Origin of the sequence: Streptomyces sp. TLI_55 (genome assembly GCF_900206255.1) — a bacterium.
Lineage (GTDB): Bacteria > Actinomycetota > Actinomycetes > Streptomycetales > Streptomycetaceae > Streptomyces > Streptomyces aquilus.
This window is the reverse complement of record NZ_OAOJ01000001.1, coordinates 2,789,166-2,843,403: the sequence shown is the minus strand read 5'-3', so window position 1 is coordinate 2,843,403 and position 54,238 is coordinate 2,789,166. Positions and strand designations below refer to the sequence as shown.

Here is a 54,238-nt window from a genome sequence, read left to right as displayed (position 1 = left end):
CGCCGCACCCGCATCGGCGCCCCGAGGGCCAGGACAGCTACACGATCAGCGAAGTCGTCGCCTTTACCGGACTGTCCGCGCACACCCTGCGCTGGTACGAGCGCATCGGCCTGATGCCGCACATCGACCGCTCGCACACCGGCCAGCGCCGGTACAGCAACCGCGACCTGGACTGGCTCGACCTCGTCGGCAAGCTCCGGCTCACCGGCATGCCGGTCGCCGACATGGTGCGGTACGCGGAACTGGTGCGCGAGGGCGACCACACATTCACCGAACGGTACGAGCTCCTGGAGACGACCCGGCGGGACGTGCTGTCCCGGATCGCGGAACTCCAGGACACGCTCGCCGTCCTCGACCGGAAGATCAGCTTCTACGCCGATGCCGGTCGCAGCTACGAAACGGAGAAAGCCGGATGACCGACCGCACGATCCCCACCGCACGACTGGGCGCCGACGGCCCCGAGGTGGGAGTACAGGGCCTGGGCTGCATGGGCATGAGCTTCGCCTACGGCCCCGCCGACGCGGGCGAGTCGCGCGCCACCCTGGAACGCGCCCTGGAACTGGGCGTCACGCTCTACGACACGGCGGACGCCTACGGCGCCGGCGAGAACGAGAAGTTCCTCTCCCCGTTCTTCAAGGCCCACCGCGACGAACTGGTGATCGCCACCAAGTTCGCCCTGACGGTCCCGCCGGACGACCCGACCCGGCGCATCATCCGCAACGACCCGCCCTACATCCGCCAGGCCGTCGAGGCCAGCCTCAAGCGCCTCGACGTCGACGTCATCGACCTCTACTACATGCACCGGCGCGACGTGAACGTCCCCATCGAGGAGAGCGTCGGTGTCATGGCCGAGCTGGTCCGCGAGGGCAAGGTCAAGCACCTGGGCCTGAGCGAGGTCACCGGCACCGAGCTGCGGGCGGCCCAGGGCGTCCACCCCATCGCCGCCGTGCAGTCGGAGTGGTCCCTCTTCAGCCGCGACATCGAGTCCGGCGTGGTCCCGACCGCCCGCGACCTCGGCGTCACCCTGGTCCCCTACTCCCCGCTCGGCCGCGGCTTCCTCACCGGCTCCTTCGCCAACGCCGAGAAGGACCTCACCGCCGGCGACTTCCGCCGCCAGCAGCCCCGCTTCACGGGCGAGAACGCGGCATCGAACGTGGCCCTCCTGGAACCGATCCGCACGGTGGCCGAGACACACGGCGCCTCACTCGGCCAGGTGGCGCTGGCCTGGGTCCACCAGCAGGCCCAGGTGCACAACCTGCCGGTGATCCCGATCCCGGGCACGCGGAAGGCGAGCCGGGTGGAGGAGAACGTAGGCGCGGTGAGCATCGAACTGACGGAGGCGGACCTGGCGTTGCTGGAGCCGATCGCCCAGAAGGTGGCGGGCGACCGCTACGCGGACATGACGTTCACTTCTGCAGGCCGTGAGTAGAGAGGCTTTCAGGGGTGCGGGGAACTGCGCGACCAGCCACGAACCACCCGCACCCGACGAACTGCCTCACAACTCAGCCAACAACTCCGCCTTCTTCACAGAGAACTCCTCATCAGTGACCAACCCGGCCTGATGCAGCTCTCCCAGATGGCGAATCCGCTCAGCGATGTCGGCCGGATCGCGCCTCGGCGCGGCGGCCGGCACCGCTGCCACAGCCCCGCGCTCGCGGACCGCCGCCAACACCGCCGCGGCGAACGGCAACGACTCATGAACCGGCCCGTACCCCAGCCCGAACACCACCGCCGCCGGATCCTGATCAGCCTGCGCGGGCGACGCCACGTCACTCCGCAGCAGCCGTAGATGCCCCTCGAACACCTCCGGCGACCGCCACTCCACCCCGCTCAGCCGGGACACGGCGAAACTCTGGTCGCCCGCCTTCCACTTCGCCGACGACGCCCCCGTCCAGAACCACCGGAAGAACACGGTCTTCCCGTCGAAGGACGCCTTCCCGTCGTACGCCTTGAAGGACAACGGCGCCTCGGGCGCCGGCACCAGGAACCGCTCCGCCGGTTCGTCGCCCGGCGTCAGCTGCGCCCGCAGCTCGTCGGCGTAGTACTCGGCGAGCGTCTCCCGCTCGGCCGGCAGCACCAGCCGGTACGGGTCGCACCCTTCCTTCAACTGCCCGGCCGCCGCCTCCATGAGAGGGTCCGCGCCCGGCCTGGGCTCGGCCCGCAGGACGACCGTGCCGCGCTTGCCGGGGGTGAGGGTCACCCCGGACAGGGCCCGCAGCGGAATCCGGCGCTCACCCAGGGCCTGGAACAGCTTGGGTGTTCGGATACCTCGTTCGTAACGGATGAGCACAGAGTCGGACTCGAACTCCCAGGCAGCATGAAATCCGGCCAGTACGTCACCCATGCGGCTCATCGTATGCGGCACGAGCTCCTCCGTCGCCTCCCTGCGCAGACCGCAATTCCTGCGCCTCTACGCGCGTCCGTCCGTCGTGGCGCCGGACAAACCGGCCCGGCACGCCTTGTCGTTGTCGGAGCAGTGCACCGAGCGGTATGCGCCGACGCCGATCTCGGCGAAGTTCAGCAGGCTCTCGGTACCCGGCTCGAAATAGCCGCTGTGCCCCTTCGCGTCCGCCGCCGACAGCACCCGGGCCCCGAACGCGGAGGACACCGGATCGGCTCCATGCCCCAGACCACCGAGCTCCAGGTACGGCACGTCCTGGATCCAGTCGTCCGCGTCCCGCATCGCCCACACCTGCGCCGAGGTGTGCAGATGGGAGGCCTTCTCGACCCGCATCCCCGGACTGCCGGCCACCGCGATGTCGGCCACCCGCTCCGGAAGTTCGCGCGCGGCGACCCCGCAGACCACTGAGCCGTAGCTGTGGCAGAACAAGGAGACGGGGGCACTGCCGGGCAGCGCGCGCACCAGCGCGTTCAACCGGATCGCCCCTTCCGCGGCCCGTACGCCGGTCGCCGAGTCGAGGCCGATCCCGCCGGGCGCGGTGTAGTCGGCCCAGGCGATCACGGCCGTACGGACCGAGGGGCTCGCCGCCTTCTCGGCCGCGTACAGGGACTTGGCCATGCCGACCGGGGCCGAGTACTTGCGGTAGGTGCGCTGGAAGGTGAGCAGGTCGGTGTCGACGCCGGGGACGACGACCGAGATCCGCTCCGCCTCGGTCAGGTCGCCGAAGACCTCGGCGACCCGGCCCGAGCCCTCCGGGTCGAAGGCGAGGATGTGCCGCTCGTCGCTCAACAGCGCCTCGTAGCGGTGCATACGGCGGCCTGCGTCGCGTTGCCCGTCCGGGGACAGGCGGCTGTCGTGCATGCGTTTCAGCTCGGTCTTGCGGGCCTGGCCGAGCGCGACGCGGTTGGCGCGGTAGCGCAGCTCGACGGGGGCGCCGTTCATGTTGCCGACCGCGAGCGGGTAGCGGTGGGCGAGCTTGCCGCGCTGCTGAGCGGTGAGCGAGGCGAAGAAGACGGCGAGCCGGGCGGGGGAGGCGTCCGGGTCGGGGAGGTGGTGTCCCGCGATGCGACCGTGCTCCCAGGCGCTGAGCGACGCCTGGAGCGGGGTGGTGGGCCGGTCACCCTTGAGTGCGGTCCACCCGGTGGTCGCCAGCATCACGAACACCACGGCCAGCGCGAGCAGTGCGCGCCAGACGTTCAGTTGGGGAGAGGTGTCGAAGGAAGTCACTGAAAGGACACACTAGGAGAACGAGAGGGTCTCGCGTTAACCGAGTGACAGGGATCACGTTTCGTCGGTCGTGACGATGACCTCAGTTTGTTCGCCAGTCGCCCGCCAGTGCCGGGCCCACCTGTTCGAGATACGAGACGGTGAGCGACCGCATCGCGTCCAGACCGTAGTCCGCGCCGGTGCTCCACTGCCGCTCGGTCATCCGCATCACGCCGCTGAAGACGGCCACCACGAGCCGTGGCCGCGGGTCCGCCGCCACGTCGAGCCCCTCGCGCTCGGCGATGATCCGCGCGAGCGCCTCCTCGATCTCCATGGAGCGCCGCAGATGGGCCGCGAGCAGCACCGGCGTCGACTCGATGACCTGGTACATCCGCAGGTACAGCTCGACCGGTACGACGGTCTCGATGACGTCGTTGAGCGAGTCCCAGCCCTCCACGACCGCCTGCCGCAGGGCCTCCCACGGCGCCTCGTGCGGCGGCCGGGCGCGCACCGCGTCGACGAAGTGGGCCGCCGCCAGCCCCACGACGGCGAGGGCGGCCTCCTCCTTGCCTGCGAAGTAGCGGAAGAAGGTGCGCTGCGAGACGTCGACGACGGCGACGACGTCGTCGACGGTCGTCCGCTCGTACCCGCGCGTGGTGAACAGTTCGAGGGAGGCGCGCAGCAGGGCCTCACGGGTGCGCTGCTTCTTGCGTTCGCGCAGGTTTTCCATGCTGTGTCAGTTACCGGCTTGTGAATTGCTTTGTCAATTGTCAGTGGCTGTCACTAGCCTCGGGGCATGACTAGTCAGACCACGCTCGACAAGACGGGGCCGGGGGACGAGGCGTCGGCCTCCCCGTCGGGCCCGGCCCCGGCCGGGCTGCGCGGCCACCCTTGGTTCACCCTCATAACCGTGGCCGTCGGCGTCATGATGGTCGCCCTCGACGGCACCATCGTGGCCATCGCCAACCCGGCCATCCAGAAGGACCTCGGCGCCACCTTCGCCCAGGTGCAGTGGATCACCAACGGGTACTTCCTGGCCCTCGCGGTCGCCCTGATCACCGCGGGCAAGCTCGGTGACCGCTTCGGCCACCGCCAGACCTTCCTCATCGGCGTCGTCGGCTTCGCCGCCGCGTCCGGTGCCATCGGGCTGTCCAGCAGCATCGGCGCGGTCGTCACCTTCCGCGTCCTCCAGGGCCTGTTCGGCGCGCTGCTGATGCCGGCCGCGCTCGGACTGCTGCGGGCGACCTTCCCGGCCGAGAAGCTCAACATGGCCATCGGCATCTGGGGCATGGTCATCGGCGCCTCCACCGCGGGCGGCCCGATCCTCGGCGGCGTCCTGGTCGAGCACGTCAACTGGCAGTCGGTGTTCTTCATCAACGTGCCGGTGGGCATCATCGCCCTCGTCCTCGGCGCGGTGATCCTCCTCGACCACCGCGCGGAGAACGCCCCGCGCTCCTTCGACCTGCTCGGCATCGCGCTGCTGTCGGGTGCGATGTTCTGCCTGGTCTGGGCCCTGATCAAGGCCCCGGAGTGGGGCTGGGGCGACGGCAGGACGTGGGCGTTCATCGGCGCGTCCGTGCTGGGCTTCGCGCTCTTCGCCTTCTGGGAGACCAGGGTGAAGGAGCCGCTGATCCCGCTGGGCCTGTTCCGGTCCGTGGCCCTGTCCGCGGGCGTGGTGCTGATGGTCCTGATGGCCATCGCCTTCCTGGGCGGCCTGTTCTTCGTGACGTTCTACCTGCAGAACGTGCACGGCATGGGCCCGATCGACGCGGGTCTGCACCTCCTGCCGCTCACCGGCATGATGATCGTCGGCTCCCCGTTGGCGGGCGTGATGATCACCAAGCTCGGCCCGCGCGTCCCGCTGGCCGGCGGTATGGCCGCCACCGCGATCGCGATGTACGGCATGTCGACGCTGGACACGGGCACCGGCAGCGCGGTGATGTCCCTCTGGTTCGCTCTGCTGGGTCTGGGTCTCGCCCCGGTCATGGTCGGCGCGACCGAGGTCATCGTCGGCAACGCGCCGCTGGAGCTGTCCGGTGTCGCCGGTGGTCTCCAGCAGGCGGCGATGCAGATCGGCGGCAGCCTCGGTACGGCGGTGCTCGGTGCCGTGATGGCCTCCAAGGTCGACAGCGACCTGGCCGGCAACTGGAAGGCCGCCGGCTTGCCGGCGCTCACGCCCGCCCAGCAGGCGCAGGCCTCCGAGGCGGTCCAGGTCGGCGTGCCGCCGATCGCCAAGGGCACGCCGGAGGCGATCGCCGCGAAGATCACCGACGTCGCGCACGACACGTTCATCTCGGGCATGAGCCTGGCGTCGCTGGTCGCCGCGGGCGTGGCCGCCGTCGCGATCTTCGTGGCGCTGCTGACGAAGCGGGGCGCGAACGCGGAGGCGGGCGCGGGCGTAGGCCACATCTGAGGCAACTCATCCGAGGGAATCCAAAGGAACTTCCCTCATCAGGGTGAAGACGCTAAAGATTCCTCGCTCCCGGCACGCACCACACGTCACAGTAGGTGAAGCCCTCCGGTACGGCATGTTCCTCAGGCAAGTGCGGGACGGGTGACCGGCGTTGCGGCGCGCTGCCGGAGGGGGGCGGCGCGCCGCAAGACCGGAGGATTAGAAGGGCCAACGGGGGTACTCGCCAGTCATCGAACCCAACTTGCCTAGGGGTTCAAGGAGTTGATGATGGCGGGCTTCGGACATGGAACGCGCAGGTACCCCCGCTCACGTGGCCGGACGTGGTCACGGACCGGGCCGGATCGCGCGACGCTCGGAATCATCGGAGTCATCTGCGCGGTCGCCGGATTCTTCGTGCTGGGGATCATTCTCGGCCCGGTCGCGGTCGTCTGCGGTTGGCTGGCAATGGGCCGCACTTGGTCGGGCTCGCGCCCGGTGACGGCTCTGGTCGCCTTTGTACTGGGCGCCATAGACACGCTCTTGGCAGTCATCTGGCTGGCAGGAGCGGCTTCCCCGGGGAACGGCATGTTCTAGCCGGGGGGAGTGAGGGGAGGGGCCCCTGGCGCGAGGAGCCGGGGGCCCGCCCCTGCGCGACGCCTCCCGCCCCACGCCGAGGGGGCGTCACGGACCGGGCCGGATCGCGCGACGCTCGGAATCATCGCCGGGGGTCTGGGGGTGTCCCCCAGAGAGGCAGTATCTGCGCGGTCGCCGGATTCTTCGTGCTGGGGATCATCCTCGGCCCGGTCGCGATCGTCTGCGGTTGGCTGGCAATGGGCCGCACTTGGTCGGGCTCGCGCCCGGTGACGGCTCTGGTCGCCTTCGTACTGGGCGCCATAGACACGCTCTTGGCAGTCATCTGGCTGGCAGGAGCGGCTTCCCCGGGGAACGGCATGTTCTAGCCGGGGGAGTGAGGGGAGGGGCCCCTGGCGCGAGGAGCCGGGGGCCCGCCTCACGGTCTGACCGACTGCTGCTGTTGCAGCTCCGCGATCTGCGCGCGCAGCGCTCGTACCTCCTCCGTCAAGGCCATGATCGCCTCCGTCTGGCGGCGTTCCTCCACGTCGTCCTTCTCGAAGCGGGCGATGAACCACGCGGCGATGTTCGCGGTGACGACACCGAGCAGGGCGATGCCGGAGAGCATCAGGCCGACCGCGATCACCCGGCCCAGGCCGGTCGTCGGGGCGTGGTCGCCGTACCCCACCGTCGTCATCGTCGTGAACGACCACCACACCGCGTCACCCAGCGTGCGGATGTTCCCGTCCGGTGAGTCCCGCTCCACCGAGAGGACTGCCAGAGACCCGAACATCAGCAGGCCGACCACCGCCCCCGCGACATACGTCGTCAGCCGGATCTGCGAGGCCATCCGCGCCCTGCGCTGCACCAACAGCAGCGTGGCGACGAGCCGCAGCAACCGCAGCGGCTGGAGGAGAGGCAGTACCACCGCCCCCAGGTCGAGCCAGTGTCGTCGTACGAACTCCCGACGGTCCCGCGAGACCGACAGCCGTACGACGTAGTCGACGGCGAACGCCCCCCACACCACCCACTCGACACCCGTGCACATGGCCGTCAGCTCATGGCCGGCCGTGTCGTCCACGATCGGCACGGCATAGGCGACGGCGAACAGCACCGCGAGCGCCATCAGGGGCCGCTGGGTCAGGTGTTCCCAACGCCCTTGCGCCGTTTCATCCTTCATGACCGCATCGTAAAGAAGCGGTAAGGGGAACGGGGACGCGAGAAGGGCGGGGAGCCGCTCGGCCCACCGCCCTTCAGCGCACTTCAGCGCACCATCGTGCGTGCTACGCGTCGCCGCCCGCAGCGCCCGGGTCGGCCGCCGCCACGTCCAGGAGCTGGTAGCGGTCGATCGCCTGCTTCAGTGCCGAGCGGTCGACCTTGCCCTCCTTCGCGAGCTCCGTCAGCACGCCCACCACGATCGACTGCGCGTCGATGTGGAAGAACCGGCGGGCCGCACCCCGGGTGTCCGCGAAGCCGAACCCGTCCGCGCCCAGCGACTGGTACGTGCCCGGCACCCACCGCGCGATCTGGTCCGGCACCGCCCGCATCCAGTCGGACACCGCCACGAACGGCCCCTGCGCACCCGACAGTTTCCGCGTCACGTACGGCACCCGCTGCTCCTCCTCGGGGTGCAGCAGGTTGTGCCGCTCGACGTCGACCGCCTCGCGCCGCAGCTCGTTCCAGGAGGTCGCCGACCAGACGTCCGCCTTGACGTTCCACTCCTCGGCGAGGATCTTCTGCGCCTCGATCGCCCACGGCACCGCGACACCGGACGCGAGGATCTGCGCCGGGATGGAGCCCGAAGTGCCCTCGCTGTAGCGGTGGATGCCCTTGAGGATGCCCTCGACGTCCACGTTCTCGGGCTCGGCCGGGTGCTGGATCGGCTCGTTGTAGACGGTGAGGTAGTAGAAGACGTCCTCGGCCTCGGGGCCGTACATCCGGCGCAGACCGTCCTGCACGATGTGCGCGATCTCGAACCCGTACGCCGGGTCGTACGCCACACAGCCCGGGTTGGTGGAAGCCAGCAGCTGCGAGTGGCCGTCCGCGTGCTGCAGCCCCTCACCGGTCAGCGTCGTACGCCCCGCGGTCGCACCCAGCACGAAACCGCGCGCCAACTGGTCGGACATCTGCCAGAACTGGTCGCCGGTGCGCTGGAAACCGAACATCGAGTAGAAGACGTAGACCGGGATCAGCGGCTCGCCGTGCGTCGCGTACGCCGAGCCCGCCGCGATCAGCGACGCCGTGCAGCCCGCCTCCGAGATGCCGTCGTGCAGCATCTGGCCCGTCGGCGACTCCTTGTAGGCAAGCAGCAGATCGCGGTCCACCGACTCGTACTGCTGGCCCAGCGGGTTGTAGATCTTCGCGCTCGGGAAGAACGAGTCCATGCCGAACGTGCGGTACTCGTCCGGCGCGATCAGCACGAACCGCTTGCCGAGCTCCTTGTCCCGCATGAGGTCCTTGAGGAGCCGGACAAAGGCCATCGTCGTCGCGATGGACTGATGACCCGAGCCCTTCTTCACGGTCGCGTACGTCTTGTCGTCCGGCAGCGCGAGCGGCTTGGCGCGCACCACGCGCGTGGGGACGTAACCGCCCAGCGACTTGCGGCGGTCGTGCATGTACTGGATCTCCTCCGAGTTCCGGCCCGGGTGGAAGTACGGCGGCGCGCCGGACTCCAGCTCCTTGTCGGAGATCGGCAGGTGCAGCCGGTCGCGGAAGCCCTTGAGGTCGTCGACCGTCAGCTTCTTCATCTGGTGGGTCGCGTTGCGGCCCTCGAAGTTCGGGCCCAGCGTCCAGCCCTTGACCGTCTTGGCCAGGATCACCGTCGGCTGGCCCCTGTGCGCCTTGGCCGCCGAGAACGCCGCGAAGATCTTCTTGTGGTCGTGACCGCCGCGGCCCAGGTGCAGGATCTGGTCGTCGGTCATGTTCTCGACCATCGCGCGCAGCCGGTGGTCGTCACCGAAGAAGTGCTCGCGGATGTACGCGCCGGACTCGGTGGCGTACGTCTGGTACTGGCCGTCCGGCGTGGTGTTCATCCGGTTGACCAGCACCCCGTCGCGGTCCTGGGCCAGCAGCGGGTCCCAGGAGCGGTCCCAGACCAGCTTGATGACGTTCCAGCCGGCGCCGCGGAAGACGGACTCCAGCTCCTGGATGACCTTGCCGTTGCCGCGCACCGGCCCGTCCAGGCGCTGGAGGTTGCAGTTGACGACGAAGGTCAGGTTGTCCAGGCCCTCGCGGGCGGCGATGGTCAGCTGGCCGAGCGACTCAGGCTCGTCCATCTCGCCGTCGCCGAGGAACGCCCACACATGCGACTTCGACGTGTCGGCGATCCCGCGCGCGTGCATGTACCGGTTCATCCGCGCCTGGTAGATCGCGCCGATCGGGCCGAGCCCCATCGACACGGTCGGGAACTCCCAGAAGTCCGGCATGAGCCGCGGGTGCGGGTACGAGGACAGGCCGTACGGCGCCTTGGACTTCTCCTGGCGGAACGCGTCGAGGTTCTGCTCGCTGAGGCGGTCCAGCAGGTACGCGCGCGCGTAGATGCCCGGGGAGGCGTGGCCCTGGAAGAAGACCTGGTCGCCGCCGTCGCCCTCGTCCTTGCCGCGGAAGAAGTGGTTGAAGCCCACGTCGTACAGCGAGGCCGAAGAGGCGAACGTGGCGATGTGGCCGCCGACGCCGATGCCGGGCCGCTGGGCCCTGGACACCATCACCGCGGCGTTCCAGCGGGTCGCGTTGAGGATCTTGCGCTCGATCTCCTCGTTGCCGGGGAAGAACGGCTCGTCCTTGGTGGCGATCGTGTTGACGTAGTCCGTGCTGCGCATCTCGGGCACGGCCACGCGCTTCTCGCGGGCCCGCTCGATCAGCCGCAGCATCAGATAGCGGGCCCGCTCCCGGCCGCGCTCGTCGACGGCGGCGTCAAGGGAGTCGAGCCACTCCTGGGTTTCCTCGGGGTCGAAGTCAGGAACCTGACTCGGAAGGCCGCCAATGATGATCGGGTTGCGATCGGATCCGGAAGCCACGCTGTTCCTTACCTGTCAGAGGGCCGTATTCCTGTATGTCTGCACCGCTCCCCATCGTGTACCTCGGGGCGCCAAACGTCATCTCTACTGCGGGGTAACCAGAGGCGCGCAGCCAGGTATGGTTTCCAAACGCACATAGGGGGCGGAAACGAGTGGCATGCGTCACCGTGGAGCCATGATGATGTGCCTGGAGTTGCGGTGACACGTTCCGGAACGTCACCGTTTCGGCGGTCTGAACGGCCGGGTACTTGCGCGATCCGTCCCGCCCGTGTGGACTACGGCCAATGCTTCGCGCACGCGCGTGGCTGAGTCTTCCCCCGGAGCCCTGGACGGGCCTGGGGGGACCCCCATCCGAAGACATGATCAGGAGGCAACCCGTGAGCGCGACCGCGGACCACGCGGAGGAGCGGACGAACCCTGCCGCAAGGCTGGGGTTCCAGCCCGAGCAGGTGGTCCAGGAGATCGGCTACGACGACGACGTCGACCAGGAGCTCCGCGAGGCCATTGAGGAAGTCATCGGCGGCGAGCTGATGGACGAGGAGTACGACGACGTCGCCGACGCCGTGGTGCTGTGGTTCCGCGACGAGGACGGAGACCTCACCGACGTACTGGTGGACGCCACCACGTACATCGAGGAGGGTGGCTCGATCCTGCTGCTGACGCCGAAGACCGGCCGCGACGGCTACGTCGAGCCCAGCGACATCTCCGAAGCCGCGACGACGGCGGGGCTCTCCGCCTCCAAGAGCGTCAGCGTCGGCAAGGACTGGAGCGGCAGCCGTCTGGTGACCCCGAAGGGCGCCAAGTCGAAGCGGTGACCTCCGTCCGGTAGTACCGGTAGTTCCGGACGGGCTGAGCCACCCCGTGTGCTCAGCCCGTCCGTCGGCATGTCGTGATCTCTGCGTAGGGTGGGTCTCACCCGAACAGTCCCCACCAGTCCCACCGAAAGGGATTCACGACGATGGCGATCCAGGTCGGCGAAAAGGCCCCCGACTTCGAGCTCAAGGACAACCACGGTGCGACCGTGAAGCTGTCCGACTTCCGCGGCAGCAAGAACGTCGTCCTGCTCTTCTACCCCTTCGCCTTCACCGGGGTGTGCACCGGCGAGCTGTGCGAGCTGCGCGACAACCTGCCGCAGTTCTCCGACCGCGACACCCAGCTGCTCGCCGTCTCCAACGACTCCATCCACACCCTGCGTGTCTTCGCCGAGCAGGAGGGCCTGGAGTACCCGCTGCTGAGCGACTTCTGGCCGCACGGCGAGGTCTCCCGCGCCTACGGCGTCTTCGCCGAGGACAAGGGCTGCGCGGTGCGCGGCACCTTCGTCATCGACAAGGAGGGCGTGGTCCGCTGGACCGTCGTCAACGCGCTGCCCGACGCCCGTGACCTGAACGAGTACGTCAAGGCGCTCGACACCCTGTGATTCTTCGGTTCCAAGGCCTGCGGGCCACGGGAACCCGTCACTAGGATCGAGTCGTTGATCCGGTACCAAACGCATGGCGGGGCTCCCCGCCCCTGGACACCAATGGAGGACTCGTGGGAGTCAGCCTCAGCAAGGGCGGCAACGTATCGCTGACCAAGGAGGCCCCCGGCCTGACCGCGGTCATCGTCGGTCTGGGGTGGGACGTCCGCACCACGACCGGCACGGACTTCGACCTCGACGCCAGCGCGCTGCTGCTGAACAGCTCCGGCAAGGTCAGCAGCGACGCCAACTTCGTCTTCTTCAACAACCTCAAGAGCCCCGACGGCTCCGTCGAGCACACCGGCGACAACATCACCGGTGAGGGCGAGGGCGACGACGAGCAGATCAAGGTCAACCTCGCGGCCGTCCCGGCCGACATCGAGAAGATCGTGTTCCCGGTCTCGATCTACGACGCCGAGAACCGCCAGCAGTCCTTCGGCCAGGTCCGCAACGCGTTCATCCGCGTGGTGAACCAGGCCGGCGAGGCGGAGATCGCGCGCTACGACCTGTCCGAGGACGCCTCGACCGAGACCGCCATGGTCTTCGGTGAGCTGTACCGGCACGGCGCGGAGTGGAAGTTCCGCGCCATCGGCCAGGGCTACGCCTCGGGCCTGCGCGGCATCGCGCAGGACTTCGGCGTCAACGTCTGACGTCGGCAATGTTCCACGGCTGAGTCGTGACCTTCCGGGACACGACATTGCCGGATCCGGCGCCGTACGGTTTGCGTGCGGCGCCGGACGCGCACCACAACAAAAAAGGCACACGGGGAGGACCAGCATCATGGGCGTCACGCTCGCCAAGGGGGGCAACGTCTCCCTGTCCAAGGCCGCACCCAACCTCACGCAGGTGATGGTCGGTCTCGGCTGGGACGCACGCTCCACCACCGGAGCCGACTTCGACCTCGACGCCAGCGCGCTGCTGTGCGCCGGAGGACGGGTCATGGGTGACGAGTGGTTCATCTTCTACAACCAGCTCAAGAGCCCGGACGGCTCGGTGGAGCACACCGGCGACAACCTCACCGGCGAGGGCGACGGCGACGACGAGTCGATCCTGATCGACCTCTCCAAGGTGCCGGCCCAGTGCGACAAGATCGTCTTTCCGGTCTCGATCCACATGGCCGACGAGCGCGGGCAGACCTTCGGCCAGGTCAGCAACGCCTTCATCCGCGTGGTGAACCAGGCCGACGGCCAGGAGCTCGCCCGCTACGACCTCTCCGAGGACGCCTCCACCGAGACCGCGATGATCTTCGGCGAGGTCTACCGCTACGGCGGCGAGTGGAAGTTCCGGGCCGTCGGACAGGGGTACGCGTCCGGCCTGCGGGGCATCGCCCTGGACTTCGGGGTCAACGTCTCATAACGCGTTATGAGCAAAAGCCGGTCCCCGGTGGGCGGCGAAGGGCTCGGGACTAGACTTCGGCTTCAAAGTCTTCGTAAAGCCGAGTACGGCGCGGGGGAGACCCGTACACAAGGATTGGGTAGCCAGTGGTTCTGAAAACCTTCGGCTGGTCGTTCGCGATCACCGCGCTCGGCCTCGTCGCAGCGGTCTTCTACGGGGGGTGGGAGGCCTTCGGCATCGTCGCGATCCTCTCGATCCTGGAGATCTCGCTGTCCTTCGACAACGCGGTGGTCAACGCCGGGATCCTGAAGAAGATGAGTGCCTTCTGGCAGAAGATCTTCCTCACCGTCGGTGTGCTCATCGCGGTCTTCGGCATGCGGCTGGTGTTCCCGGTCGTCATCGTCGCGATCAGCGCCAAGATGGGCCCGATCGAGGCCGTTGACCTCGCCCTGAACAACAAGGATCACTACCAGGAACTCGTCACCGACGCCCACCCGGCGATCGCCGCGTTCGGTGGCATGTTCCTGTTGATGATCTTCCTCGACTTCATCTTCGAGGACCGGGACATCCAGTGGCTGCGCTGGATCGAGCGCCCGCTCGCCAAGCTCGGCAAGGTCGACATGCTGTCGGTCTGCATCGCGCTGATCGTCCTGCTCATCACCGCCTTCACCTTCGCCACCCACGCCCACCAGCACGGTGGCGCCCATGTCGACAAGGCACAGACCGTCCTGATCTCCGGCATCGCCGGTCTGATCACGTACATGGTCGTCGGCGGACTCTCCGGCTACTTCGAGGACAAGCTCGAGGAAGAGGAGGAGCGGGAGCACGAGGAAGAGGAAGAGGCCGCGCGCACGGGCAAGAAGAAGCCCGCCGTCGTCCTCGCCGGCCAGGCCGCGTTCTTCATGTTCCTCTACCTGGAAGTCCTCGACGCGTCGTTCTCCTTCGACGGTGTCATCGGCGCCTTCGCCATCACCAACGACATCGTCCTGATGGCCCTCGGCCTCGGCATCGGCGCCATGTACGTCCGGTCGCTGACGGTCTACCTGGTCCGCCAGGGCACCCTCGACGACTACGTCTACCTGGAGCACGGCGCGCACTACGCGATCGGCGCGCTGGCCGTGATCCTCATGGTCACCATCCAGTACGAGATCAACGAGGTCATCACCGGCCTCGTCGGCGTCGTCCTCATCGCCTGGTCCTTCTGGTCCTCCGTGCGCCGCAACAAGGCACTCGCGGCGGCCGAGGGAAACACGGGCTCGGACGAGAAGACTGAGGTCTCGTCCGGGGTGTGACGCCCCTCGGGCTGAGGGAACGCTCTGAGCGGGGCGGCATTGAGGTGACTCCTCGACGCCGCCCCGTCGGTCTTTGACACAGTGATGCCGGCAGTGCGGCGGCCAGTGAGGTGGGGGCGGTAATGGGCTTCTTGGACGGACTCTGGCCCGGACGCGCGGTCGAGTTCGACTCGGGCAGCGCGGCGAGCAACGCGATCGAGCTGACCAAACGGCACGACCGGGTGTCCCTGACCAAGCAAGGCGCGGCGACCGGGCATCTGCGCATCAACCTCGCCTGGCGGATGCGGACCTCCGACATCGGTGGCAGCCAGCGCGAGTCGCTGCTGCGGCACCCTTTCCGGGCGCTCAAGCCGCCGGAGGTCATGGGCCACAGCCAGAGCATGGTCAACGTCGACCTCGACCTGGGGTGCCTGTACGAGCTCACGGACGGCTCCAAGGGCGTCGTGCAACCCCTCGGCGGCCTCCTCGGGGACGTCAACTCACCGCCGTACGTCAAGCTCAGCGGCGACGACCGGTTCGGGTCGGCGTCCGGCGAGACGGTCTACGTCAACCTCGACCACCGGGACTCCATCAAGCGGATCCTGGTGTTCGTCTACATCTACGACCAGACGCCGGCGTTCGACCGGACCCACGCGAGCGTGACGCTGTATCCGAGCAACGGGCCGCGGATCGAGATAGGTCTCGATGAGCGGCATCCTCAGGCTCGGTCGTGCGCGGTGGTGATGATCGAGAACGTGAAGGGGGAGATCATCGTGCGGCGTGAGGTGAAGTTCGTGTACGGGTTCCAGGCGGAGCTGGATCGGTTGTACGGGTGGGGGCTTCAGTGGGGGCGCGGTTATAAGACCAAGGCGGAGCGGTGAGGTTCGCCCAGGGGCTCGGGGGGTTGTGTTGCTCGGGGGGTGCGGGCCGTGTGTGGCTGGTCGCGCAGTTCCCCGCGCCCCTAGGTGAGTCCCCCTAGCGCCCGATGAATTGTGGGCCTTGGGGAGGCAGCCGGAAGTCCGGGTCCAGCGTCGCTCCTGCCGGGACCGGCGCCGGAGGCTGTGGGTAGCCGTATGCCGGCTGGCTGGTCGGCTGGGGGTAGCCGTACGCCGGTTGCGTCGTCGGAGGCTGCTGCGGGTAGCCGTAGGCCGGCTGCTGGGGGACCGCTGTCGGCTGTTCCGGGGGGAGGGGCTGGGAGGTCTCCGGGGTCGGAGTCGGCTCCTCCGTGGCCTCCGAGTCGTCCACCGAGATGCCGAAATCGCTGGCCAGGCCCTTCAGACCGTCCGAGTAGCCCTCACCCAGGGCGCGGAACTTCCAGCCCTCCCCGCGGCGGTACAGCTCCCCGCAGATCAGCGCCGTCTCGCGGCCGGTCTCCGGCTTGATGTCGAAGTAGGCCAGCGGCTCAGCGTCGGCGACCGCGGCGTCGTACAGCAGGATGCGCAGCCCGCGTACGGTGTCGAACGTGACGCCGTCCGCCGATGCGACCAGCAGAATCTGGCCGACGCCGGGCTCGACACCGGAGAGATCTGTCTGGATCGTGTCGGTGAGGCCCTCGGCGACCCGCTTCTTGCCGAGCCGCCACACCTTCCCGGAGGGGTGCCGGGGCTGGTTGTAGAAGACAAAGTCCTCGTCGGAACGTACACGGCCGTCGGGGCCGAGGAGCAGCGCCGAGGCGTCGACATCCGGGACCCCCTGCCCGGGCGTCCAGCGCACCACGGCGCGCACCGTGGTGACATCGAGCGGGACGTTCGACCCCTTCAGCATGGCGTGCGTCATGCGGTCATCCTGCCTTCTCGGTCCTGATCACGACAACGCGGGGGTACGGGCGGCCGACGCGGGTACCCGGCAGTGCTCGACAATGGTCTCCACACGGTTGTCCCCGCGGGCGTTACCTGAAATTCATGCCCGGCGGGAACCTCTGACATGGCTCGGTACGTACTATTACCGGCCACCTGTTCTCAAAATCCACAGGCTTACCTTGCGCCACGGGGGAGTTTTATGCGTCATTTCGGGCACATCGCCCCTGAGGTGCGACAGCGGCTCTTCCATCGCGAGCCCTGCGTGTTCGACGCGGAATCGCCGGCCCGGCTGCTGTCCGCGGCCCTGGGCGCCACGCTGTACAGCCCTGCCACCCGGCCCCGGCTGGCCGACGACATCGTCAAGCAGACCGGTCGCGGCGTGGTCTCGATGGTGCTGTGCCTGGAGGACTCCATCGGTGACGAGGACGTCGCCGCCGGTGAGGAGAACCTGGTCCGGCAGTTCGCCGACCTCGCCGCCCGCGAGGACGTCGAGCCGCCCCTGATCTTCATCCGGGTCCGGACCCCCGAGCAGATCCCCGACCTCGTCCAGCGCCTCGGCCCGACCGTACGGCTGCTGTCGGGGTTCGTGTTCCCCAAGTTCACCGAGGAGCGCGGCATCCCCTTCCTGGAGGCCCTCGCCGCCGCCGAGCACGCGAGCGGCCGCCGCCTCTTCGGCATGCCGGTCCTCGAAACCCCCGAGCTGATGTACCGCGAGTCGCGCGTCGACGCCCTGGAGGGCATCGCCCGCGCGGTCGACAAGTACCGCGACCGCGTCCTCGCCCTGCGCCTCGGCGTCACCGACTTCTGCTCCTCGTACGGCCTGCGCAGAGCCCCCGACATGACGGCCTACGACGTCCAGATCGTCGCCTCCGTGATCGCCGACGTGGTCAACATGCTGGGCCGCGCCGACGGCACCGGGTTCACCGTGACCGGCCCCGTCTGGGAGTACTTCCGCGTCCCCGAGCGCATGTTCAAGCCGCTCCTGCGTACCAGCCCCTTCCTGGAGGGGCAGGCCGTGGAGCTGCGCGAGAAACTGATAGAGCACGCCATGGACGGGCTGCTGCGGGAGATCTCCCTCGACCACGCCAACGGCCTGCTGGGCAAGACCTGCATCCACCCCTCCCACGTGCCGGCGGTGCACGCGCTGTCCGTCGTCAGTCACGAGGAGTACAGCGACGCGGCCGACATCCTGCGGCCCGAGCGAGGCGGCGGAGGCGTCCTGCGCTCGCAGTACACGAACAAGATGAACGAGGTGAAACCGCACCGCGCCTGGGCCGAGCGGACCATGCTGCGCGCGGAGGTCTTCGGCGTCGCGAACGAGGACGTCAGCTTCGTCGACCTGCTCGCCGCCGGTATACCCGCCTGAAGCTCCGATTCAAGGGACGCATGAACAACGCAGTGAACAGCAGGGTGCCGGACACCATCTGGTCCGGTACCTGGGTCGCCGAGCGCCTCGGGGTCGAGCTCGTCGGCGACGAGGGCCTGACCGACCTCCTCGGCCTGGCCCTGCGCCGCAACCCCAAGCGAGCCCACCTCCTCGTCTCCCACGTGCTCGGCAAGCACGTACCGCAGTCGCCGACGGTGGTGTACAGCCACGGCTTCGCCCTCGGTCGCAGGGTGCGCGACCTGCTCGGCGAGGAGGCGGCCACCGCGGTCGTCCTCGGCTACGCGGAGACCGCGACGGGCCTCGGCCACTCCGTCGCCGACGGTCTGGGCCTCGCCCCGTACCTCCACTCCACGCGCCGCCCGGTCGCCGGGGTCGCCCCGGCGGGTGGCTTCGAGGAGTCCCACTCCCACGCGACGTCCCACCTGCTGCTGCCGGAGGACGCGGGACTGCTGGCCGGTGACGGCCCTCTGGTGCTGGTCGACGACGAGTTCTCGACGGGCAACACGGTCCTGAACACGATCAGGGACCTGCACGAGCGGTACCCGCGGGGCCGGTATGTGGTCGTGGCCCTGGTCGACATGAGGTCGGAGGCGGACGCGGGGCGCCTGGAGGAGTTCGCGCGGGAGATAGGCGCGCGGGTGGACTTGGTGGCGGCGGCGTCGGGGACGGTGCGGCTGCCGGAGGGGGTGCTGGAGAAGGGACAGGCGTTGGTCGCGCGGTACGAGGGGGAGAGTGCCGCAGGGGGTGGTGTGTCGTCTGCGGGCTCGTCGTGGCCGGTCGCGCGGGCGCGACCAGCCCCCACTCACCCGCAGTCAACACTCGACCGCGTCGACCTCCACTGGCCCCCCGGGCTCCCCGACGGCGGACGTCACGGCTTCACCCCCGCCCACCGGGCCCGCTTCGAAGCCGCCCTCCCCGAAATGACCGCCCGCCTCGCAGAGGCGCTCCCGGCGGACGCCCGCCGTATCCACATACTCGGCTTCGAAGAGCTGATGTACGCGCCCCTGAGGCTCGCCCGCGAGCTGGAGCAGGTCGCGGGAGGCGCCGAGGTCACCTACTCCACCACCACCCGCTCACCCGTCCTCGCGGTCGACGACCCCGGTTACGCGATACGCAGCCGCCTCGTCTTCCCCGCCCATGACGATCCCGCCGACGGCCCCGGCGACCGCTACGCCTACAACATCGCCGGCGCCGGATTCGACGTGGTGGTCGCCGTGGTCGACTCCGCCGCCGACACCCCCGAACTGCATGCTCCCGACGGCCTGTTGGCGCAGCTGGCCGAAACCGCCCCGCACATACTGCTCGCGGTCGTCCCCTCGTACGTCCCCGAAAGGCCCTCCATGCTCCCCGAGCCCCTCCGCGGCCCCGCCTTCTCCTCGTACGCCCCCGACGAGGTCGGCTGGCTGCTCCAGGACCTGTCGGACGTGACGCTGGAGGCACCGACCGAGGAGCGCGAGGAGGCCATCCAGAGCGGCGGCGCGCACTACGCGGAGTCGCTGCCGGTGGAGTACCAGCCCAGCGAGCAGTACCAGCAGCTCTTCCACACCGCCCTGGACGCGTCCGCGGCGCGGCTCGCGCAGGCCGTGGGCGCCGTGACGGAGATCGTGCTCGAAGAGCGCTCGCCCCGGCCCGTCCTCGTCTCGCTCGCCCGCGCCGGAACCCCCGTCGGCGTCCTGATGCGCCGCTGGGCCCAGTTCCGGCACGGCCTCGACCTGCCCCACTACGCCGTCTCGATCGTCCGCGGCCGCGGCATCGACGCCAACGCGCTGCGCTGGCTCGCCGCCCACCACGACCCCGCCGACGTCGTCTTCGTCGACGGCTGGACCGGCAAGGGCGCCATCACCCGTGAACTCGCGGACGCCGTCAAGGAGTTCGAGGCTGCGGGCGGCGCCACCGGCTTCGACCCGGAGATCGCGGTCCTCGCCGACCCGGGCTCGTGCGTGAAGACGTACGGCACCCGCGAGGACTTCCTCATCCCCTCCGCCTGCCTCAACTCCACGGTCTCCGGCCTGATTTCCCGCACCGTCCTGCGCGCGGACCTGGTCGGCCCGGACGACTTCCACGGCGCGAAGTTCTACCGCGAACTCGCCGGCGCCGACGTTTCCGTGGACTTCCTGGACGCGGTCTCCGCGACCTTCCCGGAGGTCGCGGACACGGTGGAGCAGCAGGTCAAGGAGCTGATGTCCGGTGACCGCGAGCCCACTTGGGAGGGCTGGGCGGCCGTCGAACGCATCAGTGAGGAGTACGGCATCCACGACGTGAACCTCGTCAAGCCCGGCGTCGGCGAGACCACCCGGGTGCTGCTGCGCCGCGTGCCCTGGAAGATCCTCGCGAAGGCCGGTGCGGGCACCGACCTCGACCACGTACGGCTGTTGGCCGAGCAGAGAGGCGTACCGGTGGAAGAGGTGGCCGAACTGCCGTACACCTGCGTGGGGTTGATCCACCCCAAGTACACGCGGGGCGCGACCGGCGCCGACGGCAAGGCGGTGGCGGTCTGATGCCGGTGCTGGTGGCGAGCGACCTCGACCGTACGCTCATCTACTCCTCGGCGGCCCTCGCGCTGACCATGCCGGACGCGCGGGCGCCGCGGCTGCTCTGCGTCGAGGTGCACGAGAGCAAGCCGCTGTCGTACATGACGGAGACGGCGGCCGGACTGCTGGGCGACCTCGGTGACGCGGCGGTGTTCGTGCCGACGACGACCCGGACCCGCAAGCAGTACCAGCGCATCAACCTGCCCGGCCCGGCGCCCACTTACGCCATCTGCGCCAACGGCGGCCATCTGCTGGTGGACGGCGTCACGGACGCCGACTGGCACGCCCGCGTCCAGGCCCGCCTGGCCGACGAGTGCGCGCCGCTGGACGAGGTGCGCGAGCATCTGCTGCGCACCGCCGACCCCGTGTGGGTGCGCAAGCACCGGGTCGCCGAGGACCTCTTCGCCTACCTCGTCGTCGAGCGCGAGCTGCTGCCCGAGGAGTGGGTGAAGGAGCTCGCGGTGTGGGCGGAGAACCGCGGCTGGACGGTCTCCCTCCAGGGCCGCAAGATCTACGCCGTCCCGAAGCCGCTGACGAAGAGCGCGGCAATGCGGGAGGTGGCGCGCAGGACGGGGGCGGAGCTGACGCTGGCGGCCGGTGACTCCTTGCTGGACGCGGACCTGCTGCTGGCCGCGGACAGGGGCTGGAGACCCGGGCATGGAGAGCTGGCGGAGGCGGAGTGGGCAGCGCCGACGATCACAGCGCTGCCGGAGAGAGGCGTACTGGCCGGGGAGCGCATTCTGCGGGAGTTCTTGAAGGCAACGCGGCAATAAACGCCCTGTCCTTAGGGGCGCGGGGAACTGCGCGATCAACCCCCACTCACCCGCGCCCGACAACGCACCCGTCTGCCTAGCCGCAACACCCTCCACCACAACAACCGCCGCCAGCCTTGGGCGCCGGCGCCGCACTCGCCGTACCCCCCACAGCCACCGTCGACAACAACTTCACCGTGTCCTCATGCCCCGCAGGGCACGTGGCCGGCGCCGAGGACTCAGCCATGGGCCGGCTCAACTCAAACGTGTCGCCGCAACTCCGGCAGCGGTACTCATAACGAGGCATGCACACAGGCTAACCGTCAGTGCGGCGCAGCCCCTCGCTCATCCCGGATCTGCGCCACCACCCGAGCCACCGCCTGCCGCACCGCCTCCGTCTCCGTGAGGAAGTGCCAGTAGTCGGGGTGCCGCCCCTCCAACGTGCCGATCGCCCGCTCGAGCCGGGCCACCGACTCGTCCAGCGGGCGCGCGTGCCGGGGATCGGGCGTGTTGCGTCCGGTCATCGCCAGCCGCTGCGCGTCCCGGATGGCGAACCGCGTCCGGTCGATCTCCTGCTGGGGGTCCTTCTGCACGGCGTTCAGCCGGCGCAGCCGGTCGCCGGCCGCCGACACGGACTCGTCCGTCGAGTTCAGCAGCGCCCGCACCGTGGACAGCAGCGCCGTCGCGTCCGGCCACCGCTGCTCGTCCCGCGCGGCCCGCGCCTCGGTGAGCTTGAGCTCGGCCTGGCGTACGTTCTCCACCGCCTGGCCGGGAACCTGCTGGAGGTCCTGCCAGCAGGCCGCGGAGAAGCGTCGCCGCAGCTCGCTGAGGACCGGCTCGACCTGGCCGGCACGGGTGGTGAGGGCCTGCGCGCGGGTGCGGAGCGAGACGAGCCGGTGGTCGATCTCGGCGGCCTTCTCCGGCAGCCGCTCGGCCTCCACGCGGACCGCCTCGGCCTCCCGGGAGACGCGCTCGGCACGCTCCACGGTCTGCGGGACGCCATGCGCCCCGGCACCTTGGTTGAGCTTGGTCAGCTCGGGGCCGAGGGCGGCGAGCCGGGCGGCGAGGTCGTCGGCCTTCAGGCCCGACTGCCGTACCGCGTCGAGGGCGTTGGACGCCGCCAGCAGTCCCTGCCGCGCCCGCTCCACCGCCGGGGCGAGCCGGGCCAGCTGAGTCTCGGCCTTGCCGAGCAGCGGCCCGAGGCCGTCCGCGAACCGGTCGAGATCCTGCTTGACCCGGCCGAGCTCGTCCTTGGCGGCGGTCAGCTCGGTGCGGGCGCGGGCCGCGACCGACGCCTCCAGGTCGTCGCGGTCGAGGTCATGGGCGTCGACGGCGTTGATGTACTGACTGCTGGCCTCGTCGATACGGCGGCCCAGGGCCTCGAAGTCGGAGACGGCCCGGCGGGCGGCGGGGGAGTCGTCGACGGCCGTGATGGTCTCTATCGAGATCCGCAGGTCGCGCTGGGCGGTGTCCAGCTCGTAGAACGCGGCCGCGGCGGCGTCCTTCGCGGCTTGCGCCTCGGCCCGCTGGTTCTCGGCGCGGCCGCCGAACCAGCGGCGGGTGCCGCCGCCGGCGAACGCCGAGGGCAGCGCGAGGGCGGCGACCAGGGGCAGCGCGAGAAGGGTGAGGGTGTCGCGCAGCGCGGAGTGGGTGCGCGGCGCCGACGGCGAGTGCGGTTGTGCCGGCGAGTACGGCTGTGCTGGTGTCGCCGTCACATCCCTCTCCCGTGCTGTGTCCGTCCTGGCCCGGTTGTCATTCTCCCACCGGTTAAGGACGAACACACGGGCCCGTTAGTTCGCGGTCCTGACGGTGACTTTGCCGTCGCCGGTGTGCGCGGATATGACGTGCGAGCTGGAGTCGTCGCGCGGGACGGAGACGTCCACCCCGCCGTCGCCGGTCTCGGTCGAGACGCGGTACGTGGCCTTGGGCAGTTCGACGGTGACGGAGCCGTCCCCGCTGCGGGACTCCACCAGGTCCGGTACGGCGCGCAGTTCGAGGTGCACGGAGCCGTCACCGGTGCGGGTGCGCACCTTGGGGGAGGTGACCTCCGCGCGCACGGAGCCGTCGCCGGTCTTCACGTCGAGCGGTCCGCTGGTGTCGGTGACATGGACGGACCCGTCGCCGGTGCTGATGGTCAGTGGCGCCTTGAAGCCCTGCGCCCGCACGCTGCCGTCCCCGTCCTCGACCTTCACGGTGATCCCGCGCGGCACCTCGATGCGGTGCTTGGCCGCGCAGTCGGCGACGACGCCGGTGCAGTGCATCCGCAGCTTGAGCCGGTCGTCCTGCATGGACCAGGTGACCTTGGGGTCCTTGCCGAGTGCGACGGACCCCTGGAACCAGCGCGTGACCTCGACCGTTTTCGCCTTGGCGGCGTCGACGGCGACGATCTCCAGCGCGGAGTCGTCCGAGTCGATGGTGAGGGTGTCGCCGTGCAGGGTGAAGGCCCGCTGGTCGGGATGTTTGTCGTCCCCCGCGGAGGCCCCGCACGCACTGACGGCCCCGATGAGAGCGACGGCCCCGGCGGCGAGGACGGCGCGGGCGGTGACGGAACGACGGGTCATGAGAGTCTCCCCCTGAAGGCACTGACAAGCTCCTTCGACCGTACGGACCGCTGGGCGTCCGGGGGATCCGGGACGCTCCCGGATACAGGGTGGGGAAAACCCCCGAAGAACCCTGACCGCATCCGGTTTGCAGGACAGTGCCCCGGGCAATGTAGGCTGTCGACTCGTCCTGAGCGCGGCTCGGGGTGCGGGTGCGTAGCTCAGGGGTAGAGCGCCTGCCTTACAAGCAGGATGTCGGCGGTTCGAAACCGTCCGCGCCCACCAGCGTGCAGGGGACCCCGGCCGACAGCGGCCGGGGTCCTCTTCGTTTCGTCACTCCGTTTCGTCCCGTACGTGTTCGTCCCGTACGTGCTTCAGCTTCATCCGCGCGTCCACGCGTTCCCCCGCCGCGACCTCCGCCCAGAAGCGGTGGCCGCTGACGAAGACGGCGAGTTCGTGTTCGCGCCGGCGGAGCTTCTCCACCTCTGCCTGTTCGTCGGCCGTCCAGCCGGGTGAGGCGGGGCGTTCCACCTTGCGCCAGCCCGCGGTGTCGCTGAACCCCTCCAGGGGCTCGACGGACCAGGGCAGCCTTTTGAGCAGGGCCGACAGCTCGGCCCTGACCTGATGCAGCTCCTCCTGACCGGCCAGGAGGTCACTCGGAAAGTCATAGGTCGTAGCCACGGCGCAATGCTACGCCTGTTCGATTTAGGGGTGCGAGTTTCTTCAGTGGGTTCGTGTGTTCGAGCCCCGCGCACGAACTCGTCCTCGTCGACCGCGCCCTCGGCGTCCTCTCGCTCGTGGTCGCGGCCGACGACTGACAGGCCGGTCTCAGTGACCGGCGGCCCGCAGCTCGGCCACCAGACGGGTCGCCACCGGGACCGGCACCCCGGAGCGCTCCGCCGCGCGCAGCAACGCCCCGCCGATCGCGTCGAGTTCGAGGGGGTGCCCGGCCTCGGCGTCGCGCTGCATGGAGGACTTGGTCTGCGGCGGGAACGCGTCGTAGCGGGCAAGGGCCTGGGCCGGGTCCACCGAGGCGCCCGACGCGCGGCTGACCGCGGCCGTCTCCTCGACCAGGGCGATCAGCTCCTCGCGATGCCGTGTGCGGACGTCGCCCAGCGGGAGCGCGTAGCGCGTGGTGAGCAGGGCGAGCGGGGCGAGGAACGCCATCTTGGCCCACAGTGCCGAGGCCTCGTCCGGCAGGATCCGGGTGGCCGGCCCGGCCGCGTCCAGGGCCGCCGCCAGTGGCTCCAGGCGGTCCCTCGCCACCTTGTCGCCGCTCAGGTCGATCTCCGCGAGCGGGCTGCCGTGGACGATCTCCCCCGGCGCGACCCGTGTCGACTCCGTCCGGATCACCGCCGGGGCCACCGCCTGATCGCCGTAGCGGGCCCGCAGCGCCGCCGGGTGCTCCACGCCGTTCAGGAACGGTACGAGCGGCGCGTCGCCCAGCGCCGCGGGCGGGACGCGGTCCAGGGCCGCGTCGAGCGCGGTGTGCTTGACCGCCACCAGACAGGCGTCGACCGGCGTACGCAGCTCGGTGTCCGCCTCCACCGCGGCCGTGAAGTCGCCGTACGGGCCGCTGCGGACGTGAATCCCCGTCGTACGGAGCGCCTCGGCCGTCTCGTCCCCGGCCAGGCAGATCACCCGGTGTCCGTTCCGGGCCAGCAGTCCGGCGAGCAGGCCGCCGATGCCCCCGGGGCCCAGTACGGCCACGGTCAGTTTTCGGTCGTGCGTCATCACACGAAGTCCCTTCGTCGGTCGACCCCTTGAGTGGTGGCCGCCTCGCGACGGATCATCGCAGACGTCACAGCCGTACGGTCTCCCCGGGCTCGGGCAGGTGCAGCCGCTCGGTCAGGCCCGCCTCCGCGAACGCCTTCGTCAGCGTCGGGCCGTCCTGCGTGAAGTGGCCCCAGTGCTCGAAGTGCAGGGGTACGACATGACGGGCGCCCAGGATCACGGCCGCCTCCGCCGCCCGCTCGCTGGTCAGGGTGAGCGGGGCGTCCGGCACGAGGGGAGTGCGGGCCGCTCCCGCGAACAGCACCGCCACGTCGAAGGGGCCCTCGCGGTCGGCGATCTCGCGGACCAGGTCCAGGTCGGCGTTGTCGCCGCTGACGTACACCTTCGGCAGCCCCGCCCCGGACAGGACGAAGCCGGTGACCTCGCCGACGAGGGGTTCGGAGCCCTTGGGGCCGTGCAGCGCGGGGACGGCGGTGACGCGGACGCCGCCGACCTCCGTGTGCTCCCAGGCGGGCAGGGCGCGGACGGGGGCGCCGATCCGGTCGTACGCCGAGGCCGTGGACAGGACGAGAGGCGCGGACTCGAGGAATGTCCGGCCGGTGGTGTCGAGGTTGTCCGGGTGCTGGTCGTGGGAGAGCAGGACGGCGTCCACCGGGGCGAGGTCGGCCGCCCGCACCGCCGGGCCGGTCTTCTTCACCAGCGTGCGGGAGCCGAGGTCGTACTCGCCGGGCGCGTCGAAGGTCGGGTCGGTCAGCAGGCGTACCCCGCCGAGCGTGATGACAGAGGTCGGGCCGCCGACGTAAAGGATCTCCACAGAGGTCATGTACTGCACAATCCGGCCGATGCCCCGCGCTATTCCGGCGGCCGGGCCACACTTGAGGCATGTGCCGCAGCATCAAGACTCTTCGCCCGCCCGTGTTGCCCGAGGAGGCGACCGAGGACGAGATCCGGGCCGCCGCCCTCCAGTACGTGCGGAAGGTGTCCGGCTTCCGGGCGCCCGCCGCGCACAACCAGGAGGTGTTCGACCGGGCCGTCGACGCGGTCGCCGAGGCCACCGCCGAGCTGCTGGCCGGCCTGGAGGTGCGCGGGGCGAGCGCGCGTAAAGCGGGGTAGCGCCTGTCCGGCGGATCAGGCCCCGGCTACGCCGGCTGGCGGCGCATCACGTACGCCGCGCCGGCGCCCGCGCCGAACAGGGCCAGCACCGACACGCCGGTCGCCAGCCAGGTCGTGCCCAGCCACCGGCCGCCGTAGTAGCCGAGGGCGACGCTGTACGCCGCCCAGGCCAGGCCCGCCAGTGCGGACCAGGGCAGGAACTCGCGGATGCGGCGGTGGGCGGCGCCCGCGACGAAGGAGACGACCGAGCGGCCGGCCGGGGCGAAGCGGGCGAGGACGACCAGCGGGCCGCCGCCGCGGGCGAGGGCCGAGCCGAGACGTTCCTGCGCGGTGGTCAGCCGGCGGGAGCGGGCGATGGCGCGGTCGAGGCGGTCGCCGCCGCGCCAGGCCAGCCGGTACGCCACCAGGTCGCCGAGGACGGACGCGGTGGCGGCGCAGAGGGTGAGCAGCAGGATGTCCGGGACGTCGGCCGGGACCTTGCCCGCCGCGGTGCCCGCGGCTGCCGCGGTGGCGGCCGTGATGACGAGGACGCCGCTGGGCAGGACCGGCAGGAACACGTCGAGCAGGACCGACGCGGCCACCAGCGCGTAGATCCATGGGCTGCCGATCAGGGCGCCCACGCTCCCGAGATTCTCCAACACCGTCACTCCCCGTTTCCCCCCGTAACAGCCACACAGCGTACGCGGGGGGTGTGACAGGAGGTTCATGGGGGCTCGTGTGTCCTGCACGTGTTGTTCACCGTGCCGACACGCGAACGGCACCCGCCCCCTGCGGGGACGGGCGCCGTCGTGGAGCGGATGGGTCAGGCGGCCACGGGCGCCTTGTCCGTGGCCGGTCGGTCGGCGGCGGCCGGTGAGCGCTTCGCGAGCAGCCGGTCGAGGCCGAAGGCGCCGGAGCCGGTGAACACGAGCAGCAGGAAGGCCCAGCAGAACATCGCCGAGGCCTCGCCGCCGTTCTCCATCGGCCACAGCGCGCCCGGCTGATGGACCTTGAAATACGCGTACGCCATGGAGCCCGAGGCGATGAACGCGGCGGCCCGGGTGCCGAGGCCGAGCAGGACGAGCGCGCCGCCGACGAGCTGGATCACGGCCGCGTACCAGCCCGGCCAGGTGCCGGCCGAGACACTGCTCATGCCGAGTACGCCGAAGAGCGAGGCGGCGCCGTGGCAGGTGAAGAGCAGTCCGACGACGATACGGAACAGGCCGAGGGCGTACGGCTGGGCGCTGTTGAGGCGTCCGGTCATGTGGGGAGTACTCCTACGGTCGGACCGGTCCGTGGGGAGGACCGGTGTGGGGGACAGATCCGTGCGAGCACTCCACGCTAGGCGGGCTCAATCGATGCTTGCAAGTTCAACATTTGGCCACGGATTTGCCTCCGCTTTCGCTTCCGTTTCGCCCGTGGCAGCCCGTAGAGCGGTGCGAATGGCCTCCCTGGCCACCGTGTCGGCATCCGAAAGCGTGACCGAATCCACGCCTGGCCGGGCGCCCGCGGCGGTCACCCAGTGCACTCCCTCCGTCGGTACGCCGAACGCCAACCTCCTTGCGTGCACTTCTCCTTGACGGTCAATCAGACGGTAGGGCCGGGCCGTGACGTCCAGTCCGCCTGTCTCGTACCCGTCGACCGTGTGGGGGCGGCACTCCCCGGCCGCCAGCAGTCCGGCGAGCAGGGGGTCGGCGGTGCGTCGCACGTCAGGTTCCGGCAGCCGTGCCTCTATGAGAGTTGTCACATGGACGGCGGACCCGGGGACGTCCGGCGAGTGCGCCACCCAGGCTCCGTCCCGCTCGGTGACCGCCACCCGCGGGCCGAGCACCTCCACCACGCCCGCCTCCATGAGTGCCACCAACTCCTCGACACGGCGGCGGGGCGGGCCGATGGAGAGGAAGGCGTTGAGCGGCGTGTACCAGCGGTCCAGATGCTCGCGGCGCGAGACGCCGGTCAGGCCGCCGTGGTCGACGATCAGGCGGAGTTCGTTGCGCAGGTCGCGCAGCACGTCGAGGGCCGCCTTGAGGGGGCCGTCCACATTGCCGAGGGCGGCCTGCGCGGCGTCCTCGCGCAGTTGCGCCAGCAGCCAGGAGCGCCACTGGCCGGGGTCGGTGAAGGCGCGGCTCGTATACGGCCGGGAGATGCGGTCCCAGCTCCAGCGGTCGGCGTCCGGGACGCCGAACTCGTCCAGGATCAGGGCCTCTTGGGGGTCGCCGTGCGGGACGGCGAGGAAGCGGTCGGGGAAGTCGGGGCGCCGGGTCAGGGCCGTGTAGTAGACGGTCTCGACCTCCTTCGCGGCCAACGGCCATATCTCCGCGAGGAAGTCGGGCGCCTCACCCGAGTCGGCGCGCTTGCGGAAGCCCGCTATGGCCTCCGGGGTGAGCACGAGCGGGGTGTGCCGGCCGTACGGGCCCTTCGCGTTGTCGCCGCGCGCCTGGTACGGGACGCCGCGCCGGGAGCCGGCGTAGAGGCGGGGTTCGCGGCCGGAGGGGAGATAGCGCAGGCCGTCCGGGCCGGGGACGAAGCGCCCGCCCCGGCCGGTCGTCAACAGGGCTGTGTGGTCGAAGAAGTTGAGGCCCAGGCCGCGCAACAGCACCGGTTCGCCGGGGCGGACGGCGTCGAGGTCGACGTCGGCGGGGTTGGCGGGCGGGATGTGGCGCAGGCCGTGGCGGGTGGCGTACGCCGCCAGGTGCCGTTCCTCCGGTGTGGGGAGCGTGGGCAGATGGCCCTGGGTGAGGACGACGGCGGTGAGGCCGGTCAGGGTGCGGCCGTTGTCGAGGGTGAGGCTCTGGCGGCCGTCGGGGGCGTCGGCGAGGCGGGTGGCGCGGGCCGCGTGGGTCTCGACGCGCACGGCGGGCGGGGCCTCGCGGACCGTACGGGCGAACACCCACTCCAGGTACCGCCCGTAGTGCGCGCGGGTCGGGTACGCGTCCGGACCGAGTGCGCCGGCCGCCCACTCGTACAGGCTCGGTCCTGGCCGGATCGGTCCCGAGCAGTCCACGCTGTCGTCGGTGAACAGGGTGACCTGGCAGGCCACGGTGTTCATCAGCAGCTCGGGCGACTGCGCCACCCGCCAGACACTGCCCGCGCCGGGTGGCGCGGGGTCCACGACGTGCACGGTCAACTCGACGCCGGGTGGAAGGAGTTCAGGGACCGACGCGCACAGCCGCTCCAGGACGCTGGTGCCTCTCGGGCCGGCGCCGACCACGGCGAGGGAGACGGACGACGGCTGCGCGGTCGGTGCGGACAACGGGGAGACTCCCGGGCGTGGGGGGCGCTGGGCAGGGGCCGCCCGCCGGAAGCGGACGCTCCGCCTCATCATGCCGTCGGGGTCAACAGAAGCCAACGCCGGTCCCGGCCACCTCGTGCGCCACTCACGAATCAGTCAGCGCCGACTCCTCCACGGTCTTCAGCACGCCGTTCCTCCGCGCCTGCTCCAGCCGCAGCCGGGCCGAGCGCCCCCGCAGTGTCAGCGTCATCAGCTGGTTGCCGAACCAGGGGCCGCCCGTCCGCCGCCAGTTCACCGGCGGGCGCGGACAACCGCCGTGCACGGCGAAGCGGCGGCCCAGCACCCGGGCCGCCGCACTCCAGCCGAACCGGAAACCGAGGCGTATGGACAGTGGGACCGAGTTGTGGACCGGCGAGCAGGTCAGCTGGAGCACCCGCGCCTGAGGGCCGCCGCCGGAGGGCCATGTGGGCTCGGCGATGTACGCGTGGTGCACGTCCCCCGAGAGCACCAGCACCGTCGCGGGCGCCTCGGGCCCGGACCCCGCCTCCGCGATCAGCGCGGCCAGCGCCTCGAAGGACGCCGGGAACGCCGCCCAGTGCTCCAGGTCGGCCCGGCGCCGCAGATCCTCCCCGAACCGCGCCCAGCGCGCCCCGCGGTCACCCCGGCACAGGGCCGCGTTCCACGCCTCGGCGTCGTGCACCAGGTGGGGCAGCAGCCAGGGCAGCGAGGTGCCGACGAGGAGATGGTCGTACGACCCCCGGTCGGCCAGGGCCTGTTCGCGCAGCCACCGGGCCTCCCCGGGGTCGAGCATCGACCGGTGCTCCTCGTCGAGGACACGGGCCGCCCGGCTGTCCACCATCAGCAGCCGCACCCGCCCGAAGTCGCGCCGGTAACTCCAGCGCACCGCGGCCGGATCGGCGTCGGCCCGGCAGGCGAAGCCGCGCAACTCGTCGGTGCCGTCCGGGTGGTGGCGGACGGCGGCGTAGAGCGGGTCGGCCGCCAGCTCGTCCGGGGTGAGGTTGCCGAGGTGCTGGTACACCCAGTACGACATGAGGCCGCTCAGCAGCCGCTCCCGCCACCACGAGGTGGCCCGCATGTCCTCCAGCCAGGCCGCCGAGGTGTTCCAGTCATCAACGATGTCGTGGTCGTCGAAGACCATGCACGTGGGCACGGTGGACAGCAGCCAGCGCACCTCGGGGTCGAGCCAGGACTCGTAGTAGAGGCGGGTGTACTCCTCGTAGTCCGCGACCTCGCTGCCCGGCGGGTCGCTCAGGTCGCGGCGGGCGGCGAGCCAGCGGCGGGTGGCCGGGGAGGTCTCGTCGGCGTACACCTGGTCGCCCAACAGCACCAGCACGTCCGGGCGTTCGGCGTCCGGGTCGGCGGCGATCCGGGCCGCGAGGGTGTCCAGGGCGTCGGGGCCGACCGGGTCCTTGCCGCCGTCCGGCGGGGCCGCCCAGCGGCAGGAGCCGAAGGTGACGCGGACGGTGTCGCCGTCGGCCGGGGAGTGGAGGGCGGACGGCGGGAAGGGCGAGCCGGGCAGCGGCCACACCCGGGTGCCGTCCAGGAACACCTCGTACGCCTGCGAGGTCCCCGGGGTCAGTCCGGTCACCGGGATCAGGGCGTAGTGGTGGCCGGCGATCTGGAAGGTGCGGATCTCGCCGTGCGCGCCCCGGTCGCCGCGCACCTCGGCGGTGCACGGACGGCTCGCCTCGACCCACACGGTCGCGGACGAGCCGTCGGCGTACCTGAGCAGCGGTCCCAACCGAAGTTCGGCCACGTGATCCTCCTCCGTCGCCCCGTACGGTACGGAACGACGGGGGAGGTTGGGGAGGTCCCGGATCAGCAGGCGCTCAGGTAGTTGGTGAGCGCGCTCTTCTCGGCGGAGTCCACGGACAGGTCGTAGTAGTACTTCACCTGGACCCAGGCGCGGACGTAGGTGCAGCGGTACGAGGTGAGGGACGGCATCCAGGTGGCCGGGTCCTGGTCGCCCTTGGACTGGTTCACGTTGTCGGTGACCGCGAGGAGCTGGGGGCGGGTGACATCGTTGGCGAAGGCCTGGCGCTGTGCGGTGGTCCAGGCACTGGCGCCGGAGTCCCAGGCCTCGGCGAGCGGAACCAGGTGGTCGATGTCCAGGTCGGAGGCGGCGGTCCAGGTGGCGCCGTCGTAGGGGGAGTACCAGCTGCCGCTGGTCGCGGTGCAGGCGGAGTTGGTGACGACGTTGGAGCCGTCGCGCTTGAGGATGTACTCGCGCGTGTTGCAGGTGCCGCTGATGGTGATCCACGTCGGGAACAGGTCGCGGTCGTAGCCGGTGCGGTCCTCGGTCGCCACGGTGAGCGAGGCGAGGTAGGTGCGGGCGGTGGCGGCGCTGACCGGCGTGGGGAGGGCGGCGGAGGCGGTCGGGCCGTTGAAAAGTCCGACCGAGGCTATGAGACCGGTGAGCGCCGCGAGTATGCTCAGCCGTCGACGCGCGTAGAACTTCGGCATGCGAACTCCCTGGGGGTGAGGGGGTGTTGAGGCGTGCGGGCGAAGGAATGCTCGCCGTGCTCTGTTGCGGGGAGATGTGCGTTGGGTGAGAAGCTAGTGACGTGTACATGACACGACAAGCTTTACGGCGAAACGATCTCGTATGATTGACGGAGTTGAAGGGGAGTAGCTCTTCGCCGGACCGTCGACATACTGCTCAGCTCGTCTGAGCCGGCGCCCGGAGGCAGGTCCCTCGCGGACCTCGCCAGCGAGACCTTCGGCACAGCAGTGCACTGACCGTGTGCTGCCATGCCGAGGTGTCGTTTTCGCGGTAACACTCTCGGTGGGGCAGCCCCGACCGATTGAGGAACCTTGATCAGCTTCACCGTGACGGCCGTGGTCTTCGGCGTCGTCTTCCTGGCCGAGCTCCCGGACAAGACCGCCCTCGCCGGGCTGGTCCTCGGCACCCGGTACCGCGCGTCCTACGTCTTCGCGGGCGTCGCCGCCGCCTTCGCGCTCCATGTCGCGCTCGCCGTCGCGGCGGGCAGCGTGCTGACGCTGCTGCCGCAGCAGATCGTGCACGCGATCACCGGTGTGCTCTTCCTCGGCGGCGCGGCCGTGCTGCTGCGGAACAAGGAGGACGGCGACGAGGAGATCCGGCGGCCCGAGAACCAGTCCTTCTGGAAGGTCGCCGGGGCCGGCTTCATGCTCATCCTGGTCGCCGAGTTCGGTGACCTGACGCAGATCATGACGGCGAACCTCGCGGCCCGGTACGACGACCCGCTGTCGGTCGGCCTGGGTGCCGTGCTCGCGCTCTGGGCCGTGGCCGGGCTCGGCATCGTCGGCGGAAAGGCCCTGATGAAGCGGGTTCCGCTGGCGCTCATCACCAAGATCGCGGCCATGCTGATGCTGGCCCTCGGCGTGTGGAGCCTGTGGGAGGCCGTGAGCGCGTGAGCTGAACGGTCGGTGAACTGTTCCGGGATGCGGTGGCGGGATCATGGTCGCGTTTTGTACCGTGGAGAAACAAAGTGGCTCCCGCCCGTTTTCCCTGACCGGCGGGCGGGGCCGCCTTGTCCCGCCGGGCGACCCCCGGCGTTCCCCGCGCCCTGGAGCTGCCGATGACGGCCACCGCCGTACCCACCGCGCTGACCGCCCGCGCCCTCCTGCTGGACATGGACGGCACCCTCGTGAACTCCGACGCCGTCGTCGAGCGCTGCTGGCGGCGCTGGGCCGAGCGGCACGGACTGGACGGCGGCGAGGTCATGAAGGTCGTCCACGGGCGGCAGGGGTACGCCTCCATGGCGCTGCTGCTGCCCGACCGGCCCATGGCGCAGAACCACGCGGACAACGCCCGCATGCTCGCCGAGGAGACCGCCGACATGGACGGCGTGGTCGCCGTCCCCGGCGCGCAGGCCTTCCTCGCCTCGCTCGCCGGGGTGCCGCACGCGCTCGTGACCTCCGCCGACGTCGCCCTGTCCACCGCGCGCATGGCCGCGGCGGGCCTCGCACTGCCGGAGGTGCGGATCACCGCCGAGAGCGTCGGCGCCAGCAAGCCCGACCCCGAGGGGTTCCTGAAGGGCGCCGCGGAACTCGGGGTGGACCCCGCGGACTGCATCGTCTTCGAGGACTCCGGGGCGGGCATCACGGCCGGGCGCGCCGCGGGGATGCAGGTGGTGGGGGTCGGGCCGCGGGCCGACTTCCATGAGCCCGATGTGGTGGTGCGGGATCTGACGCAGGTGCGGGTGGAGGCCCGGGGGGACGGGGAGATCCGGCTTTACGTCGGGTGAGGTGACCTCGGCTTCATCGGTTTGCGGGCGTCACGGCTCCGTCGTCTCCGACTCCAGCCTCGCCCGTGTCGCCAGGTCGTAGACGCCGTACTGCTGCACCTGGATGCCCCGCGCCCACTGGTAGCGGGTGACCGCGTCCTCGACGGCCTGGTCGTAGTGGCCGCGCGGCTTCCTCGTGTAGAGGTTGAGCTGGGTCAGGCGCAGTTCCAGTTCCACGACCTCCTCGCCCTGGGAGCCGCGGGCCAGCACCGGTGGGGCGGTCTCCTCGGAGCTGCCGATGGTGTTCTCCGTGTTCGCGGGGGCCGCGGCCGTCGGGGTCGGTGTTGCGGTGCCGGACGCCGACGGGGTCGGCGACGCGCTGGTCCGGGACGGCGACGGGGCCGCGGACGCCGACGGGCTCGCGCTCGGGCTCGGGGACGCCGAGGTCGGCCGGGCCGGTGCCGCACTCTTCTCCGGGGACGCCGGTGCCGAGCCGGTCGACGCGTCCGGGACGCTCGCCCGGACCTCCTTCGGGAGCGCGGTGTCGCGCTCCGGGCTGTCGTACGAGAACAGGCCGCTCGCCAGGCCCGCCGCCGCGACCACGGTCACCAGGGCGCCGCCGACCGCGGCCAGGACCAGGGTGCGGCGGCTGCGCGGGCGGGGTGCGTCGGGGGTGCTGTCGTGGTGCGGAGTGTTCTCGAAGAGGCTCAGGTCCGTGGTGCTCGGCTCGGGTGGCTCGGAGATCGGGCGCAACTGCATCGTTGCGTCGGGTGCGGGTGCGGGTGCGGGTGCGGGTGCGGGTGCGGGTGCGGGTGCGGGTGCGGGTGCCTCGGGTTCCCGGCTCTCCGAGGGGGCGCGGTTCTCCGATTCCAGGGCCACGTATGGACGTATACGCAGCGGATCAAAGTCTTCCGCCGCCGCCTGTTCCGCCTCGCGCGCGTCGCGCAGGGCGTCGGACGCCCGTTGGGTGCACCCGCAGGACGGGGTGTTGTCGACCCCTCTGGGTGCCCCGCACTCCGGGCACAGGTGGCCGCTCGTCTCCGCCATGTGTTCGTCCCTCCCCTCGCGAACTCCAGAGATTATGCAGACCTTCTTCACACTCGCGTCCCGCCAGCCCCCGGAACGGTGGCTTCCAACAGGACTTGACAGGCCAAAACTGGTCACACCGACCACGATGGAGTCGTAACGAGTCTCACGGGAGGTCTTCATGGCCGCGGATGCGCACGCCAGGACGGGAGAGGTGCGGGGCGAGCGGGACGAACACGTGCCCGGGAACGTCCTCGTGTCGATCGGGGCGCTGCTGCTCGGGATGCTGCTCGCCGCGCTGGACCAGACGATCGTGTCGACCGCGCTGCCGACCATCGTCAGCGATCTGGGCGGGCTGGAGCATCTGTCGTGGGTCGTCACGGCGTATCTGCTCGCCTCCACGGCCGCGACCCCGCTGTGGGGCAAACTCGGCGACCAGTACGGGCGGAAGAGGCTGTTCCAGACCGCGATCGTGATCTTTCTGATCGGGTCCGCGCTGTGCGGGGCGGCGCAGAACATGCCCCAACTCATCGCGTTCCGGGCGTTGCAGGGGCTCGGCGGCGGTGGGCTCATGGTGCTGTCCATGGCGATCGTCGGTGACCTGGTGCCGCCGCGTGAACGGGGGCGCTACCAAGGACTGTTCGGCGCGGTGTTCGGGGCGACGAGTGTGCTCGGGCCGCTGCTGGGCGGGGTGTTCACCGAGCATCTGAGCTGGCGTTGGGTCTTCTACGTCAATCTGCCGGTCGGGGTCGTGGCGCTCGCCGTCATCGCGACCGTGCTGAAGATTCCGCGCAAGGCGACCCGGCATGTCATCGACTATCTGGGGACGTTGCTCATCGCGTCCGTCGCGACCTGTCTGGTGCTGGTCGCGTCCCTCGGCGGCACCACGTGGGGGTGGGGGTCGTCGCAGATCGTGGGGCTGGCCGTGCTCGGGGTCGGGCTGGGCGTCGCCTTCGTGGCCGTGGAGCGGCGGGCCGCGGAGCCCGTGCTGCCGTTGAAGCTGTTCCGGATCCGGACCTTCACGTTGTCCGCCGTCATCAGCTTCGTCGTCGGGTTCGCCATGTTCGGCGCGATGACCTATCTGCCGACGTTCCTCCAGGTCGTGCAGGGCGTCTCGCCGACCATGTCCGGGGTGCACATGCTGCCGATGGTGTTCGGGCTGCTGCTGGCGTCGACCGCGTCCGGGCAGATCGTGAGCCGTACCGGGCGGTGGAAGGTGTTCCCGATCGCGGGCACGGCTGTCACGACGATCGGGCTGCTGTTGCTGCACCGGCTCGACGAGTTCAGTTCCACCTGGGTGATGAGCAGTTGCTTCTTCGTGTTCGGGCTGGGGCTCGGGCTCGTCATGCAGGTGCTGGTGCTCATCGTGCAGAACGCCGTGTCGTACGAGGATCTCGGCGTCGCGACGTCCGGGGCGACGTTCTTCCGGTCGATCGGGGCGTCGTTCGGGGTCGCCGTCTTCGGGACGGTGTTCACCAACCGGCTCGGGGACAAGCTGGCCGACGCGTTCGCCCGGGCCGGGGCCGGGGGCGTGTTGCCGGGTGGGGTGACCGTGGACGGGCTGGAGGCCGATCCGCGCGACATCGCGAACCTGCCGGCTGCTTTGCGGCCCGCCGCGCTGCACGCGTACGCCTCGTCGATCACCGACGTGTTCCTGTACGCCGCGCCTGTCGCCCTGTTGGGGTTCGTGCTCGCGTGGTTCCTCAAGGAGGACCGGCTGCGGGCTTCGGTGACCGCGCCCGATGTGACGGAGACGCTGGCCAGCAATCCGGTGGAGCGGTCGTCGTACGACGAGGTGTGCCGGGCGCTGTCGGTGCTCGGGACGCGTGAGGGGCGGCGGGAGATCTACCGGACGATCACGGATCGGGCGGGGTACGACCTGTTGCCCGGGGCCAGTTGGCTGCTGCTGCGGATCAACAAGTACGGGTCGGTGGAGCCGGCGTCGCTCGTCGAGCGGAGTTCCGTGCCGCTGCCTGTCGTCATCGCGGCGGCTCGGCAGGTGGAGGAGCGGCGGTTGGCGGTGCGGTCCGGGGTGGACCTGGTGCTGACCGCGGAGGGGGTGGCGGTCGCGGAGCGGCTTGCGGAGGCTCGGGAGGCGTCGTTGGCGGAGCTGCTCGGGGACTGGTGGGGGGCCGATCGGCCTACCGATCTGGTGCAGCTGGTGGAGGAGTTGAACGCTGAGCTGTGCGGGTCCGATCGGGAGCAGCCGCAGAACGCCGGTGGGGGTCGCGGTCGCGCTGACGGTTCGTCATTCAGATAGGGCGGCCGTGTTGACGCGCCAACCGTTGCGGGCGGACACCCCCGACACGTCCCCTCACCGCCGTACGCGGGTGCCTCGCCGTGGGGCTACAGGTTCTTCGAGAACCAGTGCTCCGCGTACTTGTCGTTGTTGTGCGGGGGCGTTTCCTCGTAGCCCAGGCGTGTGTAGAGGGCTCTGGCCTCTGTCAGGTCGTGGCGGGTGTCCAGGATCAGGCGGGTGGCGCCCAGGGCTCGGGCCGTGTCCTCGGCGGACCGGACCAGGAGGGCGGCGCCGCCCTTGCCGCGTAGCTGCGGCTGGACGAACACCCTTTTCAGTTCCGCCGTTTCCGGGTCCAGGAGCTGTACGCCTGCCGTGCCCGCGGGCTCGCCTTCGTGGCGGGCCAGGAGGAGGCGGCCCTTCGGTGGGGTCAGGGCGGACCAGTCGGCTCGGGTGATCTCGCGCTCCAGTTCCTCCGGGGCCGTGCGGCGGTTCTCGTGGAGGAGGTAGTAGCGGTCGCTGACCTCTGTGTAGTACGCGCGCCAGAGGGCCGTTGCGGCGGGGGAGTCGTGGGGTTCCGGTGTGACGGTCCAGGTCATGGGCGTCATTCTCGGGCGGGGATCGGGGCGGGCCGCAAGCGGATATCGGGGGCGGGGCCGTTTGAGGGGAGTGGTCGGGGCTACTCGTAGCGCATGACTACTGGCGTGATCATCGCTCTGATCGTGATCGTGGCGGCCGTCGTCGTGGTGGCGGTCGTCCTGGCCCGGCGCGGGACCGGCGGGCGGGACCTGAAGCGGCGCTTCGGGCCCGAGTACGACCGGACCGTCGCCCGGCACGACGGGGACTCCCAGGCCGCCGAGCGCGAACTGGCCGAGCGGGTGGACAAGCACGGGTCGCTGCGGGAGCGGGACCTGGAGCCCGCCCAGCGGCAGCAGTACGAGGCCCGGTGGGCGGCCGCCCAGGAGCGGTTCGTCGAGTCGCCCCGCGAGGCGGTGAGCGAGGCGGACCGGCTGCTGGCTGAAGTGGCCGGGGCTCGCGGGTTCCCCGACGGGCAGTACGAGGAGCAGCTCGCCGCCCTGTCCGTGCATCACGCGCACCAGGTGCACGGCTATCGGCGCGTCCACCGTGTGGCGCACACGGACGCACAGGGCGGCACTGAGGAGATGCGTGAGGCCATGGTCGAGGCCCGGGCCCTGTTCGAGGAGCTCGTCGGCGCCGGTGGGCGCAGGCGTGAGCTCGCCGAATCGTCGTCCGGCGACCGGTCCGCGCGCCATGACGGCCACGGCCATATGCCGTGGGCGTTCACCCGGCGTCAGGCGAAGGGGAGTTGAGAGGCATGACGGATGCCGTGAGCGGTCCGCAGAAGGGCCAAGGGGACGGTTCGCCCCTCGTGGCGGGGCATGAGGGTTCGCCCCTCGTGGCGGGGCATGAAGGGGAGGGGCGTGGTCTCGCCAAGGAGCGCGAGACGGCTCCGCTGGTGGCCAGCCATGAGGCCGCGGGGCGTGACGCGCATGGCGGGCGGCTGTTGGCCGATGAGCAGGCCGACAAGCTCGCCGGGCAGCTCCAGCACGCCATGACCGGGTTCGTCGACGGGCCCCGGGCCGCCGTCGAGGAGGCCGACCATGTGCTGGAGGAGGTCACCTCCCGGTTCACGGACGCCATGGCCCAGCGGCGGCGCACCCTGCGCCAGTCCTGGCAGGGCGCCGAGCACGGGGACGGCAAGCACAACGGTTCCGGTGACACCGAGCAGCTGCGGCTCGCCCTGCGTGACTACCGCGAGCTGGCGGAGCGGCTACTGAAGCTCTGAGTCCGGATTCTTCGCCGCCCGGCGCTCCCGCCACTGGCGTACGACCTCTTCGACGTCGTACGGCTTCTTGCCCAGCGGGGGGCCGGGCGGTGGCCTGAACATCATGTCGCGGATCTTGACGTTGACGTCGGTGATCAGTTTGCGGACCGCGCGTTCGGAGGGGGCCGCGTAGGCGGCGGCCAGGGTGTCCTCGGCCTCTTTGCGCAGGGCCAGGGCCGGGGGGAGCGACGAGAGGCCCTCGCGGGCCATTTTGCGCTTGATCCACCACAGTTCGTCGTAGGGCGTGCTCAGTTCCGGGGGCAACGGCTCGCCCGCGCCCGGGAGTCGGTCGAAGTCGCCGCGGCCCTGCGCGTCTCGGATCTGTTTGTCGACCCAGGACTCGAACGGGACACCGGGTGGCTTTCGCTCGGTCATGCGTCCATTGTGCCGGACGCGATGGGGCCGGGCGATTTATCATGCGGCCGCTGTGCAAGGACACTTGCTCAGGAACGGATCAGGAACTGCAAAGGGAGCGCACGTGCTCGAACTCACCATGGCCGCCGTCTCCGCGGCGGAGGAGGGTGCCACGGCCGGCATGCTCATGGCCGACGCACCGAGCGAGCCCGGCGCGCTGCTGCGGGTGGGCCGCGACAAGTCCGTGTGCCGGCTCGCCACGCCCGACGACTGGCTGTTCGTCTCCCGGGTCCACCTGGAGTTCCTGTGCGGGCCGGAGGGCACCTGGCAGGTGACCTGGCTGCGCGGCTCGCAGGCCGAGCCGTCCAGCGAGGTGCGGCTGACCGTCGGGGAGTACGCCCAGCCGCTCGCCTACGGCGGGAGCGTCACGCTGCCCCGGGGCGGCAGCGGTGAGATCGTCGTCGTGGACCGCACCGCCCCGCGCAGCGTCAACGTCGGCTTCTATCACGAGGTCTGAGGCCGCCGAGGGCTACGACCGCACCCGCGCCAGCGCGAAGCCGTCGTAGCCCTTCGCCCCCACCGTCTGGATCGCCGTCGCCGTCAAGCGCGGGTGGGAGCCCAGGAGTTCGATGGCCGTGCGGGTGCCGACGACGTCGCGGCCGGTGTCGTCCGGGTCGGCGACGCGGCCGCCCCGTACGACGTTGTCCACGATGATCAGGCTGCCCGCGCGCGTCAGCTTCAGCGCCCACTCCACGTAGTGCGGGTTGTTCTCCTTGTCCGCGTCGATGAAGACCAGGTCGAAGGGGTCAGGGTGCTCGTCGGCCAGGCGGGGGAGGGAGTCGAGGGCGGCGCCGACGCGGATCTCGACGCGGTCCTCCAGGCCGGCTCGCGCGATGTTGCGGGCGGCCACATCGGCGTGGAGCTTGCTGTACTCCAGGGAGATCAGCCGGCCGTCGGCGGGCAGGGCGCGGGCCAGCAGGATGGTGCTGTAGCCGCCGAGGGTGCCGACCTCCAGGATGCGCCGGGCGCCCTGGATCTGGGCCAGGAGCTGGAGCAGCTTGCCCTGCGTGGCGGTGACGGCGATCGGCGGGAGCCCGGCCGCCTCGCTGTCCCGCAGGGCGGCTTCCAGGGCTTCGTCGTCGGGTGCGAGATGGGTGGCGAAGTAGGTGTCCACGGCGTCCCAGAGCTGCGACTCGCTCATGATTCCTCATTCGTTGAAGTTCGTAGAAGTTCGTTGAAGTTCGGAGAAGTTCGGAGAAGTAGGTGGTCGGTAGCGCTAACCGGCCTGCGGGTCCATCGGTTCCGCGGTGGTGCGGCGTACGGCGAACAGGGCCACCGCCGCCGTGAGCGCGGCCAGGGTGACCGCGACCGTCAGCAGCCAGGCCGGGATGCCGGCCACCGTGCGGAGCCGGTCCTCGTAGATGACCTGCTGGAACGGGGTGTCCGTGGCGGTGCGGCGCAGGGTGTGGTCGCCGTCGATCAGGGACGGGGTCGGGAACTCCTGGCCGATGGCCGTCAGGAACGGGGTGCCCGCGGCCAGCTCGGCCAGGGGGCTGTTGCGCGGGGGTGTGATCCGGCCGGCGAAGGTGACGCGGGGGCGGGAGCCGCCGATCGCGGAGGCCGGTTGCATGCGGTGCGCGGCCAGGACGTACAGGCCCAGCGACTGGGGGGTGCGGGCGAGGCGGGACAGCCGCATCGGGTAGACCGGCTCGTCGGCCGCGAAGGACAGGCTCAGCGGGTCCAGGATGCCCCGGAGAGGGGTGCCGGTGGTGTCCGGGGCCAGCCGGATCGCCACGTACTCCCAGCGGCGCGCCACGTACGGCTGGAGGGCGGCGCTGAGGCGGGGCGGGAGGCTGAAGCCGTGGTCGGCCAGCCAGTCGCCGAGGGCGGCCGGGTCGGTGGCGGTCAGGCGGGCCACATCGAAGGGGCCCAGCTTCTGGCGGCCCACCACGGCCACGCCGGGCGCCCTGTCCACGCCGGGCGGGGGCGCGCCCGTGTCCCGGCCGCCGCCGGAGACCAGCGGCCAGTCGCCGTCCTGCGGCCAGAAGTGGGTGCGGGTGCGGTGCACGGGCGCGGTCGTCTTGTCCAGCTCGTCGAAGAGCGCCGGGTCGCCGAGCGTCACGTCCGCGCGGTGCGGGACCGGCATGATCCAGGCCGCCCGGTCGCTGTCCCCGGCGACCGTCAGCCGCATCACGATCCGTTCCCGGCGGCCGTCCCAGCGCACCACCGACACCTCGCGCGCCACGGCGACCCGCCGGGCGGTGTCCGGGACCATGGCGCCGCAGCCGCAGGCGTACGCGGGTGCGACCAGGGAACCCAGTTGGGTCGCCCATAAGGCCAGGACGACCACGAGCATGCGACGGCGCGCCCGGCCTCTCAGGAAATCGGCCATTCCCCCCAAACCCTCCGCTGCGTGGTCGCCGGGCCCTTCAAGCGGTCACGCGGAGCATACGGGTCCGCGCCAGAGGGCTACGTACGTGATCCACAGCCCGCTCAGCGAGGCAGTGCGAGACGGGGCGGACTATCGTCATTCGGACAAACGCAGGACGGGCGTCAGGTAAAGCGGAACCGTCTGCGTCTCTTCTCCGGGGGACGGTGCGGGCCTCATAGGCTGCGCACGACAACCTTCGCGTATCGGACGTGAGGGGCGAACGGGGCGGGAGGCCCGGGCACGTGGTGAACACGAACCCCAGCGGAGGACCGGCGGAAGCGTTCGGAGCGACGGCCGTCGACACGGCCAGAGCCAGAATGCGCGTGGCCAGATTCCTGCTGTGGGTGGTCGCCGCGATACTCGCCGTCCGGCAGCTGGCCGTCGTCCTCAGCACCCCCAGCGGGGAGCGGCTGACGGATCTGGAGACGTGGGTCGGGCCCGACGGGGTCCTCCATGTGAAGGGGTCGCTGTACGACTCGACGGCGTTCACCGGCACGCCCTTCGGCGGGCTCGTCCTGAAGCCGCTCACCAAGGCGGCCGAACAGGCGCTCGGCTGGGGCTGGACCTTCGGGACGCTGCTTCTGGTCGTCGCGCTCGGACTTGTCGTCGCCCGGGCGCTGCCTCAGCCGGTGAACAGACGTACGTCCTTCTTCGCCGCGCCGGTCGCGATCAGCCTGCTGATGCTGTCGCTGCCGGTCCGCAACACGCTGTATCTCGGGCAGACCAGCATCATGCCGGTGCTGCTGGTGCTGGTCGGCTGCTTCGTCGTGCGCGGGCAGCGCACGAGCGGCCTGCTGATCGGCCTGGCCGCGGCGCTTCAGCCGACGGTGCTGCTGTTCGCCGGGCTGCTGTGGTTCACCGGGCGGCGCCGGGCCGCGCTCACCACCGGGGCCACGTTCGCGGCGAGCACGGCACTGGCGTGGGCGGCGCTGCCGCACGACTCGTACACCTACTGGGTCCACCACATGGCCGGAGCCGGTCTCGGCGGCGCCGCGGACGACCTCGCCAACCAGTCGCTGCACGGGGCGCTGCTGCGGGCCGGGTTCGAGGGGCCGGTCGAGGTCGGGCTGTTCCTCGCGCTCGGCGCGGCCGTGGCGGCGCTCGCCCTGCGGCGGGCCGTGCGCTACGCCCGTGACGGGCAGCTGCTGCTCGCGGTGGCGGTCACCGGCTGCGCGGCGATCCTGGTGGCGCCGATGGCCTGGCAGCACCAGCTGCTGTGGGTGCTGCTCGCGGTCGTCGGACGGGTCGGCAAGAAGGCCTCGGACCGGTATGTGTGGCCGGTCGCGGTGGTGCTGGTGATGACGCTGCCCGCGAAGATGATCCTGCCGAACATGGCCTCGCTCTATCCGCTGCGCGACAACGTCGTCCTGCTGGCGGCGCTGGCCGCGGCGACGGTCGTGCCGTTCCTGTCCCGGACCTCGCCGTACTACCAGACGCCGATCCCGACGGAGTACGCCGAGCCGGTCCCGGCCCGCTTCCGGCGGGTGCCGCTGCTGCCGTTCCTGAAGCGCGTGCTCAGCAGGCCCAACCTGCTGTTGGAGTTGCTGCTTATTCGTGTCACCTACGCCGCCTACCAGAAGGTACGGCTCGCGGCGACGGGCGGCACCAACTCCGAGGGCCGGGCGCGGGCCGAGGAGCACGGGCAGCAGATCCTGGACATCGAGCGGTGGCTGCACATCGACATCGAGCACTGGGCGAACCACGCGGTCGTCAAGGTCGACTGGCTGCGGAACTTCTTCGACTTCTACTACACGTCCTTCCACTTCGTCGTCCCGCTCACCGTCCTCGGCGTCCTCTACTGGCGGCGCCCCGTCGACTACCGCTGGGCCCGCGCGTCGCTGGGCTTCGCCACCCTCCTCGCCCTGGTCGGCTTCTGGCTCTACCCGCTCGCCCCGCCCCGCCTGATGCCGGGCCTGGGCGTCATCGACACGGTCCACGGCGTCCAGGACTTCTCCAAGCCGGACTACGGCACCCTGACCGCCCTGACCAACCAGTACGCGGCGATGCCCTCGCTGCACTTCGGCTGGTCGCTGTGGTGCGGGGTGGTCATCGCGATCGTCGCGCCGAAGTGGTGGTTGAAGCCGCTGGGGCTGCTGCATCCGTTCTTCACGGTGACGGCGATCGTCGCCACCGGTAACCACTGGGTGCTGGACGCGGTCGGTGGGGCGGTGGTGGTGAGCGCCGGCTTCGGGTTGTCGTACCTCTTCCAGGGGCCGCGGGCGCGGATGGTGAAGGAAGCGGCGGTGAGCGAGAAGCCGACGCCGGCGCGTGCTCCCGGGAGCGGGTGACAGGCACGCCTTCGTGGGGGTGCAATGGGGGGCGGAGGCGCCATGGACGCGGAGGCGGAGCTCGACCGGGGACGCCAGGCCTGCCGGCGGCGGGCCTGGGCGGAGGCGTACACGTTGCTGGGCAAGGCCGATGCGGTACAGCCGCTCGACGCCGCCGACGTCGAGGCGCTCGCCGAGGCCGCCGACATGCTCGGGCGGTGCGACGACGCGGTCGCCCTGCTGCGCCGTGCCTTCACGGCCCACGCGGGCAACGGTGACGTCGGGGCCGCGCTGCGGTGCGCGTTCTGGCTGTGCAAGGGCCTCGCCTGGGGCGGCGAACTCGCCCAGTCCGGCGCCTGGCTGGCCCGCGCCCAGCGGCTCGCGGCCACCGCGCCCGACTGCCCGGGCCGCGGCTATCTGACGATGCTGGAAGCCGAACTGCGCTTCCGCGCGGGCGAACCCGCCGAGATGCTCACGCTCGCCCGGCACCTCGCCACCACCGTCCCGCCCGACGCCGACCCCGACCTCCTGGCCGGTACGGCGATGACGCTCGGCCTCGCCCTGGTGAGCAACGGCGAGGTCGCGGCCGGGCTCGCCCAGCTCGACGAGGCGATGGTCGTCGTCGCCGACGGCACACCCTCGGCGCGGTGCATCGGCATGACGTACTGCGTCGTCATCGGCACCTGCCAGGAACTCCAGGAACTGCGCCGCGCCCAGGAGTGGGCCAAGGCGCTCGCCCGGTGGTGCGCGGCCCAGCCCGACTTCAGCGGCGCCTACCGGGGGCTGTGCCGGGTGCACCGGGCCGCGCTGCTCCAGCTCGGCGGGGCCTGGCCGGAGGCGGACCGCGAGGCGCGTCTTGCCTGCGCCCAGCTCACCGCGGGCTACGGCGAGAGCGCCGCGGGCAGCGCCTACTACCAACTGGCCGAACTCCACCGCCTGCGCGGCGAGCACACCGAGGCCGAACAGGCCTACCGCGACACCTTGCGCCACGGCTGGGACACCCAGCCCGGCCTCGCCCTCCTCCGCCTGGCCCAGGCCCGCCCCGCCCCGGCCGCGGCGGCGATCCGCCGGGCCCTGACGGAGACGACGGACCCGATGCGGCGGGCGCGGCTGCTGCCGGCGGCGGTGGAGATCCTGCTGGCGGAGGGGGAGGTTCCTGAGGAGGCTCTCCGCGCCGCCGAGGAACTTGTCGCTCTCGCCGATGCCCTGAGCATCGCCGCGTTGCGGCTGGCGGCCTGCCAGGCCCGGGGAGCCGTGCTGCTCGCGCAGGGAGCCGCCGGGGAGGCGCTCGCGGTGTTGCGGGAGGCCGGGCTGGGGTGGCGGGAGCTGGACGTGCCCTACGAGGCCGCCCGCGTCGGGGTGCTCGTCGCGCTGGCCTGCCGGGCGCTCGGCGACGAGGACTGCGCCGCGCTGGAGCTGGACGCGGCGGGGCAGGCCTTCGCACGGCTCGGGGCACTGCCGGACCTGCGACGGGTCGAGGGGCTCATGAGCGGGCAGCAGCGGTCGGTGCTCTCGCCCCGCGAACTCGACGTCGTACGGCTCATCGCCCAGGGCCGTACCAACCACGCCATCGCCGCCGAACTCGTCCTCAGCGAGAAGACCGTCGCTCGGCACATCAGCAACATCTTCGCCAAGCTCGACCTCGGCTCCCGTACCGCCGTCGCCGCGTACGCCTTCGAGCACGGGCTGGTCCGCTCCCCGGGTGTGTAGGAATACCCATGGCCCGGCCCGATGGAATGGGCATTGCTGTCGATGCGCCCGCCCATGGCCCGCGCGCAGCATCTAAGCGTGTCCGACGACGCGCTCACCCTCCGCGAACAGCTGCGAACGGCCCGGCTGAGGTACGCCGACAGCGCCGCCGAGCTGGGCACCCTGCTGCGGCTGCGCGGTGAACTCGCCGAGGCCGAGCGGCTGTTGCGGCAGGCCCTGGAGATCTACGAGGCCGAGCGCACCACGACCGAGGAGCTGGCATGAACACCGAACTCACCGAACTCACCGAACTCACTGAGCACATCGAGACCGTGGTCGTCGGCGGCGGTCAGGCCGGGCTCGCCACGGGGTACCACCTGGCACGCTCCGGACGGCCCTTCGTGATCCTGGAGGCGGGGGAGCGCATCGGCGACAGCTGGCGCGAGCGCTGGGACTCGCTGCGCCTTTTCAGCCCGGCGAAGTTCGACGGTCTGCCGGGACTGCCCTACCCGGGGCCCGCATGGGCGTTCCCCACGCGGGACGAATTCGCCGACTATCTCCAGGCCTACGCGGCATGGGCGGAACTTCCGGTGCGGACCGGCGTCCGCGTGCGGCGGCTGTCGTACGACGGCACGCGGTACGTCGTCGAGAAGGACGGCGGGGTGCGGTACGTGGCCGAGAACGTGGTCGTCGCCGCCGGGTACGACCGGTTGCCGAAGCTGCCGTCGTACGCCGATCAACTCAGGTCGGATGTCAGGCAGTTGCACGCCGTCGACTATCGCAACCCGGGGCAGTTGCAGGAGGGGCCCGTCCTGATCGTCGGGGCGGGCAACTCGGGCGCGGACATCGCCGTCGAGCTGGCCGCGAGCCACCGCGTCCTGCTGTCCGGGCCGCATCCCGGGCAGATCCCGTGGCGGATCGAGCGGCGGGCCTCGCGGGTGCTGACGCCGGTGCTGTTCTTCCTCTTCCGGAACGTCCTGACCGTCCGCACCCCGATGGGCCGCAAGTTGCGGCCGAAGGTGCTCGCGCACAGCGCCCCGCTGATCCGGGTGAAGGCCGCCGATCTGAAGGCGGCGGGCGTCGAGCGGGTGGACCGGGTCGTCGGGGTCCGTGACGGGCTGCCGGAGCTCGCGGACGGGCGGCGGGCGGAGGTGGCGAACGTGGTGTGGTGCACGGGCTTCCGGCCGGACGTCTCCTGGATCGACCTGCCGGTCTTCGACGACGGGGACGGTGAACCGGCGCAGCGGCGCGGGGTGGTCCCCTTGCAACCCGGGCTGTACTTCGTGGGGCGGCTGTTCCAGTACGCGATGGCCTCGTCGATGATTCAGGGCGTGGGCCGGGACGCCGAGCATGTCGCCCGGCACATCAGCACACAGCGGGTGGCCGCGCCCACGGCCCCCGAGGCGGACGCCGTCCGCCTCGGGGGAGGCAGGAACGGGGCGTGAGGACGGGGATGCTCCTGCCTCCCTCGGGGTCCGGACGGGCCGGCGGCGCCGGGAAGCCGCCGGCCCGGGAACGGGGGGAGTCAGGCCATGCCGACCTGGAGTTCCTTCACGCCGTTGATCCATGCCGAGCGGAGGCGGCGGGGGTCTCCGGTCAGGACCAGGTTGGGCATCGCGTCGGCGATCGCGTTGAAGATCAGGTCGATCTCCAGCACGGCCAGGGACTTGCCCAGGCAGTAGTGCGGGCCGCCGCCTCCGAAACCGAGGTGGGGGTTGGGGTCGCGGGTGATGTCGAAGGTGTCGGGGTCGGTGAAGACCTCGGGGTCGTGGTTGGCGGCGGCGTAGAAGATGCCGACCCGGTCGCCCTTCCTGATCAACTTGCCGCCCAGTTCGGTGTCCTGAGTGGCGGTGCGCTGGAAGGCGTTGACCGGGGTGGCCCAGCGGACGATCTCCTCGGCCGCGGTCGCCGGACGCTCGGCCTTGTACCGCTCCCACTGATCGGGGTGGGTGAGGAAGGCGTGCATGCCGTGGGTGATGGCGTTGCGGGTGGTCTCGTTGCCTGCGACGGCCAGCATCAGCACGAAGAACCCGAACTCGTCGGAGGCCAGGTTCCCTTCGTCCTCGGCGGCGACGAGGGTGGTGACGATGTCCTTCGCCGGGCACTGCTTGCGGTCGGCGGCCATGTTCATGGCGTAGGCGATGAGTTCGGTGGCCGACTCGGCGCCGACCTCCTCGGTGATCGCGTACTCGGGATCGTCGTACGAGATCATCTTGTTGGACCAGTCGAAGATCTTCGCCCGGTCGTCCTGCGGGATGCCGATGAGCTCGGCGATGGCCTGGAGGGGCAGTTCGCAGGCGACCTCGGTGACGAAGTCGAAGGAGCCGGGGTGTTCACGGGCGTTCGCCGCGATGGCGGTGGCGCGGGCGCGGAGGTTGTCCTCCAGGGCGCGGATGGCGCGCGGGGTGAACACGCGCTGCACGATGCTGCGGACCCGGGTGTGCTCCGGCGGGTCCATGTTGAGCAGGATCAGCCGCTGGGCGTCGATCGCGTCGCGCTCGATGTGCTCGTTGAAGCGGATGATCGCCGTGTTGAGGGTGGAGGAGAAGAGCTCGGGGTGGGTGGACACGTACTTGACGTCCGCGTGCCGGGTCACCGCCCAGTAGCCCTCGTCCTGGAAACCGGCGACGTTGCCCGACTGGGGAATCCAGCGGACCGGTTCCGCTCGGCGCAGCGCGGCGAACTCCGGCAGCGGAACGCGCTGTTGCAGCAGATCGGGGTCGGTGAGGTCGAACCCGTCGGGGAGCTCTGGACAGGTCATGGGGCAGCTCCAGCCGTGTTCCAGCCTTGCTCGGCGGTCTTCTGACGGTCTTCTGACGGCCCATCAGGTCGTGCGGTGAACGTAGTAACGGGTTCTAGAAGTAGCAAGAGGCGTGCACGACTCTTGCGGCGATGGACCCCCTGTCAGCAGACTGCACGTGGAACTAGAACACGTACTAGTTCCGCGTGGCGGGCCGGGCCGGGACGCCCCCGCGCCGCGCGGGTTAGAGCCTGTGTCATATTCCCGGCCGGATCAGCGCGCGGCGTCTGGTGCGTGCGATCGCAAGGCGCCGGAGCGCCCGCGTGGCGGAGTCACGTGGGCGGTTCGGCAACGCGGCGAGCGTGCGTGCCAGGCGTCGGGCGCCCGGCCGGGGATATGACACAGGCTCTGAGAAGGAGAGGAACTCCTTTCATGGCCGCGGAACCCGTGATCGTCGAAGCCGTACGCACCCCCATCGGCAGGCGCGGCGGCGCGCTCGCCAACCTCCACCCCGCCTACCTCCTGGGCGAGACCTACCGTGAACTCCTCGGCCGCACCGGCATCCCCGCCGACTGCGTCGAGCAGATCGTCGGCGGCACGGTGACCCACGCCGGCGAGCAGTCCATGAACCCCGCGCGCACGGCCTGGCTGACGATGGGCCTGCCGTACGAGACGGCGGCGACGACGGTCGACTGCCAGTGCGGCTCCTCGCAGCAGGCCTCGCACATGACGGCCAACCTCATCGCGGCGGGCGTCATCGACGTCGGGATCTCCTGCGGTGTCGAGGCGATGTCGCGGGTGCCGCTGGGCTCGGGGTCGAAGCACGGTCCGGGGAAGCCGTTCCCGGACGAGTGGAACGTGGACCTGCCCAATCAGTTCGAGGCCGCGGAGCGGATCGCCCGGCATCGCGGGCTGACCCGCGAGAACGTCGACGCGCTCGGCCTGATCTCGCAGGAGCGGGCCGCTGTCGCCTGGAGCGAGGAGCGCTTCAAACGGGAGACGTTCGCCGTGCAGGTCCCGACGACCGAGGACGAGCAGCACGCCGGACAGGGCATGTGGCGGCTCGTCGACCGCGACGAGGGCCTGCGCGACACGTCCATGGAGGCGCTGGCCCGCCTGAAGCCGGTCATGCCCACCGCCATCCACACGGCGGGCAACTCGTCCCAGATCAGCGACGGCGCCTCGGCGATCATGTGGGCGTCGAAGCGGATGGCGCGGGCGCTGAAGCTGCGGCCGAGGGCCCGGATCGTCGCCCAGGCCCTGGTCGGCGCCGACCCGCACTTCCACCTCGACGGGCCGATCGACGCGACCAAGGCCGTGCTCGGCAAGGCCGGGATGTCCCTGAAGGACATCGACATCGTCGAGATCAACGAGGCGTTCGCGTCGGTGGTGCTGAGCTGGGCGCAGGTCTTCGAGCAGGACCTGGAGAAGGTGAACGTCAACGGCGGCGCGATCGCCCTCGGGCACCCGGTCGGCGCCACGGGGGCCCGGCTGATCACCACCGCGCTGCATGAACTGGAGCGCGTGGACAAGGAGTTCGCGCTGATCACGATGTGCGCGGGCGGTGGACTGGCCACGGGCACGATCATTCAGCGGATTTAGGCAGCGGAATTGGGCTCGACAGAAGTTGACGCAGACTGGTCAACTTGCCCGATGTTCCTCAATCTCATCCTCCGCGTCCTGCCCTTCTACCTCCGCGAACCGATCGTCATCGGCATCTGCTTGACCATGGCCGGTGCGTGCTTCTACTGGTTCGTGCAGGTAGGAGGTTTGGGCAGGGGCGGCTTCGGGCTGCTGTTCCTGGCGATCGCGGTGCTGCGCGCGTATTTCTTCCGCAAGGAGTGGAGAGCGCACCAGGCGGCGAAGGTGCTGGGATTCAGACCCGGGGCGTCGTAGTACCGCTCCAGGAGACGAAGTGGCGGAACGCGGCGGGGTCGATCGTGAGGATCGGGCCCGCCGGGTTCTTGGAGTCGCGGATGGCGATGAGGGCGGGGGCGTCGGAGACCTCTACACAGTTGCCGCCCTGGTCGCTGCTGTAGCTGGACTTACGCCACTTGCTGCTCTCCATAGCGTTCCTCCATTACGCGCCGGATCATCGCCGCCGATTCCCTCAGCGGGAGCGCGGCAGCCTGTAGATGATCGTAACGGAGTGCGCAGTTATTGACCGTGTCCGGGTTCGCGGTCGGATGCGCGCTGCCGTAGCCCTCCGTGTAGACGATGGTCGGGTCGCTCGCGAAACGGTAGACGTCGAACGAGCCTGTCAGCCCTGCGTGCGCTCCGGCCGCGAACGGCAGGATCTGGATGTTGATCATCGGGTTGGTCTCGAAGGTCAACAGATGGGCCAGTTGGCCGCGCATCGTGTCCGGGCCGCCGATCTCCTGGTAGAGCGCGGATTCGCCCAGCACCGCCCAGAAGACGGGGGGCTTCTCCTTCTCGAAGATGCGCTGACGGGCGAGGCGGACCGCGGTGCGGTCGTCGAGGTTGGTCTCGTCCAGCGCGCCGAGTACGGCGCGGGCGTACTCCTCGGTCTGCAAGAGGCCGTGGATCATGTGGGTCTCGAAGGAGCAGATCTCCGTGGCCCGCGTCTGGAGCTCGGCCACCTGCCTGAACCACGCCGGGAGTTGACTCCGCAGCACCAGCTCCACGAGCCGTGACAACAACCCGTCCGACCCCAGCGCCGCGTCCGCCCGCTCGCTGAACTCCGGTGTCGGTACCTTCCTCGCCGTCTCGATCTGGCCGACCAGCGAGCCGGTGTAGTTGAGGATGTCGCCGAGCTGTTTCTGGCTGAGTCCGGCCGATTCCCGTAGCCGCCGCAACTCGAAGCCGTAGTAGTCGAGCGGCGAGGCCCCCGGGTCAAGGACGTTGATGTGCGTCACGAACAGCCCCCACTCCAGAACGGGTTGTATCCGACCTGTAGCCCAGCGTAGTCGCGGCAGTTCAGGCTCGTCCCGTGAACACATACTTTCCCCCCACCACGCACTACCGCATGCGTGTCACGGTCGGAGAGCACTCCGTCCGCCACATCCGCCGTATCGTCCGCTCGCTGCTCACCGAGTGGGAGATGCCCCAGCTGGTCGACGCCGTCGAACTGGGCGTGACGGAGCTGGTCACCAACGTCGTACGGCATGTTCCGGACCGGCGGTGCGAGGTGGTCGTGCTGAGGCGGGCGGGAGTTCGGGTCGAGGTGACGGACGGGTGTGCTCAACGGCCGGTCATGAGACGTGAGTTGGCGCCGGACGCGGAGGGCGGCCGGGGGCTCGTGCTGCTGGACGCCGTCGTGGACAAGTGGGGTGTGGTCGGTGCGGCCGGGGGAGGGAAGACGGTCTGGTTCGAGTGCCGCCGATGAGCTGCGCTCACTCCCTACCCGCTCACTCCCTACCCGCTCACTCCCGGCCCGACGCCGTCACCGCGAGCACGCCCGCCAGCACGGTCGACACCAGCAGCGGGATGCCCAACCCGTGGTCGTCCACCAGCCACGCCCCCAGCGCCGCGCCCGCGATCATCGCGACGACCGCGGCGGTACGGCGGACCCGGTGCGTTCCCGGGCCGTCGGCGGCGAGGCCGGTCAGGGTCATCGTGAGGACGGTGGTCGTGAGGTCGGCGACGCCCAGTTTGCGGACCGTGGCGTTGCGCAGGCCCATCGCGAAGGCCGTGACGGCGATGAGCGTGTAGACGGTGGCGGTGTCGTCGGGGGCGGCGAAGGCGACCACGGTGGACGCGGCCAGGAGCAGGGCCTCGGCGGCGAGAGTACGGCGGACCCAGATGCGGCGCGGGCCCTGGCCGAGGCGCTGGGCGATACGGCCGCCGACCGCCGCGCCGGCCATGAAGGCGAGCAGCGAGGTCAGGGTGTGGGGGACGGAGAAGCCGGGCGCGCCCGCCGCCGCGAAGCCGAGGACCACCACGTTGCCGGTCATGTTCGCGGTGAAGACATGGCCGAGGCCGAGATAGCTGACGGCGTCGATGAGCCCGCTGACCGTGGTCAGCGCGAGCAGCACCGGCACCAGGCGCAGGCCGCGGTCCGTGTTCGGTTCCGTGCTGTGCGTGTTCTCCGTGCTCACCGGGTCAGTGGACCACGTACGGCGCCGGGATCGTAGTGCGGCAAAAGGCGGCGGCCCCGTGGAACGGGAGCCGCCGCCTGCGCGTGCGTCGGTCGTCTGTCGTCAGACGGCTCAGTACCAGCCGTTGGCCTGCCAGAACGCCCAGGCGCCGGACGGGCTGCCGTAGCGGGAGTTCATGTAGTCGAGGCCCCACTTGATCTGGGTCTTGGCGCTGGTCTTCCAGTCCGAGCCGGCGGAGGCCATCTTGGAGCCCGGCAGGGCCTGGACCAGGCCGTAGGCGCCGGAGGAGGCGTTGGTGGCGTTGACGTCCCAGCCGCTCTCGTGCTCGACGATGTGGCTGAACGCGGAGTACTGGGCGGAGTTCGGGATCATCTTGTGGGCGATGGACTTGGCCTGGGCGGCCGAGTCGGTGGTGGCCGCCTGAGCGGGCGCCGCGGTCAGCACGAAACCGGCGGTGGCGGCGGCCATCGCGACGGTGGTGATGGCCTTCTTCGGGGAAGCGATGCGGCGAACGATGCGGGAGACGGACACGGAGAACCTTTTCTTCGGGGACGTGGTCTGTCGCGGGCGGTGCCGGTTGCGCGGGGCATCCGGTACATGCGTCGGCGCCGAGGCCCGTGGGCTTGTCGGCGCCGTGCGACGTTGTCCAGAGAAACAGGCTCGGAGCGCGTCCGCAATGACCCCTTTTGCTAGTGGTGGTCGTATCTGGGGCGGAAGGGGTTCGTGTGAGCTGGCTCTCAATGCGCAGGTCAGAGGCCGTTATGGCATGGGCATGGCGTCCGATATGTACTACTAGGGAGGTTAGTTCGTGATGTGGGTCATGTGGGGTGGTTCACCGCTCAACGGGGTTCGAATGTGACCGCGCTCTCGAAGGCGGCGCGGCGGGTGGCTCTGCGTAGTGCCCTGAGCACGGCCGGGCCGAGCGTGAAGGTGAGGACGACCGTGCACAGTGCCCGGCCCAGGTCCCAGCCCAGCGAGGTGGCCACGCAGTAGAGGAAGAAGCGGGCCAGATTGCCGGGGACGGAGTCGTCCGGCTGGAAGGCGATGTTCGAGGCCGTGCCGCTCAGGAACGGCCAGCCGGCGAGGTTGGTGATCGTGCCGTAGGCGAAGGCGGCGAGGAAGCCGTAGACCGCGAGCAGGACGAGTTCGCCACGTCCGCGCAGGCGCCGCGCGCCCGGCAGCAGCCCCGCGCCCATCGCGAACCAGCCCATCGCGAGCATCTGGAACGGCATCCACGGCCCGACACCGCCCGTGAGCAGGGCCGACGCGAACATCGAGACCCCGCCGAGGGTGAATCCGAAGCCGGGGCCGAGAACGCGGCCGCTGAGCACCATGAGGAAGAACATGGGCTCGATACCGGCGGTCCCGGCGCCGAGGGGGCGCAGGGCCGCGCCCGTCGCGGCCAGCACGCCGAGCATCGCCACCGCCTTCGGGCCGAGGCCCGACTCCGAGATCGTCGCCGCGACCACGACCACGAGCAGGATGAGCAGGCCCGCGAAGAGCCAGGGGGCGTCGGTCGCGTGTGCGGTGAGCTGGGAGCGGGGCGGGGCGAGGAAGGGCCAGCCGAGGGCCGCGACGCCTACGGCGCTCACGAGGGCGAGGGCGGTGATGGAGCGGGGGCCGAGGTGGATGACGTTCACGTTCATGA

56 protein-coding genes, 1 tRNA gene and 1 pseudogene (2 of these 58 only partly in view) are annotated in these 54,238 nt (G+C 70.6%); 29 read left to right on the top strand and 29 right to left on the bottom strand.

The features are described 5' to 3' along the window. Both CRP56_RS13225 and CRP56_RS13220 read left to right on the top strand, forming a co-directional pair. Positions 1 to 416: the 3' portion of a MerR family transcriptional regulator gene (locus tag CRP56_RS13225; protein WP_179851005.1), read on the top strand. It extends 55 nt beyond the left edge of the window; 416 of the gene's 471 nt are visible here — the last part of the coding sequence; its start codon lies off the left edge, out of view; its stop codon occupies positions 414 to 416. After that, the gene (locus tag CRP56_RS13220) at positions 413 to 1,429 is read left to right on the top strand and encodes an aldo/keto reductase (protein WP_097263590.1); all 1,017 of its coding nucleotides are present in this window, start codon (positions 413 to 415) and stop codon (positions 1,427 to 1,429) included. The genes CRP56_RS13225 and CRP56_RS13220 overlap by 4 nt, the downstream gene beginning before the upstream one ends. A 66-nt stretch (positions 1,430 to 1,495) precedes the next feature. Here the strand turns inward: CRP56_RS13220 and CRP56_RS13215 are convergent, their stop codons facing one another. From CRP56_RS13215 to CRP56_RS13205, 3 genes are all read right to left on the bottom strand, one after another. Then, positions 1,496 to 2,353, bottom strand: a complete 858-nt coding sequence (locus CRP56_RS13215; RefSeq protein ID WP_097273999.1) for a DUF4429 domain-containing protein — start codon at positions 2,351 to 2,353, stop codon at positions 1,496 to 1,498. Between the two features lie 57 nt (positions 2,354 to 2,410). Continuing rightward, positions 2,411 to 3,628: an alpha/beta hydrolase gene (locus CRP56_RS13210; protein WP_097263587.1), complete on the bottom strand. Its 1,218-nt coding sequence runs from the start codon at positions 3,626 to 3,628 to the stop codon at positions 2,411 to 2,413. 82 nt (positions 3,629 to 3,710) lie between these two features. After that, on the bottom strand, positions 3,711 to 4,337 hold the full coding sequence (locus CRP56_RS13205; RefSeq protein WP_097263584.1) for a TetR family transcriptional regulator: 627 nt from the start codon (positions 4,335 to 4,337) through the stop codon (positions 3,711 to 3,713). Positions 4,338 to 4,403: 66 nt separating this feature from the next. Between CRP56_RS13205 and CRP56_RS13200 the strand changes: the two genes are divergently transcribed. The 3 genes and pseudogenes from CRP56_RS13200 to CRP56_RS48340 all read left to right on the top strand — a co-directional run bounded on the left by CRP56_RS13200 (position 4,404) and on the right by CRP56_RS48340 (position 6,958). Next, on the top strand, positions 4,404 to 6,020 hold the full coding sequence (locus CRP56_RS13200; RefSeq protein WP_097263581.1) for a DHA2 family efflux MFS transporter permease subunit: 1,617 nt from the start codon (positions 4,404 to 4,406) through the stop codon (positions 6,018 to 6,020). Positions 6,021 to 6,284: 264 nt separating this feature from the next. Then, a complete protein-coding gene (locus tag CRP56_RS48345; protein WP_097263579.1) occupies positions 6,285 to 6,593 on the top strand; it encodes a small hydrophobic protein in 309 nt (102 codons plus the stop codon). A gap of 9 nt (positions 6,594 to 6,602) precedes the next feature. Then, positions 6,603 to 6,958 (top strand): annotated as a pseudogene (locus tag CRP56_RS48340) (small hydrophobic protein). Between the two features lie 50 nt (positions 6,959 to 7,008). Here CRP56_RS48340 and CRP56_RS13185 read toward each other — a convergent pair. Continuing rightward, the gene (locus CRP56_RS13185) at positions 7,009 to 7,749 is read right to left on the bottom strand and encodes a potassium channel family protein (protein WP_097263576.1); all 741 of its coding nucleotides are present in this window, start codon (positions 7,747 to 7,749) and stop codon (positions 7,009 to 7,011) included. Between the two features lie 103 nt (positions 7,750 to 7,852). Next, positions 7,853 to 10,585 carry a pyruvate dehydrogenase (acetyl-transferring), homodimeric type gene (gene aceE, locus CRP56_RS13180; protein ID WP_097263573.1) on the bottom strand — a complete coding sequence of 911 codons (2,733 nt, stop codon included), beginning with the start codon at positions 10,583 to 10,585 and terminating at the stop codon, positions 7,853 to 7,855. Between the two features lie 377 nt (positions 10,586 to 10,962). Here aceE and CRP56_RS13175 point away from each other — a divergent pair, with 377 nt between their 5' ends. The 6 genes from CRP56_RS13175 to CRP56_RS13150 all read left to right on the top strand — a co-directional run bounded on the left by CRP56_RS13175 (position 10,963) and on the right by CRP56_RS13150 (position 15,528). Beyond that, positions 10,963 to 11,400 carry a DUF3052 domain-containing protein gene (locus CRP56_RS13175; protein ID WP_059191515.1) on the top strand — a complete coding sequence of 146 codons (438 nt, stop codon included), beginning with the start codon at positions 10,963 to 10,965 and terminating at the stop codon, positions 11,398 to 11,400. A 143-nt stretch (positions 11,401 to 11,543) separates the two neighbouring features. Then, the gene (locus CRP56_RS13170; RefSeq protein WP_079309780.1) at positions 11,544 to 12,002 is read left to right on the top strand and encodes a peroxiredoxin; all 459 of its coding nucleotides are present in this window, start codon (positions 11,544 to 11,546) and stop codon (positions 12,000 to 12,002) included. 113 nt (positions 12,003 to 12,115) lie between these two features. Next, positions 12,116 to 12,691, top strand: a complete 576-nt coding sequence (locus CRP56_RS13165) for a calcium homeostasis/redox stress adaptation protein (protein WP_059191513.1) — start codon at positions 12,116 to 12,118, stop codon at positions 12,689 to 12,691. Positions 12,692 to 12,821: 130 nt separating this feature from the next. Continuing rightward, the gene (locus CRP56_RS13160) at positions 12,822 to 13,397 is read left to right on the top strand and encodes a TerD family protein (RefSeq protein ID WP_059191512.1); all 576 of its coding nucleotides are present in this window, start codon (positions 12,822 to 12,824) and stop codon (positions 13,395 to 13,397) included. A 125-nt stretch (positions 13,398 to 13,522) separates the two neighbouring features. After that, the gene (locus CRP56_RS13155; protein ID WP_097263568.1) at positions 13,523 to 14,668 is read left to right on the top strand and encodes a DUF475 domain-containing protein; all 1,146 of its coding nucleotides are present in this window, start codon (positions 13,523 to 13,525) and stop codon (positions 14,666 to 14,668) included. Positions 14,669 to 14,790: 122 nt separating this feature from the next. Next, on the top strand, positions 14,791 to 15,528 hold the full coding sequence (locus tag CRP56_RS13150; RefSeq protein ID WP_097263564.1) for a TerD family protein: 738 nt from the start codon (positions 14,791 to 14,793) through the stop codon (positions 15,526 to 15,528). A gap of 94 nt (positions 15,529 to 15,622) precedes the next feature. On the opposite strand, the gene CRP56_RS13145 is transcribed toward CRP56_RS13150, so the two are convergent. Then, positions 15,623 to 16,423, bottom strand: coding sequence for a TerD family protein (locus tag CRP56_RS13145; protein WP_097263561.1), 801 nt, complete (start codon positions 16,421 to 16,423; stop codon positions 15,623 to 15,625). Between the two features lie 222 nt (positions 16,424 to 16,645). Here CRP56_RS13145 and CRP56_RS13140 point away from each other — a divergent pair, with 222 nt between their 5' ends. From CRP56_RS13140 to CRP56_RS13130, 3 genes are read left to right on the top strand one after another with little or no spacing between them, the layout of a single operon-like run. Beyond that, entirely contained in the window at positions 16,646 to 17,812 is a 1,167-nt protein-coding gene (locus CRP56_RS13140) for an HpcH/HpaI aldolase/citrate lyase family protein (protein WP_097263558.1), read from the top strand. A gap of 20 nt (positions 17,813 to 17,832) precedes the next feature. After that, complete coding sequence (locus CRP56_RS13135) at positions 17,833 to 20,331, top strand: phosphoribosyltransferase (RefSeq protein WP_097263555.1); 2,499 nt, start codon at positions 17,833 to 17,835, stop codon at positions 20,329 to 20,331. Beyond that, positions 20,331 to 21,137 (top strand): HAD family hydrolase, encoded by an 807-nt coding sequence (locus CRP56_RS13130; protein WP_097263552.1) that lies wholly within the window; start codon positions 20,331 to 20,333, stop codon positions 21,135 to 21,137. Before CRP56_RS13135 ends, CRP56_RS13130 begins: the two co-directional genes overlap by 1 nt. A 76-nt stretch (positions 21,138 to 21,213) precedes the next feature. Here CRP56_RS13130 and CRP56_RS13125 read toward each other — a convergent pair whose 3' ends face one another. The 3 genes from CRP56_RS13125 to CRP56_RS13115 all read right to left on the bottom strand — a co-directional run bounded on the left by CRP56_RS13125 (position 21,214) and on the right by CRP56_RS13115 (position 23,677). Then, a complete protein-coding gene (locus tag CRP56_RS13125; protein ID WP_097273997.1) occupies positions 21,214 to 21,423 on the bottom strand; it encodes an FmdB family zinc ribbon protein in 210 nt (69 codons plus the stop codon). A gap of 16 nt (positions 21,424 to 21,439) precedes the next feature. Continuing rightward, the gene (locus tag CRP56_RS13120) at positions 21,440 to 22,831 is read right to left on the bottom strand and encodes a hypothetical protein (RefSeq protein WP_097263549.1); all 1,392 of its coding nucleotides are present in this window, start codon (positions 22,829 to 22,831) and stop codon (positions 21,440 to 21,442) included. 75 nt (positions 22,832 to 22,906) lie between these two features. After that, on the bottom strand, positions 22,907 to 23,677 hold the full coding sequence (locus CRP56_RS13115) for a DUF4097 family beta strand repeat-containing protein (protein WP_097263546.1): 771 nt from the start codon (positions 23,675 to 23,677) through the stop codon (positions 22,907 to 22,909). A gap of 189 nt (positions 23,678 to 23,866) precedes the next feature. On the opposite strand from CRP56_RS13115, the gene CRP56_RS13110 reads away from it, so the two are divergent. Beyond that, positions 23,867 to 23,941, top strand: a tRNA-Val gene (locus tag CRP56_RS13110). Positions 23,942 to 23,989: 48 nt separating this feature from the next. On the opposite strand, the gene CRP56_RS13105 is transcribed toward CRP56_RS13110, so the two are convergent. From CRP56_RS13105 to CRP56_RS13095, 3 genes are all read right to left on the bottom strand, one after another. Then, the gene (locus CRP56_RS13105) at positions 23,990 to 24,337 is read right to left on the bottom strand and encodes a hypothetical protein (protein ID WP_097263543.1); all 348 of its coding nucleotides are present in this window, start codon (positions 24,335 to 24,337) and stop codon (positions 23,990 to 23,992) included. Positions 24,338 to 24,484: 147 nt separating this feature from the next. Beyond that, positions 24,485 to 25,390, bottom strand: a complete 906-nt coding sequence (locus CRP56_RS13100) for a ketopantoate reductase family protein (protein WP_097263540.1) — start codon at positions 25,388 to 25,390, stop codon at positions 24,485 to 24,487. Positions 25,391 to 25,457: 67 nt separating this feature from the next. Continuing rightward, positions 25,458 to 26,213 (bottom strand): MBL fold metallo-hydrolase, encoded by a 756-nt coding sequence (locus CRP56_RS13095; RefSeq protein WP_097273995.1) that lies wholly within the window; start codon positions 26,211 to 26,213, stop codon positions 25,458 to 25,460. Between the two features lie 59 nt (positions 26,214 to 26,272). Between CRP56_RS13095 and CRP56_RS13090 the strand changes: the two genes are divergently transcribed. Further along, positions 26,273 to 26,503: a DUF2277 domain-containing protein gene (locus CRP56_RS13090; RefSeq protein ID WP_097263537.1), complete on the top strand. Its 231-nt coding sequence runs from the start codon at positions 26,273 to 26,275 to the stop codon at positions 26,501 to 26,503. 26 nt (positions 26,504 to 26,529) lie between these two features. Here the strand turns inward: CRP56_RS13090 and CRP56_RS13085 are convergent, their stop codons facing one another. The 5 genes from CRP56_RS13085 to CRP56_RS13065 all read right to left on the bottom strand — a co-directional run bounded on the left by CRP56_RS13085 (position 26,530) and on the right by CRP56_RS13065 (position 32,198). Beyond that, positions 26,530 to 27,144, bottom strand: a complete 615-nt coding sequence (locus CRP56_RS13085; protein WP_097273993.1) for a DedA family protein — start codon at positions 27,142 to 27,144, stop codon at positions 26,530 to 26,532. Positions 27,145 to 27,305: 161 nt separating this feature from the next. Then, entirely contained in the window at positions 27,306 to 27,746 is a 441-nt protein-coding gene (locus CRP56_RS13080; RefSeq protein ID WP_097263533.1) for a DoxX family protein, read from the bottom strand. Between the two features lie 87 nt (positions 27,747 to 27,833). After that, complete coding sequence (locus CRP56_RS13075) at positions 27,834 to 29,735, bottom strand: FAD/NAD(P)-binding protein (RefSeq protein WP_373559642.1); 1,902 nt, start codon at positions 29,733 to 29,735, stop codon at positions 27,834 to 27,836. Between the two features lie 124 nt (positions 29,736 to 29,859). After that, complete coding sequence (locus CRP56_RS13070) at positions 29,860 to 31,491, bottom strand: alkaline phosphatase D family protein (RefSeq protein WP_097263530.1); 1,632 nt, start codon at positions 31,489 to 31,491, stop codon at positions 29,860 to 29,862. A gap of 62 nt (positions 31,492 to 31,553) precedes the next feature. Continuing rightward, positions 31,554 to 32,198: an HNH endonuclease family protein gene (locus CRP56_RS13065; RefSeq protein ID WP_097263526.1), complete on the bottom strand. Its 645-nt coding sequence runs from the start codon at positions 32,196 to 32,198 to the stop codon at positions 31,554 to 31,556. Positions 32,199 to 32,549: 351 nt separating this feature from the next. Between CRP56_RS13065 and CRP56_RS13060 the strand changes: the two genes are divergently transcribed. Both CRP56_RS13060 and CRP56_RS13055 read left to right on the top strand, forming a co-directional pair. Then, positions 32,550 to 33,131: a TMEM165/GDT1 family protein gene (locus CRP56_RS13060; RefSeq protein ID WP_097263523.1), complete on the top strand. Its 582-nt coding sequence runs from the start codon at positions 32,550 to 32,552 to the stop codon at positions 33,129 to 33,131. Between the two features lie 164 nt (positions 33,132 to 33,295). Beyond that, on the top strand, positions 33,296 to 33,964 hold the full coding sequence (locus CRP56_RS13055; RefSeq protein WP_097263520.1) for an HAD family hydrolase: 669 nt from the start codon (positions 33,296 to 33,298) through the stop codon (positions 33,962 to 33,964). Positions 33,965 to 33,994: 30 nt separating this feature from the next. On the opposite strand, the gene CRP56_RS13050 is transcribed toward CRP56_RS13055, so the two are convergent. After that, the gene (locus CRP56_RS13050; RefSeq protein WP_097263517.1) at positions 33,995 to 34,990 is read right to left on the bottom strand and encodes a peptidoglycan-binding domain-containing protein; all 996 of its coding nucleotides are present in this window, start codon (positions 34,988 to 34,990) and stop codon (positions 33,995 to 33,997) included. A gap of 160 nt (positions 34,991 to 35,150) precedes the next feature. Here CRP56_RS13050 and CRP56_RS13045 point away from each other — a divergent pair, with 160 nt between their 5' ends. Next, positions 35,151 to 37,229, top strand: coding sequence for an MDR family MFS transporter (locus CRP56_RS13045; RefSeq protein WP_097263514.1), 2,079 nt, complete (start codon positions 35,151 to 35,153; stop codon positions 37,227 to 37,229). An 86-nt stretch (positions 37,230 to 37,315) separates the two neighbouring features. Here the strand turns inward: CRP56_RS13045 and CRP56_RS13040 are convergent, their stop codons facing one another. Next, positions 37,316 to 37,804: a GNAT family N-acetyltransferase gene (locus CRP56_RS13040; protein ID WP_179851003.1), complete on the bottom strand. Its 489-nt coding sequence runs from the start codon at positions 37,802 to 37,804 to the stop codon at positions 37,316 to 37,318. A 93-nt stretch (positions 37,805 to 37,897) separates the two neighbouring features. Here CRP56_RS13040 and CRP56_RS13035 point away from each other — a divergent pair, with 93 nt between their 5' ends. Together CRP56_RS13035 and CRP56_RS13030 are read left to right on the top strand one after the other, a co-directional pair. Further along, positions 37,898 to 38,536 (top strand): hypothetical protein, encoded by a 639-nt coding sequence (locus tag CRP56_RS13035; RefSeq protein ID WP_097263509.1) that lies wholly within the window; start codon positions 37,898 to 37,900, stop codon positions 38,534 to 38,536. A gap of 5 nt (positions 38,537 to 38,541) precedes the next feature. Beyond that, complete coding sequence (locus tag CRP56_RS13030; protein WP_373559641.1) at positions 38,542 to 39,012, top strand: hypothetical protein; 471 nt, start codon at positions 38,542 to 38,544, stop codon at positions 39,010 to 39,012. On the opposite strand, the gene CRP56_RS13025 is transcribed toward CRP56_RS13030, so the two are convergent. Next, a complete protein-coding gene (locus CRP56_RS13025; RefSeq protein WP_097263504.1) occupies positions 38,998 to 39,426 on the bottom strand; it encodes a J-domain-containing protein in 429 nt (142 codons plus the stop codon). The two genes, CRP56_RS13030 and CRP56_RS13025, sit on opposite strands and share 15 nt — an antisense overlap. Positions 39,427 to 39,529: 103 nt before the next feature. On the opposite strand from CRP56_RS13025, the gene CRP56_RS13020 reads away from it, so the two are divergent. Continuing rightward, positions 39,530 to 39,922: a hypothetical protein gene (locus tag CRP56_RS13020; protein WP_097263501.1), complete on the top strand. Its 393-nt coding sequence runs from the start codon at positions 39,530 to 39,532 to the stop codon at positions 39,920 to 39,922. 12 nt (positions 39,923 to 39,934) lie between these two features. Here CRP56_RS13020 and CRP56_RS13015 read toward each other — a convergent pair whose 3' ends face one another. Then, positions 39,935 to 40,606 carry an O-methyltransferase gene (locus CRP56_RS13015; protein ID WP_097263497.1) on the bottom strand — a complete coding sequence of 224 codons (672 nt, stop codon included), beginning with the start codon at positions 40,604 to 40,606 and terminating at the stop codon, positions 39,935 to 39,937. Positions 40,607 to 40,681: 75 nt separating this feature from the next. Continuing rightward, complete coding sequence (locus tag CRP56_RS13010) at positions 40,682 to 41,797, bottom strand: DUF2330 domain-containing protein (protein ID WP_097263494.1); 1,116 nt, start codon at positions 41,795 to 41,797, stop codon at positions 40,682 to 40,684. 356 nt (positions 41,798 to 42,153) lie between these two features. Here CRP56_RS13010 and CRP56_RS13005 point away from each other — a divergent pair, with 356 nt between their 5' ends. The 4 genes from CRP56_RS13005 (at position 42,154) to CRP56_RS12990 (ending at position 47,237) form a co-directional block, all read left to right on the top strand. After that, on the top strand, positions 42,154 to 44,124 hold the full coding sequence (locus CRP56_RS13005) for a bifunctional glycosyltransferase 87/phosphatase PAP2 family protein (RefSeq protein ID WP_097263491.1): 1,971 nt from the start codon (positions 42,154 to 42,156) through the stop codon (positions 44,122 to 44,124). Between the two features lie 42 nt (positions 44,125 to 44,166). Continuing rightward, a complete protein-coding gene (locus CRP56_RS13000; RefSeq protein WP_097263488.1) occupies positions 44,167 to 45,813 on the top strand; it encodes a helix-turn-helix transcriptional regulator in 1,647 nt (548 codons plus the stop codon). Positions 45,814 to 45,891: 78 nt separating this feature from the next. Then, positions 45,892 to 46,077, top strand: a complete 186-nt coding sequence (locus tag CRP56_RS12995) for a tetratricopeptide repeat protein (protein WP_143664901.1) — start codon at positions 45,892 to 45,894, stop codon at positions 46,075 to 46,077. After that, complete coding sequence (locus tag CRP56_RS12990) at positions 46,074 to 47,237, top strand: flavin-containing monooxygenase (protein ID WP_097263483.1); 1,164 nt, start codon at positions 46,074 to 46,076, stop codon at positions 47,235 to 47,237. The genes CRP56_RS12995 and CRP56_RS12990 overlap by 4 nt, the downstream gene beginning before the upstream one ends. 80 nt (positions 47,238 to 47,317) lie before the next feature. Here CRP56_RS12990 and CRP56_RS12985 read toward each other — a convergent pair whose 3' ends face one another. Continuing rightward, complete coding sequence (locus CRP56_RS12985) at positions 47,318 to 48,553, bottom strand: cytochrome P450 (protein WP_097263480.1); 1,236 nt, start codon at positions 48,551 to 48,553, stop codon at positions 47,318 to 47,320. A 411-nt stretch (positions 48,554 to 48,964) separates the two neighbouring features. On the opposite strand from CRP56_RS12985, the gene CRP56_RS12980 reads away from it, so the two are divergent. Together CRP56_RS12980 and CRP56_RS12975 are read left to right on the top strand one after the other, a co-directional pair. Then, positions 48,965 to 50,134, top strand: a complete 1,170-nt coding sequence (locus CRP56_RS12980; RefSeq protein ID WP_097263477.1) for a steroid 3-ketoacyl-CoA thiolase — start codon at positions 48,965 to 48,967, stop codon at positions 50,132 to 50,134. 51 nt (positions 50,135 to 50,185) lie between these two features. Further along, a complete protein-coding gene (locus CRP56_RS12975; RefSeq protein WP_097263474.1) occupies positions 50,186 to 50,428 on the top strand; it encodes a hypothetical protein in 243 nt (80 codons plus the stop codon). Here the strand turns inward: CRP56_RS12975 and CRP56_RS12970 are convergent. Together CRP56_RS12970 and CRP56_RS12965 are read right to left on the bottom strand one after the other, a co-directional pair. Continuing rightward, complete coding sequence (locus CRP56_RS12970) at positions 50,409 to 50,600, bottom strand: DUF397 domain-containing protein (RefSeq protein WP_097263471.1); 192 nt, start codon at positions 50,598 to 50,600, stop codon at positions 50,409 to 50,411. The genes CRP56_RS12975 and CRP56_RS12970 overlap by 20 nt on opposite strands. Next, complete coding sequence (locus CRP56_RS12965) at positions 50,578 to 51,408, bottom strand: helix-turn-helix domain-containing protein (protein WP_097263468.1); 831 nt, start codon at positions 51,406 to 51,408, stop codon at positions 50,578 to 50,580. Before CRP56_RS12965 ends, CRP56_RS12970 begins: the two co-directional genes overlap by 23 nt. Positions 51,409 to 51,518: 110 nt before the next feature. Between CRP56_RS12965 and CRP56_RS12960 the strand changes: the two genes are divergently transcribed. Beyond that, positions 51,519 to 51,878, top strand: a complete 360-nt coding sequence (locus CRP56_RS12960) for an ATP-binding protein (protein ID WP_097263465.1) — start codon at positions 51,519 to 51,521, stop codon at positions 51,876 to 51,878. 37 nt (positions 51,879 to 51,915) lie between these two features. On the opposite strand, the gene CRP56_RS12955 is transcribed toward CRP56_RS12960, so the two are convergent. The 4 genes from CRP56_RS12955 to CRP56_RS12940 form a co-directional block, all read right to left on the bottom strand. Next, complete coding sequence (locus tag CRP56_RS12955; RefSeq protein WP_097263462.1) at positions 51,916 to 52,590, bottom strand: YoaK family protein; 675 nt, start codon at positions 52,588 to 52,590, stop codon at positions 51,916 to 51,918. Positions 52,591 to 52,701: 111 nt separating this feature from the next. Next, complete coding sequence (locus CRP56_RS12950; RefSeq protein ID WP_097263459.1) at positions 52,702 to 53,121, bottom strand: transglycosylase SLT domain-containing protein; 420 nt, start codon at positions 53,119 to 53,121, stop codon at positions 52,702 to 52,704. A 308-nt stretch (positions 53,122 to 53,429) separates the two neighbouring features. Next, entirely contained in the window at positions 53,430 to 54,236 is an 807-nt protein-coding gene (locus CRP56_RS12945) for an ECF transporter S component (RefSeq protein ID WP_097263456.1), read from the bottom strand. Continuing rightward, on the bottom strand, positions 54,233 to 54,238 hold the 3' end of the coding sequence (locus tag CRP56_RS12940) for an ABC transporter ATP-binding protein (RefSeq protein WP_097263453.1). It continues 1,740 nt past the right edge of the window; only the last 6 of its 1,746 coding nucleotides appear in the window; its start codon lies beyond the right edge, outside the window; the stop codon is at positions 54,233 to 54,235. Before CRP56_RS12940 ends, CRP56_RS12945 begins: the two co-directional genes overlap by 4 nt.

Coding starts and splice junctions, on each gene's coding strand:
- CRP56_RS13220 (WP_097263590.1), top strand. CDS start 413: ATGACCGACCGCACGATCCCCACCGCACGACTGGGCGCCGACGGCCCC.
- CRP56_RS13215 (WP_097273999.1), bottom strand. CDS start 2,353: ATGAGCCGCATGGGTGACGTACTGGCCGGATTTCATGCTGCCTGGGAG.
- CRP56_RS13205 (WP_097263584.1), bottom strand. CDS start 4,337: ATGGAAAACCTGCGCGAACGCAAGAAGCAGCGCACCCGTGAGGCCCTG.
- CRP56_RS13200 (WP_097263581.1), top strand. CDS start 4,404: ATGACTAGTCAGACCACGCTCGACAAGACGGGGCCGGGGGACGAGGCG.
- CRP56_RS48345 (WP_097263579.1), top strand. CDS start 6,285: ATGATGGCGGGCTTCGGACATGGAACGCGCAGGTACCCCCGCTCACGT.
- CRP56_RS13185 (WP_097263576.1), bottom strand. CDS start 7,749: ATGAAGGATGAAACGGCGCAAGGGCGTTGGGAACACCTGACCCAGCGG.
- CRP56_RS13170 (WP_079309780.1), top strand. CDS start 11,544: ATGGCGATCCAGGTCGGCGAAAAGGCCCCCGACTTCGAGCTCAAGGAC.
- CRP56_RS13160 (WP_059191512.1), top strand. CDS start 12,822: ATGGGCGTCACGCTCGCCAAGGGGGGCAACGTCTCCCTGTCCAAGGCC.
- CRP56_RS13150 (WP_097263564.1), top strand. CDS start 14,791: ATGGGCTTCTTGGACGGACTCTGGCCCGGACGCGCGGTCGAGTTCGAC.
- CRP56_RS13145 (WP_097263561.1), bottom strand. CDS start 16,423: ATGACGCACGCCATGCTGAAGGGGTCGAACGTCCCGCTCGATGTCACC.
- CRP56_RS13140 (WP_097263558.1), top strand. CDS start 16,646: ATGCGTCATTTCGGGCACATCGCCCCTGAGGTGCGACAGCGGCTCTTC.
- CRP56_RS13135 (WP_097263555.1), top strand. CDS start 17,833: ATGAACAACGCAGTGAACAGCAGGGTGCCGGACACCATCTGGTCCGGT.
- CRP56_RS13130 (WP_097263552.1), top strand. CDS start 20,331: ATGCCGGTGCTGGTGGCGAGCGACCTCGACCGTACGCTCATCTACTCC.
- CRP56_RS13125 (WP_097273997.1), bottom strand. CDS start 21,423: ATGCCTCGTTATGAGTACCGCTGCCGGAGTTGCGGCGACACGTTTGAG.
- CRP56_RS13115 (WP_097263546.1), bottom strand. CDS start 23,677: ATGACCCGTCGTTCCGTCACCGCCCGCGCCGTCCTCGCCGCCGGGGCC.
- CRP56_RS13100 (WP_097263540.1), bottom strand. CDS start 25,390: ATGACGCACGACCGAAAACTGACCGTGGCCGTACTGGGCCCCGGGGGC.
- CRP56_RS13095 (WP_097273995.1), bottom strand. CDS start 26,213: ATGACCTCTGTGGAGATCCTTTACGTCGGCGGCCCGACCTCTGTCATC.
- CRP56_RS13090 (WP_097263537.1), top strand. CDS start 26,273: ATGTGCCGCAGCATCAAGACTCTTCGCCCGCCCGTGTTGCCCGAGGAG.
- CRP56_RS13080 (WP_097263533.1), bottom strand. CDS start 27,746: ATGACCGGACGCCTCAACAGCGCCCAGCCGTACGCCCTCGGCCTGTTC.
- CRP56_RS13065 (WP_097263526.1), bottom strand. CDS start 32,198: ATGCCGAAGTTCTACGCGCGTCGACGGCTGAGCATACTCGCGGCGCTC.
- CRP56_RS13055 (WP_097263520.1), top strand. CDS start 33,296: ATGACGGCCACCGCCGTACCCACCGCGCTGACCGCCCGCGCCCTCCTG.
- CRP56_RS13050 (WP_097263517.1), bottom strand. CDS start 34,990: ATGGCGGAGACGAGCGGCCACCTGTGCCCGGAGTGCGGGGCACCCAGA.
- CRP56_RS13045 (WP_097263514.1), top strand. CDS start 35,151: ATGGCCGCGGATGCGCACGCCAGGACGGGAGAGGTGCGGGGCGAGCGG.
- CRP56_RS13040 (WP_179851003.1), bottom strand. CDS start 37,804: ATGACCTGGACCGTCACACCGGAACCCCACGACTCCCCCGCCGCAACG.
- CRP56_RS13035 (WP_097263509.1), top strand. CDS start 37,898: ATGACTACTGGCGTGATCATCGCTCTGATCGTGATCGTGGCGGCCGTC.
- CRP56_RS13030 (WP_373559641.1), top strand. CDS start 38,542: ATGACGGATGCCGTGAGCGGTCCGCAGAAGGGCCAAGGGGACGGTTCG.
- CRP56_RS13025 (WP_097263504.1), bottom strand. CDS start 39,426: ATGACCGAGCGAAAGCCACCCGGTGTCCCGTTCGAGTCCTGGGTCGAC.
- CRP56_RS13015 (WP_097263497.1), bottom strand. CDS start 40,606: ATGAGCGAGTCGCAGCTCTGGGACGCCGTGGACACCTACTTCGCCACC.
- CRP56_RS13010 (WP_097263494.1), bottom strand. CDS start 41,797: ATGGCCGATTTCCTGAGAGGCCGGGCGCGCCGTCGCATGCTCGTGGTC.
- CRP56_RS13005 (WP_097263491.1), top strand. CDS start 42,154: ATGCGCGTGGCCAGATTCCTGCTGTGGGTGGTCGCCGCGATACTCGCC.
- CRP56_RS13000 (WP_097263488.1), top strand. CDS start 44,167: ATGGACGCGGAGGCGGAGCTCGACCGGGGACGCCAGGCCTGCCGGCGG.
- CRP56_RS12990 (WP_097263483.1), top strand. CDS start 46,074: ATGAACACCGAACTCACCGAACTCACCGAACTCACTGAGCACATCGAG.
- CRP56_RS12985 (WP_097263480.1), bottom strand. CDS start 48,553: ATGACCTGTCCAGAGCTCCCCGACGGGTTCGACCTCACCGACCCCGAT.
- CRP56_RS12980 (WP_097263477.1), top strand. CDS start 48,965: ATGGCCGCGGAACCCGTGATCGTCGAAGCCGTACGCACCCCCATCGGC.
- CRP56_RS12975 (WP_097263474.1), top strand. CDS start 50,186: ATGTTCCTCAATCTCATCCTCCGCGTCCTGCCCTTCTACCTCCGCGAA.
- CRP56_RS12970 (WP_097263471.1), bottom strand. CDS start 50,600: ATGGAGAGCAGCAAGTGGCGTAAGTCCAGCTACAGCAGCGACCAGGGC.
- CRP56_RS12960 (WP_097263465.1), top strand. CDS start 51,519: ATGCGTGTCACGGTCGGAGAGCACTCCGTCCGCCACATCCGCCGTATC.
- CRP56_RS12945 (WP_097263456.1), bottom strand. CDS start 54,236: ATGAACGTGAACGTCATCCACCTCGGCCCCCGCTCCATCACCGCCCTC.